Source organism: Streptomyces sp. NPDC017448 (genome assembly GCF_044330565.1).
Classification (GTDB): Bacteria; Actinomycetota; Actinomycetes; order Streptomycetales; family Streptomycetaceae; genus Streptomyces.
The window spans coordinates 34,221-91,891 of the sequence record NZ_JBIRLM010000014.1; the positions used below are offsets into that span (position 1 = coordinate 34,221).

General features: G+C 74.3%; 32 protein-coding genes and 1 pseudogene (1 of these 33 only partly in view). 13 read left to right on the plus strand and 20 right to left on the minus strand.

Annotated features, from left to right (window positions below):
* Positions 1-390: pseudogene (locus ACH4K1_RS22290) on the plus strand (hypothetical protein); the annotation flags it as partial.
* A 101-nt stretch (positions 391-491) separates the two neighbouring features.
* Here ACH4K1_RS22290 and ACH4K1_RS22295 read toward each other — a convergent pair.
* The 4 genes from ACH4K1_RS22295 to ACH4K1_RS22310 all read right to left on the minus strand — a co-directional run bounded on the left by ACH4K1_RS22295 (position 492) and on the right by ACH4K1_RS22310 (position 16,495).
* Positions 492-7,199 (minus strand): beta-ketoacyl synthase N-terminal-like domain-containing protein, encoded by a 6,708-nt coding sequence (locus ACH4K1_RS22295; RefSeq protein WP_398091020.1) that lies wholly within the window; start codon positions 7,197-7,199, stop codon positions 492-494.
* A 105-nt stretch (positions 7,200-7,304) separates the two neighbouring features.
* Positions 7,305-13,541 (minus strand): SDR family NAD(P)-dependent oxidoreductase, encoded by a 6,237-nt coding sequence (locus tag ACH4K1_RS22300; RefSeq protein WP_398091021.1) that lies wholly within the window; start codon positions 13,539-13,541, stop codon positions 7,305-7,307.
* A 56-nt stretch (positions 13,542-13,597) separates the two neighbouring features.
* On the minus strand, positions 13,598-15,181 hold the full coding sequence (locus ACH4K1_RS22305) for a PfaD family polyunsaturated fatty acid/polyketide biosynthesis protein (protein WP_398091022.1): 1,584 nt from the start codon (positions 15,179-15,181) through the stop codon (positions 13,598-13,600).
* A 93-nt stretch (positions 15,182-15,274) separates the two neighbouring features.
* Positions 15,275-16,495 carry an SDR family oxidoreductase gene (locus tag ACH4K1_RS22310; protein ID WP_398091023.1) on the minus strand — a complete coding sequence of 407 codons (1,221 nt, stop codon included), beginning with the start codon at positions 16,493-16,495 and terminating at the stop codon, positions 15,275-15,277.
* A 752-nt stretch (positions 16,496-17,247) separates the two neighbouring features.
* Here ACH4K1_RS22310 and ACH4K1_RS22315 point away from each other — a divergent pair.
* Complete coding sequence (locus tag ACH4K1_RS22315; RefSeq protein WP_398091024.1) at positions 17,248-18,615, plus strand: hypothetical protein; 1,368 nt, start codon at positions 17,248-17,250, stop codon at positions 18,613-18,615.
* A 79-nt stretch (positions 18,616-18,694) separates the two neighbouring features.
* Here ACH4K1_RS22315 and ACH4K1_RS22320 read toward each other — a convergent pair whose 3' ends face one another.
* Positions 18,695-20,056 carry a flavin-containing monooxygenase gene (locus tag ACH4K1_RS22320; protein WP_398091025.1) on the minus strand — a complete coding sequence of 454 codons (1,362 nt, stop codon included), beginning with the start codon at positions 20,054-20,056 and terminating at the stop codon, positions 18,695-18,697.
* 258 nt (positions 20,057-20,314) lie between these two features.
* Here ACH4K1_RS22320 and ACH4K1_RS22325 point away from each other — a divergent pair, with 258 nt between their 5' ends.
* The 5 genes from ACH4K1_RS22325 (at position 20,315) to ACH4K1_RS22345 (ending at position 23,652) form a co-directional block, all read left to right on the plus strand.
* A complete protein-coding gene (locus ACH4K1_RS22325; protein ID WP_398091026.1) occupies positions 20,315-20,929 on the plus strand; it encodes an ABC transporter ATP-binding protein in 615 nt (204 codons plus the stop codon).
* Positions 20,926-21,735, plus strand: a complete 810-nt coding sequence (locus ACH4K1_RS22330; RefSeq protein WP_398091027.1) for an ABC transporter permease — start codon at positions 20,926-20,928, stop codon at positions 21,733-21,735. The genes ACH4K1_RS22325 and ACH4K1_RS22330 overlap by 4 nt, the downstream gene beginning before the upstream one ends.
* A 56-nt stretch (positions 21,736-21,791) precedes the next feature.
* On the plus strand, positions 21,792-22,313 hold the full coding sequence (locus tag ACH4K1_RS22335) for a hypothetical protein (protein ID WP_398091028.1): 522 nt from the start codon (positions 21,792-21,794) through the stop codon (positions 22,311-22,313).
* Positions 22,314-22,384: 71 nt separating this feature from the next.
* On the plus strand, positions 22,385-22,804 hold the full coding sequence (locus ACH4K1_RS22340; protein WP_398091029.1) for a BlaI/MecI/CopY family transcriptional regulator: 420 nt from the start codon (positions 22,385-22,387) through the stop codon (positions 22,802-22,804).
* Positions 22,801-23,652 carry a M56 family metallopeptidase gene (locus ACH4K1_RS22345; protein WP_398091030.1) on the plus strand — a complete coding sequence of 284 codons (852 nt, stop codon included), beginning with the start codon at positions 22,801-22,803 and terminating at the stop codon, positions 23,650-23,652. The genes ACH4K1_RS22340 and ACH4K1_RS22345 overlap by 4 nt, the downstream gene beginning before the upstream one ends.
* A gap of 36 nt (positions 23,653-23,688) precedes the next feature.
* On the opposite strand, the gene ACH4K1_RS22350 is transcribed toward ACH4K1_RS22345, so the two are convergent.
* The 15 genes from ACH4K1_RS22350 to ACH4K1_RS22420 form a co-directional block, all read right to left on the minus strand.
* Positions 23,689-24,933, minus strand: coding sequence for an SURF1 family cytochrome oxidase biogenesis protein (locus ACH4K1_RS22350; protein WP_398091031.1), 1,245 nt, complete (start codon positions 24,931-24,933; stop codon positions 23,689-23,691).
* Positions 24,930-25,730: a thioesterase II family protein gene (locus ACH4K1_RS22355; protein WP_398091032.1), complete on the minus strand. Its 801-nt coding sequence runs from the start codon at positions 25,728-25,730 to the stop codon at positions 24,930-24,932. Before ACH4K1_RS22355 ends, ACH4K1_RS22350 begins: the two co-directional genes overlap by 4 nt.
* Positions 25,727-27,442, minus strand: coding sequence for a condensation domain-containing protein (locus ACH4K1_RS22360; protein WP_398091033.1), 1,716 nt, complete (start codon positions 27,440-27,442; stop codon positions 25,727-25,729). Before ACH4K1_RS22360 ends, ACH4K1_RS22355 begins: the two co-directional genes overlap by 4 nt.
* Complete coding sequence (locus ACH4K1_RS22365; protein ID WP_398091034.1) at positions 27,439-31,473, minus strand: amino acid adenylation domain-containing protein; 4,035 nt, start codon at positions 31,471-31,473, stop codon at positions 27,439-27,441. Before ACH4K1_RS22365 ends, ACH4K1_RS22360 begins: the two co-directional genes overlap by 4 nt.
* Entirely contained in the window at positions 31,470-34,949 is a 3,480-nt protein-coding gene (locus ACH4K1_RS22370) for an amino acid adenylation domain-containing protein (RefSeq protein WP_398091035.1), read from the minus strand. The genes ACH4K1_RS22365 and ACH4K1_RS22370 overlap by 4 nt, the downstream gene beginning before the upstream one ends.
* Before the next feature lie 231 nt (positions 34,950-35,180).
* Positions 35,181-35,666: a response regulator transcription factor gene (locus ACH4K1_RS22375; RefSeq protein ID WP_398091036.1), complete on the minus strand. Its 486-nt coding sequence runs from the start codon at positions 35,664-35,666 to the stop codon at positions 35,181-35,183.
* Positions 35,667-36,025: 359 nt separating this feature from the next.
* Positions 36,026-37,597, minus strand: coding sequence for an MFS transporter (locus ACH4K1_RS22380; protein ID WP_398091037.1), 1,572 nt, complete (start codon positions 37,595-37,597; stop codon positions 36,026-36,028).
* A 78-nt stretch (positions 37,598-37,675) separates the two neighbouring features.
* Positions 37,676-40,732 (minus strand): type I polyketide synthase, encoded by a 3,057-nt coding sequence (locus ACH4K1_RS22385; protein ID WP_398091038.1) that lies wholly within the window; start codon positions 40,730-40,732, stop codon positions 37,676-37,678.
* On the minus strand, positions 40,729-44,751 hold the full coding sequence (locus tag ACH4K1_RS22390) for an SDR family NAD(P)-dependent oxidoreductase (RefSeq protein WP_398091039.1): 4,023 nt from the start codon (positions 44,749-44,751) through the stop codon (positions 40,729-40,731). Before ACH4K1_RS22390 ends, ACH4K1_RS22385 begins: the two co-directional genes overlap by 4 nt.
* 14 nt (positions 44,752-44,765) lie before the next feature.
* On the minus strand, positions 44,766-46,382 hold the full coding sequence (locus tag ACH4K1_RS22395; protein ID WP_398091040.1) for a beta-ketoacyl synthase N-terminal-like domain-containing protein: 1,617 nt from the start codon (positions 46,380-46,382) through the stop codon (positions 44,766-44,768).
* Positions 46,379-48,166: a fatty acyl-AMP ligase gene (locus ACH4K1_RS22400; protein ID WP_398091041.1), complete on the minus strand. Its 1,788-nt coding sequence runs from the start codon at positions 48,164-48,166 to the stop codon at positions 46,379-46,381. Before ACH4K1_RS22400 ends, ACH4K1_RS22395 begins: the two co-directional genes overlap by 4 nt.
* Before the next feature lie 12 nt (positions 48,167-48,178).
* On the minus strand, positions 48,179-48,844 hold the full coding sequence (locus ACH4K1_RS22405) for a class I SAM-dependent methyltransferase (RefSeq protein WP_218784416.1): 666 nt from the start codon (positions 48,842-48,844) through the stop codon (positions 48,179-48,181).
* A complete protein-coding gene (locus tag ACH4K1_RS22410) occupies positions 48,841-49,419 on the minus strand; it encodes a hypothetical protein (protein WP_398091042.1) in 579 nt (192 codons plus the stop codon). Before ACH4K1_RS22410 ends, ACH4K1_RS22405 begins: the two co-directional genes overlap by 4 nt.
* Positions 49,416-50,300, minus strand: a complete 885-nt coding sequence (locus tag ACH4K1_RS22415) for a hypothetical protein (RefSeq protein WP_398091043.1) — start codon at positions 50,298-50,300, stop codon at positions 49,416-49,418. Before ACH4K1_RS22415 ends, ACH4K1_RS22410 begins: the two co-directional genes overlap by 4 nt.
* Positions 50,301-50,310: 10 nt before the next feature.
* On the minus strand, positions 50,311-51,081 hold the full coding sequence (locus ACH4K1_RS22420; protein ID WP_398091044.1) for a thioesterase II family protein: 771 nt from the start codon (positions 51,079-51,081) through the stop codon (positions 50,311-50,313).
* Positions 51,082-51,506: 425 nt separating this feature from the next.
* Here ACH4K1_RS22420 and ACH4K1_RS22425 point away from each other — a divergent pair, with 425 nt between their 5' ends.
* The 6 genes from ACH4K1_RS22425 to ACH4K1_RS22450 form a co-directional block, all read left to right on the plus strand.
* Complete coding sequence (locus tag ACH4K1_RS22425; RefSeq protein WP_398091132.1) at positions 51,507-53,204, plus strand: (2,3-dihydroxybenzoyl)adenylate synthase; 1,698 nt, start codon at positions 51,507-51,509, stop codon at positions 53,202-53,204.
* Positions 53,205-53,265: 61 nt separating this feature from the next.
* Positions 53,266-54,618, plus strand: coding sequence for a salicylate synthase (locus tag ACH4K1_RS22430; protein WP_398091045.1), 1,353 nt, complete (start codon positions 53,266-53,268; stop codon positions 54,616-54,618).
* A 130-nt stretch (positions 54,619-54,748) separates the two neighbouring features.
* The gene (locus ACH4K1_RS22435; RefSeq protein ID WP_398091046.1) at positions 54,749-56,374 is read left to right on the plus strand and encodes a DHA2 family efflux MFS transporter permease subunit; all 1,626 of its coding nucleotides are present in this window, start codon (positions 54,749-54,751) and stop codon (positions 56,372-56,374) included.
* An 80-nt stretch (positions 56,375-56,454) separates the two neighbouring features.
* Entirely contained in the window at positions 56,455-57,084 is a 630-nt protein-coding gene (locus ACH4K1_RS22440; RefSeq protein WP_398091047.1) for a TetR/AcrR family transcriptional regulator, read from the plus strand.
* 45 nt (positions 57,085-57,129) lie between these two features.
* A complete protein-coding gene (locus ACH4K1_RS22445) occupies positions 57,130-57,564 on the plus strand; it encodes a nuclear transport factor 2 family protein (RefSeq protein WP_398091048.1) in 435 nt (144 codons plus the stop codon).
* A 63-nt stretch (positions 57,565-57,627) separates the two neighbouring features.
* A protein-coding gene (locus tag ACH4K1_RS22450; protein ID WP_398091049.1) for a HEAT repeat domain-containing protein crosses the window boundary here: on the plus strand, positions 57,628-57,671 show its 5' end (the start). 631 nt of this gene lie beyond the right edge of the window; only the first 44 of its 675 coding nucleotides appear in the window; it begins with the start codon at positions 57,628-57,630; the stop codon falls past the right edge of the window.

Consider the following 57,671-nt stretch of genomic DNA (forward strand, 5'->3'; position numbering starts at 1 on the left):
GTCGTGGACGCCCGGCGTACCCGCCGCGCCTCCGTCGGCGGGACCTTCGGCACCGCCGTCGGCTCCACCGTCCGCGCCGCCGTCGTGGACGCCCGGCGTACCCGCCGCGCCTCCGTCGGCGGGACCTTCGGCACCGCCGTCGGCTCCACCGTCCGCGCCGCCGTCGTGGACGCCCGGGGTGCCGGCCGCCCCGCCGTCGGCGGGACCTTCCGCGCCGCCGTCGGCTCCGCCGTCGTGGACGCCGGGGGTGCCCGCCGCGCCGCCGTCGGCGGGGCCTTCCTGTCCGCTCGTGCCATGCTGGGTCATCGTGCCTCCTGGGGATCACGCCGTGGACGGGCGGCTCTCCGTTGTCCGGAAACCTACGCGCCCAGGACGGTGACATATGGCTGAATTGCCCGTAATCACCGTATAGCCGTGGTGAGGAAACATCGATTCGGGCGGCGAGGCGTCCTCCGAATGCCGGAGCGGCGGGGAGGGCGGCGCCCGCCCCCTCACCGCCCGGCCGGGCCCCCCGGCACCACCCGCACGCCCAGCCCCCGTACCCGGTAGATGCACGTGTCGTCGCCCCACAGCGTCGCGTCCCCCACGGCGTAGGGCCCCCGGGCGTCCCGGCCGCTCTCCACGATGTCCATGTCCACCCGGATCAGCCGGTTGGCCGGGGTGATCTGGCCCCGGTACGTCCACACCGTCTCCCGGCCGGGCAGGACCGGCTCGAACCGGGGGCGGACGATCCCGTCGGCCGCGCCGCGTTCGAGCAGGTGGTACTGGAGCAGCTGGCACATGGCCTCCACCCCCAGGGAACCCGGCTGCACCGGGTCCTGGAAGAAGTGGGCCCGGAAGAACCAGGCGTCCGGGCGCACGTCCTTCTCCGACCGCAGCCGGCCGAGCCCGGCGCTCCCGCCCTCCGGCCAGGAACCCGTGATCCGGTCCAGCATCAGCAGCATCCCGCCCGGCAGGCGCGGCTCCCCGGCGCAGTACCGGGCGGGCCGGGCGGTCAGGTCGACCACCCGGTCGCAGGGTTCGTCGAGACGGGCCCGGTCCTCGGCCGGGACCGGCAGCCCCTGCTGGTCGTCGAAGGCCGAGCGGGGGAAGTAGCCGAAGACCGTGGTGATCTCCGCGAGGGGGGCGCCGTCGGCCGTGCACACCACCCGGAACGACTCGATGATCATGTCCCCGCTGCGGGAGAGACGGGTCAGTTCGGCCCGGGTGCGGATCGTGCGCGTTCGGGCGGTGACCTCGCCCGTGACCGTCTTCACCCCGTCCAGGTTGCGGAACAGCAGATCCTGCTCGCTGGTCGTCGCGCTGCCGGCGTACGAGGCCAGCCACCCGCAGGGCTGCAGCGCGACCTCCATGAGGACCGCGAGCGGCATGCGCCGGGCCGCGTTCTGTTCGAAGTACCACGCCCGTTCCGGCACGTCGTACTCGGCCACGACGACGCTGCCCTCCCGCATACCGCCCTGCGGGCCCTCCACCGAGACGATCCGGCTCATGAAGTGGTACGGCGGCCCGGGCAGCCTGGCGACCCTGCGGGCGCCGTCGAAAGGCTCGTACATGGCGCCGAACGCCTCGCTGGGCCTGCCCCAGGCGCATGCCAGCAACGACGCGTAGTCGAAGCGGAATCCGTCGGCCGCGACGGCCACCGCCTTCTCCTCCCGGTGCCCGGCCAGTCCGCCGAGCCGGGACAGCGGCACCGGCGCTCCGTCCTCCTGCACGGCGGGCGGACCCGCGCCCCGCCACTGCGACAAGGGCCAGTCGGGGACCAGCCGGAGCGCCATGCCGCGACCCAGGAACGCCTTCCTCCCGTCCACCGACCCGAGGACATCGGCGTGGAGCGTCGGCACCGGCCCCGCCGAGACGCCCCGGACGAACACCTCGTAGACGACCCGCCGGGACTCCGGCGTCGCCTGGCCCCGGCACACGGCCCGGTACGGGCGGGCGTCGACCGGCTCGAAACGCCAGCCGTCCCGGTCGACGGTGTGGCCCAGCGCCGTCAGGTAGAACGCCATCGCCTGGAGACCGCCCTGCAGCATCAAGGTGCCCGGCATGCACGGGTCGTTCTTGAAGTGCCCGGCGAAGAACCAGTCCTGCGGGGACAACGCGGTCTCGGCGCGCAGGTACCCCCGGCCCCACGGTCCTCCCACCGGATCGAAGACGGTGACCTCGTCCAGCAGCCGCAACCGCTCCCCGTCGAGCAGGGGCGTACGCACATGGGCGGCCGTCGCCTCCCAGCCCGGCCCGAAGCACTCCGCGGGCGACCCCTGGGCCAGGGCCCGCACCCGGTCCGGGCCGAACCGGGACCGTTCGCAGCGTACGGCCGGCGGGTCCAGCGGCAGGTCGTCGCCGGGGGGGTGCTCGGCCGGATCCCAGCGCACCCCGCCGCCGGCGGCCAGCTCGGCGGGGGTGAAGAACCCCGCCTGCCCCTCGCGGACGCTGAGCCGCAACTCGCCGTCCACGTAGCAGTCGTAGTGGAAGAAGGCCAGCCGGACCCCGTCCGCCTCCGCGTGGCCGTCCACGTGGATCTCGAAGCACAGGGTGTCGCCGGGGCGCGGCGGGCCGCCGTGGAACGTCACCTCGCAGCCCAGCAGACGGTACGCGCGCTCGCCCCGGTTGAGCAGGTCCACCCCCAGCCAGCTGAGCAGCAGCAGATCGGCCTGGCCCGCCTCGATCAGCACACCGGCCGGCATGCGTCCCGTCGCGTCCAGGTACCAGCTGTCGGGCAGAACGTCGGTCTCCGTCCAGATCCGCCCGTCCGTCCGGACCGGGCCCGGCAGGGCGAGCGCCGCGGGCACCGCGTCGATGGCGGTGACCCGGTCGGCGAAGAGCATGGGCGGCCCGGGCATCCGGGTCTGTACCGCATAGCGGTCCTGCTCGGCGAAGCGCGGACCGAACAGCGTGGAGATCTCGCGCGAGGCGAGATGCTCCAACTGGGCCCGGTCGAAAAGCGGTTTTGCCCTGGAGACTGGAGCCGGGGCCCCCGCGGGCGCGGGCGGGGGAGCCGGCGCCGACGCGGGGACCGGGGCCGGGGCCGTGCCCCCGGCGGCGCCGGGGCGCGCCCCGGCGGTCGTCGCCAACGCCGTGAGGGCGAACGCGGACACGTGGAGGAAACGCCGGTGGGCCTCCGCGTGCGCGGCCATGACCTCCTGGTGCACCGCGGCGGCCCGCCGGACCTGCCGGGCGACCACGTCCGCGGTCCCCGCCGCCCCCGCCCCCGCCTCCGGCGCCGGGGACGGCTGTCCGGCCGGCCGGAACCCCGGCTCGGACGCGGCGACGGGTACGGCGGCCACCGGGGGACCGGGTTGCTCCGGCGGTCCGGACGCAAGCCGCTCCTGCGGTACCGGGGCCAGTTCGGGCGCCCGGGGCAGGACGGTCACGGCGGGTTCCAGAGGCGGCAGACGGGGCGTGGGGGGCACGGGAACCGTGACGGTCGGCCGGGGGGCCGGAAGGCCGGTCGCGGCCTCGGCGAGCCGGGCGAACAACGCGTCGGCCCGCACCGGCGCCCCGGCCACCACGAGTTCCCCCACGGCGAGGCACAGGTTCCGCAGCCCGGTGTCGTCCGGCGTGTCCAGCGCGACGGCCACATGCTCCCGGTCGCCGAGCACCCGCTTGATCCACCCGGTGCACAGCTTCCGGGGCCCGTGTTCCACGAAGACGCGGACCCCGTCCGCCCACGCCTGCTCGATCGTCGCCGCGAAGTCGATCGTGCCCAGCCCCTGAGCGGTGAGGGCTTCGGCGGCCCGCTCGGCCGTCGGCCGGTACGCCCGGCCGGTGGCCCCGCTGTAGAACCGGACCCCCGGCACCTCGACCGTGGGCCGGCGGTGGACCTCGCGCCACACCTCGCGCACCTCCGCCAACTCCGGGGCGTGGGCGGCCATGTCGTAGTCCAGCTCGATCGCCCGGTCCACGCCCAGCCGGGCCACCACGGCCGCGCACGCCCCGGACTCGCCGCCGACGACGCAGATCCCCGGCGCGTTCACCGCCATCAGATGGACCGCCCGCTCCCCGGCGAGCTCCGCGCGGACGGCCTCCAGCGGCGCGGCGACCAGATAGCTCGACCAGCGGTCGCCGCCGATGCCCCGGCGCCGCCAGTAGCGCCGCACCGCCCGCAGTTCGCCCGTGAGCTCCGTGGTGAACAGCCCGCTGTCCCGCGTCGCCTCGTACAGTCCCGAGACGTCCGGCCACGCGCCCAGCGCGACCAGTGCCGTCGACTCGCCCGAGGAGTAGCCGATCGCGGCGTCCGGCCGCAGACCGAGCACCTCACGGCTGAACACGGTGTGGAAGACGGCCAGTTCGGCGACGGACCAGATCTGGCCGTGCACCCCGGTCTTCGTCCCGGCTCGCAGCCGTCTCCCCATCGCCCGGTGCTCCGTACGGGCGGTCTCGCCCAGGGACGGGCAGGCGAGCGTCAGCTCGTGGCCCATTCCGGGGTACGCGGCCGAGCCGTTCGTGTACACGAAGGCGGTCTGGCCGGTGACCGGCGCGTCCCGGTACAGGACGTCGGCCGGGCGGACCCCGCCCTCCGCCAGCCAGCGGCGGGCCGCTTCCCGGCGCTCCGCCCACGCGGTGCCGCCGTCGACCACGACGGCCAGCCGGGCCGGCCCGGCCGAGGACTCCGTACCGGCTTCCAGCGCGGCCAGCACCTCCCGGCGGTCCTCCCCGGAGAAGACGTGCAGACGCGGTGCGGGCCCCCGCAGCCACGGCCGGGGGTCTCCGGCGCGCAGCCGGACGCTCACGACCGGCCCCTCCGCCGGTACGGCGACGGCCCGCGCGGTACGGGCGACGGCCGCGGGGTCGGCAGGCGCGTCCGGGCGGGGGACCGCGCGGTGCTGGAGCGAGAGCGCCGCGACGGCGACGGAGACCAGCCCGGACGCGGCATGGGCCCGCCCGAAGGCGGACGCCGGGTCGAACACCGCGTCCGGGCCGTCGCCGATGACCATGTCGGGTTGGTCGCCGCCCTCCTCGTCCAGCACGGCGACGACGGCGTCGCCGTCCCGGCGGGCGGCGTCCAGGAGTTTGAGGACGAGGACGACCGCCGCGTCACCCGGCTCCTGGCCGGGGGCCAGCTCCCGCAGCGCGGCGCGGTGGACCGCCTCGCAGGACAGGTCGGCGGCGCCGACGAGCGCCGCGTCCGCCTCCCCCGACCGCAGGGCACGGGCCGCGACCTCCAGCGCCACCAGCCCGGACGCCTCCTCGGCGGAGACCGTGAAGCTCGGTCCCGCCAGGTCCAGTTGGGTGCTGATGCGGTTCGCCGCCAGGTTCGGCATGCTGCCCACCACGCCCTCCGCCGTCATGGGCGGGGTGAAGGCGTCCCGGGCGAGGTCCGCCGACGCCGCGGTGACGGGCACGCCCGACTGTTCCAGCCAGTGGGGAATCCGCCAGCGCGCGCCCGCGCGGGCCACCTCCGGGTCCACGCCGGTACCGATGACCACCATGGTCCGCTCCCGGGGCAGGGCCACCGCCCGCGCGGCCTCCCGGGCGGCCTCCAGCACCAGGAGCTGATGGCGTACGGTCCGCTCCAGCGCCAGCGGAGGGAAGCACAGACCCGTCAGCTCCACCGCGATCTCCGCGACGGGACCGCGCCGTTCACCGCCCAGCACCGCCCGGCGGAAGTCCTCGACGGACGCCCCCTTCCCGACCCGCGCCCCGATGGCGACGATCGCCACGGGAGCCACGGGAGCCACGGGAGCCACGGGAGCCACGGGAGCCACGGGAGCCGCAGGAGGCACGGGAGCCACGGGGGGCCGGGGCGCGGGGCCGTCCGACCTCCCGGGCTCCGCAGCCGGGGCCGGAGCGCTCGGGGTCCGGTCCCGGTCCGCCGCCGGGACGGGCCGCGCGGCGGGCAGCGGACCGCGCGCCGACCGGGGTACGGAGGGCGGGGGGGCCTCCTCCGGGTCGTCGAGGACCAGATGGGCGTTGGTCCCGCCGAAACCGAAGGCGCTGACCGCCGCCCGGCGCGGCCCCGCCCACTCCTCCGGCGCGTGCAGCACCCGCAACGGCGTGCCCGCCAGGGCCTCCAGCGGCCGTCGCGCGCCGAGCGTCGCCGGGCGCACCCCCGCACGCATCGCCCCGACCACCTTCAGCAGCCCCGCCGCACCCGCCGAGGCCAGCAGGTGCCCGACGTTCGACTTCGCCGAACCGATCGGCACGTCGTCAGCGGCCCCGAAGACCCGGGCCATGCCGCGCGCCTCCACCGCGTCCCCGACCGGGGTTCCCGTCGCATGGCACTCGACGAGCGACACCGACTCCGGAGCGATCCCCGCCGCCTCGTAGGCCAGGCGCATCGCCCGTACCTGGCCCTCCTCCGAAGGGCTGATCAGCCCGGACCCGCGCCCGTCGTTGGACAGCCCCACCCCCCGGACCACGCCGAGCACGGGGAGCCCGGCGGCACGGGCGTCGGCCAGCCGCGTCAGGGCGACGAACCCGGCGCCCTCGCCGTGCACCAGTCCGTCCGCGTCCCGGTGGAAGGGGCGGCTGCGCCCCGTCCGGCTCGTCGCGGACAGCCCGCAGAACCCGACGTGGAGATAGAGGGGGTCGGGGCGGCTGACCGCACCGGCCACCATGAGGTCGGCCGTGCCGTCGTGCAACCGGTCGCACGCCAGCTTGATCGCGTACAGCGAGGAGGCGCAGGCCGCGTCGAGGGACCACGCGCCCGCCCCGAGCCCGAGCGCCCGGGCCGCGAGCAGCGCCGGGAGGCCGGAGGAGAAGCGGTTGCGGGCGTCGGGGCGGGTGCGGCGCCCGCCGGCCAGCAGCGCGTCGCGGAGCGCGGGCCGCTGCGCCGACAGCCAGACGTGTTCGGCGAAGGCCGCTCCGGTGGGGGTGGGGTACGACAGGTTCCCCAGGACCAGCCCGCCGCGCGGCAGCGGCGCGGTGCGGCCCGCCTCGGCGAGCGCCTGCCGCACCCCGTACAGCACCCAGTGGAAGAGCGGGTCCAGCGTCGCGATCCGCTCCGGGGGGAGGAGGAAGCCCTCCGGGTCGAAGACGGACTCGAACCCGTCGACGTACCCCCCGACATCGGTCCAGGTGCGGTCGAGGTGGTCGTCCACCGTGCCCATGACCCGGTGGTGCGGCAGCCGCCACCGGCCCTCGGGGGCGGCCGACAGACTCGTACGCCCGGCGGCGACGTTCTCCCAGAACGTGTCCGGGTCCAGTGCGCCGGGCAGGACACAGCCCCGGCCGACGACGGCGATCGGTTCGAAACGCATGCGGGTCTCACTTCACGGCGGAGCAGAGCGGGACAGGACCCGCGGAGCGGAGGGGGGCGGAGCCGGGGAACGCCGGGGAACGCCGGGGGACACGGACAGGGCCTGTCAGGAGGGGCGGCCGACGAGTTCGACGCCGGTCAGCTCCAGCAGGACGGAACCGTCAGGGCCGATCAGCGCCGCGTCGCAGCGCGCCCCCGTGGAGTGCGCCTTCCGCCCCCGCACCACACAGCGCACGGCGTCGTCCACCGGGCCGCGCCGGTACACCCGGCACTCCGCGACCGCCATCGGCAGCGTCGCCGTCCCGAGCACCTCCTCCCCCCAGAGCAGCGCGAGTTGGAGCGCGCCGTCCACGGCGGCCGGATCGAGCGGACCGTGCCCGCCCGGCCAGCCCAGGGCCCGCACGCCGACGACGGTCGCCTCCGCCCCGTGCTCCGACACTCCGCGCACCTCGCGCAGGGCGTGGAACCGGGGGCCGTGGAAGAGGACGCCCCCGTCGTACGGTGCGCTCACGTCGAGCGGCTTCAGCTCCGCCGGGGTCTCCCAGGCGGACCGGTCGGGCTCACCGTCGCCGGTGTCCACGACGGCACGGAAGTGCGCCGGGCCCTCCTCGCCCCGCAGCTCCGCCTCCAGACCGGCCGGGGAACCGGGCGCGCCCCGGCTGCCGAGCACGGTGAGCCGGTGGCCCCCGCCTTCCAGTTCCGGCAGGTCGTACTTCCGGTACACCCGCAGATCACGCAGGACGAGCTGTCCCTCGGCCGGCAGCCAGGCCGCCGCCGCGCCCGCGAACCAGTGCAGGACCAGCGCCACGGGCAGCACCGGGACACCGGCGGGCGCGTGGTCGGCCAGCTGCGGCAGGGTGTCCGAACCGACCAGCACCTGCGCGCGGTACCGCTCGTCCGCGACGGCCGGGCCGTCGCCCGCCGTCAGCACGACGCGGGCCTCGCCGACCGCTCCGTCCAGCTCGGCCGTGCAGGCCGCGGCCCCCTGGGCCGGCGGGATGAGCGGCACCCCGGACCGGCCGAAGTGCGCGGCCAGGGCCGGGGTGACCATGCCGCCCTGCCAGGGGCCCCAGGCCACGCAGCGCACCAGGCAGCCGGGGCGGCGGGTCTGCTCGGCCGACGCGACCTGCTGGAGGACCTCGTTGGCCATGGCGTAGTCGCTCTGGCCCGCGTTGCCGAACACGGCGGCCACCGAGGAGAACAGCAGGATCGTGTCCAGGGGGTCGTCCGCCGTCGCCGTCAGCAGCGCCCGCAGGCCGTCCACCTTCGTGGCCATGACCGGTTCGGCCTGCTCGTCGGTCTTGTCCGCGATCAGCTTGTCGGCGAGCACGCCCGCACCGTGGACGATGCCGGTGACCGGCCCCCACGTCTCGCGTACGTCGCGCAGGGCCGCGGCGAGGGCGTCGGCGTCGCGGACGTCCAGCGGGAGGTACCGGGCGGGCGAACCGGCGGCCTCCAACCCGGCCAGCGTCGCCCGTACTTCGCGGGCGGCCAGAATCCTGCGGGCCTCCTCCGCGAGCCGGGCGGGCGAGGACGGCTCCGCGTCCCGGGCCCGCTCCGCGAGCAGCCGGGTGAGGGCGGGCTCGTCGGTGGCCGATGCCAGACCGGCGGGCTCGTCGGCCATCGCCGTCCGCCCCAGCAGCACGATGCGCGGCCGGTGGGTCCTGGCGAGGTCGAGCAGCGCGGCGGCCGTCACCCCGCGGGCGCCGCCGGCGGCCACGATCACGGAGGTCTCGCGGATGCGCCGGGTGTCGCCCGGCACGAGCGGAGCGGGCACCGTCCGCAGCAGGGCGCGGGTGCCGTCCGCGCGGAGCCCGACCTCCCTGTCGGCCCCGCCTTCGAGCAGTTCGCACACGATCGCGTCGGCGACCTCGGCGTCGTCCCGGCCGCCCCGCTCGCAGTCGACGACCTTGACCGGGGCCCCGGGCCACTCCTTCGCCGCCGTCCTGGCCAGCCCCGCCACCCCGCCCAGCCACGCGCGGCCGGGCGCGCGGCCGCCGAGCCCGAAGTCTCCGCCGGTGTCCTGGACGGTGACGAACAGCCCGTCGCCCCCGGCCGCCCGGGGCGCCACCGTGCGCGCCGCGCGGAGCGCCGAGCGGTGGACCTCCCGCGCCTCGTCCGGTGTGCCGCCCGCGCAGAAGCCGCCGAGGTGGACGACGCCGCGCGCACCGTCGGGCACCTCCGCCACGGCGGTGGCGTCCACGCCGCGCTCCGACAGCTTCCGGGCCACCAGGCCGACGACCGGGCACCCCTTCCCGTCCCCACCGGTCACCACGACCGGCCCGTCCAGCAGCCCCGCCGTGGCCAGCCCGGACGCCGGCGACTCCACGAGGCGCGGCACCAGCCGCGTCAGCGGTGCCCACCCGTCCGCTCCGGCGTCCTGGAGGGGCCGCCCGGGTACGTCGTGCGCGGTCGGAGCCGCGGCGGCCGTGGTGTGCGGGGCGTCGTCGCGAGCCCCCGCCGCGAGGGGGGCGTCCGGGTCCGCGCGGGGCGTGGCCACGGCGGGGGCGGCCGTCTCCGGCGCGGCCCCGGCGGGCCGGCCGCCGGAGGTGAGCGCCGTGACGATCTCGCGCAGCGTACGGAGCTTGCCGAGCTGTCCGACGTCCCCGATCGCCACGTCGCCCACCCGGCGGCGTACGGCGGACAGGATCTCGACGCGCTTGATGGAGTCGACCCCCAGGTCCGCCTCCAGCTCCATGTCCGTGTTCAGCATGGCGGTCGGGTAGCCGGTGAGGTCGGCCACCACCGACAGGAGCAGCTCCTCCAGCTCCGAGGACGAGAGTCCCGGCGGTGTCGATGCCGGTGGTCCGGGCGGGGGTGCGGGCTCCGACGACGGCGGGTGCACCGCCTCGCCCGCCCCCGAGGCGCCGGCCCCCGGCACGGGGTGCGGTGGCGCGGCCTCGACGACCGGGGGAGGGGCGGGAGTGGCGGCGGGCGCCGCCTCCGCCACCGCTGCCGCGGGGGCCCGTACGTCGAGCGGGGGAGCGGAGCGGGGGAGCGGCACCGGAGCGGGGGGCGCCGGGTCCGGGTCCGCACCCGGGGCCGGGGCGCCGAGCAGTGCGGCCAGGGTCGTCCCGGTCATCCTCAGGAAGGCCAGGTGGCTGTCGGTCAGCAGGCGTTGACAGGCGAGGTGGGTCTCGGCCGTCTGCCGGTGGACGCTCTCGACGGCGGCCTGCCCGGCGCCGTCGATGACGGCCCGGGCATCGGCCGGGGGCGCGGCGGCCGTGCGGTACGCCGAAGGCGGCGGGACGTCGAACGGGGCGTACGCGTGCGCCGGCAGCGCGCTTGCCGGGGCCGGCGCGGAGGCAGGTGCAGGGCCGGGCGTCGGGGCCGGGGCGGGTGCGGGGCCGCGCGGCGGCGCCGGGGATGCCGAGGCAGAGGCGGGCAGGGGGGCGTGCGTCGGTACGGGGGCGGGCCGAGGCATCTGCCGGGGCCCGTGCTCCGGGGCGGGCGCCGGTCCGGCGGACGGGCCTTCGGGGGGCGGGAGCTGACCGTAGTTGGCTCCGCTGATCTTCACGGTCATTCGGGGCTCGCGCTCCTTCGCTGGGTTTCCGGGCGATGCGTAGGGGGTCCAGAGGGGGACGAGGTCGAGGGGGACGCCCCGTACGGCGAGTTCGCCCAGGGCGGTGTGCAGAGTGTCGACGCCCGCACCGGCCGGCCGGTCCAGGGCCACGGCCGCGTGCTCGCGGTCGCCGAGGATCTGTCCGACCAGGCCGGTGAGCGTGGCGCCCGCGCCGACCTCCACGAAGGTCCGCACCCCTCGCGCGTACATCGCCTCGACCTGGTCCTGGAAGAGGACCGGCGAGGTGAGATGAGCGGCGATCCGGCGGCGCACCGCGTCGGGGGAGGAGGGGTAGGGCTTCGCGTCCGTGTTGCCGTAGACCTCGATCCGGGGCTCCGAGAACGGCACCGTGCGCAGGTGCGCGGCGAACGGTTCGGCCGCCGGGGCGACCAGCGGGCTGTGGAAGGCGGCCGACGCCGACAGCACACGGGAGGCGACCCCCGCGGCCGAGAAGGCCCTCCCGGCCCGTTCGACCGCCGCGGCCGAACCCGAGAGCACCGTCTGGCGCGGGGAGTTGAGGTTGGCCGGCCAGATGTCGCCGAAGCCGCCGTCGGCCAGCACCTCCGCCACCCGTACGGGGTCCGCCGCCACCGCCAGCATCGCGCCCGGCGCGGACGCCGCCTCCCGCATCAGCTCGCCGCGGCGACGCGCCAGCCCCACCAGGGACTCCGCGTCCAGTGCGCCCGCGCAGTGCAGCGCCACCAGTTCGCCGAAGCTGTGGCCCGCCGCGCAGTCCGGCCGCAGCCCCAGCTCCCGCACCACCTCCAGCAGCGCGAGCGCGTGTACCGCCAGCGCGGGCTGAGCCCACTCGGTGGCGTCCAGCAGGGCTCTCCGGGCGGCACGCTCCTCGTCGGTGAAGGCGGGCGGCGGGAAGACGGCCCGGTGCAGGGGCCGCCCCTCGAAGCGGAGGGAGCCCAGCCGGTCCCACACGGCCTGCGCGGCCGGGGCCAGCATCGCGAGACCGGCCCCCATCCCGACGTACTGGGAGCCCTGCCCGGGGAACAGGAAGCCGATGCGGCCGGGGGCGGCCTCCCCGTACGCGTACCGGATGCCGGAGGGGGCCGAGAACGCGGTCCCGGGGCGTCGCCGGATCAGCGCGAGCGCCTGCGCGTACTTCTCCCGCAGGTCGTCGGCGTCGGTGGCGACGACGGCCAGCCGCACCGGGGCGGTGGGCGAGAAGGCGGCCTGGCTCTCCCGCGCCAGCGCGGCCAGCGGGCGTCCGTCCTGCGGCGGCGGCTCCGCCAGGGCGGCCGGGGAGGCGGCGCAGAACAGGACCAGCTCGCTGGAGGCCGATCGGTGGCGCAGAGCCGGGCGGCCCGCCGCCCTCCGGGCAGTGCCCGTCGAGGCGTCCGCGGGCGCGTTCGACGAGGACGGGGGCGCGTCCGAAGGCGTGTACTCCTCCAGCGTGACGTGGAAGTTGCTGCCGCCGAAGCCGAAGCTCGACACCGCCGCCCGGCGCGGGTGGCCGGCCGGCCGCACCCACGGCCGGGCCTGCGTGTTGACGTAGAACGGACCGTCCGGTGCGGCGGCCGCCGGGTTCGGCCGTTCGACCTTGACCGTGGGGGGGAGCACCCGGTGGTGGAGGGCCATCACCGCCTTGAGCAGCCCCGCCGCCCCCGCCGCGCACTTGGTGTGCCCGATCTGCGACTTGACCGAGCCGATCGCGCACCACTGGCCGTCCGGGCGTCCCGCGGCGCCGAACACCGCGTTGAGGGCGGCCAGTTCAGCGGTGTCCCCGGCCTTGGTGCCGGTGCCGTGCGCCTCGACCAGCTCCACGGTCTCCGGCCCGTAGCCGGCCTCCTCGTAAGCGCGCCGCAGGGCCCGTTCCTGCCCTGCGGGCAGCGGGGCGTAGATCGCCGTGCTCCGGCCGTCCGACGAGGTGCCGATGCCCCGGATCACGGCGTGGATCCGGTCGCCGTCGCGCTCCGCGTCGGACAGCCGCTTCAGCGCGTACATCACGACCGCCTCACCGAGCATCGTGCCGTCCGCCGCCTCCGAGAAGGGACGGCAGTCGCCGGTGGGGGAGAGCGCGGGCGTCTTGGAGAAGCACAGGAACATCCCGACGTCGTTCCCGGTGTCCACCCCGCCGCTGATGACCAGGTCGGCCCGGCCCAGGGACAGTTCCGCGACCGCCGTGGACAGCGCCGCCAGCGAGCTGGCGCAGGCGGCGTCGGTGGTGTGGTTGACGCCGTGCAGATCGAACCGGTTGGCGATGCGGCCGGCGACGACGTTGCCGAGCAGCCCCGGGAAGGTCGACTCCCGCCACGGCTCGAAACGGGCGGCGATGCGGTCGCACACGGCGTGCGCCTCGGCCTCGCCGAGCCCGCTCTCCCGCAGCCCCGCCAGCCACGCGGGGCGCTGGGAACGCCCGTACATGTGGGGCAGGAGTTCGAGGGCGGCCGCGCCGAGAACGACGCCGGTCCTGTCCCGGTCGATCCCGGCCGCGCCGCCGACGTCCTTCAGCACCTGGTCGGCGACGATCAGGGCGAGCAGTTGCGAGGTGTCCGTGGCCGGCAGATTGGCGGGGGGCACCCCGTAGGCCATCGGGTCGAAATCCACCTCGGGAAGGAAGGCGCCCCGGCGGGCGTACGTCTTGTCGGGGGCGGCCGGGTCCGGATCGTAGTGGTCCTCCACCCGCCAGCGGGTGGCGGGGACCTCGGTGATCAGGTCGCGGCCGCCGGTCACGATCCGCCAGTAGCCGGCCGCGTCCGTCGCGCCGGGCGCCAGCGCGCCGACGCCGACCACGGCGATGGGGATCTGGCGGGGGGCGGGTCCGGACACGTTCTCTCCCGGGGGTCGGGCGGCGGTGGCAGGCGGCACGGTGGGGCCGGGGCCGCTCATGCCAGCTCGCACGGGGTGCAGGTGAACGCCTCGGGCGGCAACGGGACGCCGTAGGTGCGGAGTTGGTGGGCGCGGGTGAGGGTCGCCGCCCCTTCCAGCAGGTTGAGGGCGATCTGAGTCACGGTCCGGCGGGCGGGTTCCGCCAGGAAGGTGCCGGCCGTCCACCGGTTGAACGCGCCCATCGCCGGCCCGCACCAGATCTGGTAGTCGGCCCGCCGCGAGCTCTCCCCGGTGATCGCCCACCGGCTGGAACTGCCCAGGTACCAGCGGAACACCAGGGCCATGCGGTGGCGGGGATCGGCCTCCGCACGGGTGATCTCCGCAGGATCCCGCCGCTCCCAGAAGGCGCGCGTACGCTGCCAGACCTCCTCGAACGGGGCGCGCAGCACGTCGCGTTCGAGGACGGTGCGCACCGCGTGCGGGATCTCCTCCAGCGAGCCGTGGTCGCGGTACGCGGCGTACAGGCGACCGGCCCGCCGGGCGAACATCGTCCCCCGCGACAGCACTTGCAGCCGCACGCCCAGCTCGAACATGTCGGCCGCCGGCGCCATGGCGACATCGGCGACGTCCGCCTCGCACAGCATCGCCTTGGCCTCGTCGGACAGGCCCGCCTCGACCGCCGTCTGGTTCACCGAGCCGGTGACGACGTAGGAGGCCCCCAGGGCGAAGGCGGCGGCCACCGCGTCCGGCGTGCCGAGACCGCCGGCCGCCCCGATGCGGACCGGACGCCGGTACCCGAACCGCCGGCAGACCGTGTCGCGCAGGGCGGCGATCCTCGGCAGCAGGACCGACAACGGCCGGTTGTCGGTGTGCCCGCCGCTGTCCGCCTCCACGGTGATGTCCTCGGCCACCGGCACCAGCGCCGCCAGCGCCGCCTCCTCGCGCGTCAGCCTTCCGCCCGCGACGAGGGAGTCCAGCAGGGCGGGCGGGGCCGGGGAGAGGAATCTTTCGGCCACCTCGGGCCGGGAGACCTTCGCGAGCAGCCGCGTGCGCCGGACGACGCCGCCGTCCTCGGCCCGGCGCAGCCCGTACGCCGAGCACAGGACGACCGCGGGGGTCAGCTCCATGAACGCCGACGCGGAGATCCGGGGGACGCCGCAGCGCAGCAGCAGCTCCGCGACGCGCCACTCCAGCTCCGGTTCGGCCGGGGAGTGGATGAGGTTGACGCCCCAGTTGGGGAGGGAACCCAGCTCGCGGCCCAAGGAGTGCACGGCCCGCTCCACCTCCGGGTAGGCCAGGCCGCCCGCACCGAAGAAGCCGATCATCTCCGCCCGGGCCATCGCCGCGACCATCCGGGTGGTCGCGATGCCGTTGGCCATCTCCCCCGCGACGTAGGGGAAGCGGACGGCGTGCGCCTCGCAGAAGGCCCGGCCGCCGAGCCACTCGGGGTACAGCGGCGGCAGCGTGCCGAGCACCGGACCGGCGGGCGGGGGACCGGTCGCGAGGCCCAGCTCCCGGCCGTCCGGCCCGCTGACGACGTGCACGGGTTCCCGGATCAGCCGGACGCGGGCCGCGATCCCCTCGGGGGAGAAGACCGGCGGGCTCGCGGCGCGGGGGCCGGGGTCGGCGAGAACGGACACGGATGCTCCAACGGGACGGCGGCGGTCGGCCGGGCGTGGGGAACGGGCTCAGGAGTGCGGGGGCGTACGGGCCGGGCCCGGGCGCGGGCCGGATCAGGCGTACGGGGCGGGCGGTGGGAGGAGCGGCGGGGCGTCCGGCTGCCGGGGGAGCGCCTCACCCCCGGGAACCAGCCCGGACCACAGCTGATCGAGGCCGACCGGAGCGCAGAGTGCGGACGGCCCGAGCCGGGTCCTCACCCGGGTGTCGTCGAACCGCCGCCGATGGGCGAGGTAGGCCGTGATGCCCGGGTAGAAGTCGAGCAGGGCCTCCAACGCCGAAGGGTCCTCCGGCTTGGCGTCGACCAGCTCGATCGAGAGGGGGCCCAGCCGTTCCAGCAGGGTGACGACGGTGGAGACGGGGACGTCGCGGTCGTGGACGACGTGGTACGTGTCGACCCCGCGTGAGGACGGCAGTTCGGCCAGCCGGACCATGACGTCGGCCGCGTGCTCCACCGGCAGCAGGTTCAACCGCCCGTGCGGGTGCCCCACCGTTCGGACCCGGGCCCGGCCCTCGGGGCCGGACGCCCGGAGGCCGGGGCCCGCGGGCCCCGCAGCACCGGAGGGAGGACCGCCCGGAGCACCGCCGGGGCCCGCGGGCGCGAGGGCGGCGGTGCGGCGCGCGTCGCGCAGAATGCGCTCGACGACCTGCAAGGGGTGCGCGGGCAGCTCCGGGTGCGGAGGCACGTCCGAGACGAGGATGCTCGGCCGCAGCACCAGGGCCGGTCGCCCGTGCTCGCCGGACCAGGCGTGGACCAGCAGCTCCGCCTCGTACTTGGAGCGCTCGTAGGCGTTCTCGAAGCCGTCCCCGTCGCCCAGCTCGTCCTCGTACGCCACCCCGGTGCGCCGCCGGCCGGCGACGAACGCGGTGCTCACATGGCGCACCACGGGTTCCCCGCACCCCGCGGCCGCCAACTCCAGGACGTGGCGGGTGCCTTCGACATTGGTCCGCCGCAGGACGGGAAGGTCCCCTTCCAGATGGATGCTGCCCGCGCTGTGCCAGATCGCGCCGAGACCGTCCGCCAACTCCCGGAACGCCCGTGAGGACAGGCCCAGCCGGGGCAGCTCCAGATCGGTCTCCACCACTCTCAGCCGCTCCGGCAGCCGCGCGAGGAGCGCCGGGGGCGCACCGGTCAGCGCGAAGGACCGGGTGATGCGGTGCAGCGCGTCGCCCGTACCGGCGTGGGCCAGGACCGTCACCGACCCGTGCCGGTCGAGCAGACGACGCAGGAGGCGCAGTCCGAGGAATCCGGTGGCGCCGGTGAGTGCGACGTGCAAGAGCGTGGCTCCAAGGCGGTGAGAAGGGTGGACCCCTGCCGTGCCGGGGACGCGGAGGCAGAGCACCGGCGGTGCGGAGGACCAGGTGCGGAAGTGTGCGGCACGTCGCCGGTCGTCCTGCCCCGGGGATCGCCGACGGCCATCGCACCGCGCACGGTCCGGCCGGTTTCGCCGATCCGGTGCGGCCGGTGCTCACCGGCTCCCGAACCACCCGTCCCGGACGGGGTTCCCCGGCCTTCGGGCCCGGTGGTCTCCGGCGCACGGCACACAATGACAGACCGCGGGCGGGAGATGCCCGTCCGTCCCGGCCGCTCACCCGAACGAAGGACGCCGCCCCCCGGCACCGGTGGGGCGGCCGCACGAGGGCGCCCGCAACCGGTCCCTCTTTCGAGGGAACCCGCCAGGGACCGCCGGGACCGTGCCCCCGTGCGCAGCGCGTCCGGACACGGCCGCGGACACGGGGCGCCGGAGGCCCGCCGGACCACGGGAACCGGCAGGGGCGAGGGCTCGGGGAGCGGGGGCGGCCGGCGGCGGGGGAGCCGCCGGGCGCCCCGCCGGGGGGCCGGCCCGGCCCGGCGCGGCCGAGCGGAACGGCCTCGGCCGGCCGTCATCCTGAGGGCCCGCCGGTCCCGGCAGCGCGCGACCGGCCCGGGCGGGCGGGGTGGCGCTGCCCGCCGCCCGCTGTCGTTCCTCCGTCCCACCACCGGTGGCCGACGTGACCGCCGTCGGCCCGAAGGGGAGCCCGCAACCACATGTCCGATTCCGAGCAGTCCACCGTGTCCGCCCCGTCCGCCGCACCGGCCCCCTCCACCGGCCCCGTCCGGCCGAAGCGGACCGTGCCCCCGCCCCGCCACCCCACCCACTCCGTCGACCGGGCCTTCCTCGACCTGGAGCGCCGCCGCCCCGAGGTGCGCTGGGACGCGGGCGGCATCGCGTACCTCAGCGGCCCGCCCCCGTCCCTGGCCGACCTCCGCGCGTACGTCGCCTTCCGGCTCGGTGAACTGCCCCTGCTCACCAGCCGGGTGGAGGGGGGCCGGCGGTCCCGGTGGCAGCCGGCCGCCGACTTCGCCGTCGACCGGCATGTGCACGAGGTGGTGGCCGACGGACCCGCCGCCCGGGACGCCGCCCTGCACACCGCCCTCAACGCCCCGTTCGCGCCCGGCGCCTCCTGGGGGGTGTGGCTGGTCCACGGCCACGAACCCGACGCGTACGCCCTCTGCTACCGCTTCCTCCACTCCTGCCAGGACGGGTCGGCCGCCGCGATGACGTTCCGGGCGATGCTGGGCGAGGGGGAGCCCTCGGCGCGCCCGCTACCGGGCCGGAACCGCTTGGCCGGCGCCCCCCGGCGGGTCGGAGCGGCCCTCGCGCTGGCCACCACGTCCATGGCCCGCACCTTCGCCGTGCGCGGTCACCGGCCGGGCACGGCCTTCACCCCTTCCGGGGAGCGGCGGCTGTGGCGGGGGCGCGTACCCGTGGACACGCTGCGCCGCATCGGCGCCGGCCGCGGCGGCTCGGCCCACGACGCGCATCTCGCCGCGCTCGCCGGGGCGCTCTCGGCCTGGTCGGCCCGCGCCGGGGTGCCGCTGCCCCGGGTGACGGCCGTGCTGCCCGTCGACGCGCGGCGGGCCGAGGAGGAGCAGACCTGGGGCAACCGCTGCTTCGCCCTGCCGATCGACCTGCCGACGGGGCCCGCCCCCGGCCGCCCGGACGGTTCCCGGGACGGGGAGGCGCCGCTGCGGCGGCTGGACCGGGTCATGGCGACGACCCGGAAGCTGCGGGGCGCCACCTGGCGACAGGCCGTTCAGGACCTGGTCCGCTTCATGCCGGGCCGCCCCACGGCGTGGTATCTGCGCAGGGTGCTCTCTCCACGCGTCACCAACGTCATGGCCACCTCCATGCCGCTGGCCGACAAGGGGAGCCTGGGGGAGACGCAGGTGACGGGGACGGCGCTGCTGCCCCTCCTCGTCCCGGGGCACCTCTTCGGGGTCGGCCTGTCCTTCTTCGGCGGCTGGGCGGAGGTCTCCTTCGTCGCCGACCGCGCCCTGCCCCTGGGGGAGTTGCTGCCGGAGCTGTGGGAACAGGCCGTGGAGGAGCTGGAGGAGAGCGCGAAGCAGGGGTGAGCGGGCGTACGGCGCGCGGCCCGAGGCGCGGGCCCCGCGCCGTACGCGACTGCCGGGGCGGGGGTGCGGGAAGGGCCGGTCACCCCGCGCCGGGCACGGGAGCGGCCCGGGGCGCACCCGGCCGGGAGGCGGCCGAACGGCGCGCCCGCCGCCTGCCCGCCCGGAGTTCCCGGCGAAGGGCCCGCCGGTAGCCGCGGATGTCGATCTCGATCCCGTGGCGGTAGGTCGGCGCGTAGACCTTGTCGTGCCGTTCCCGCGCACGGGCGATCGCCCGGCCCATCTCCTCGGGCGTCGGCGGGAGGACCGCCCCTTCGATCAGGTCGGCGATCCATTCGGCCTGCGGTTCGAGCAACGGGAAGGCCGCTCCGGCGGGTTGCGCCAGCCCCATGAAGAAGAGGCCGGGGAGCCGGGGCGGCACCGTGCGCAGATACAGCTCGGTGCGGCCGTCCGGGGCGGCGAAGACGGCGGGGTCGAGGAAGGGGAAGGAGAGGGAGTACCCGGTGGCGTACACCACGGCGTCCACGGTCTCGCGGCTGCCGTCCGTGAAGGAGGCCGAGTCCCGGCCGAAGGAGCGGACGCCGGGCTTCGGGGTGACCGCGCCCCGGGCCAGCTGGACGAGGAGTTCGTCCGACGTCGAGGGGTGGGCGGCGAAAGGACGGCGCACCGGGTCGGGGAGCCCGTAGAGGGCGGGGGCGCCGCGGGTCGCCCGCAGGAGGAGCGCCGTCGCCGGGTCCTTGACGAAGCGGGGCAGGGCGGCCAGCCGGCCCGTCGCCCAGTGGTCCGCGGGCCTCCCGAGCAGCATCTTGGGGAACACGTGCGCCGCGGCGCGTGCGGAGAGGAACGTCCGTGCCGCCGTACGGGAGATCTCCGCCGCGATCTCGCACCCGGAGTTGCCCGTCCCGACGACCAGGACCCGCAGCCCGGCGTACGGCTCGGGGGTGCGGTAGGCGTGCGTGTGGACGGCGGAGCCCTCGAACTCCCCGGCCCCGGGCACGGCGGGATCGGGGAGACGCGGATCCCAGTGGTGCCCGTTGGCCACCACCACCTCCGAGTACCGGCCGGTCTCCGTCTCCGCCCCTCCTCGGCGCCGGCGGGCGACCTCCCAGCCGCCGCCCTCCAGGGGGCGCACGGAGGTGACCTCCGTGCGCAGTCCGATACGCCCGTGCAGCCCGAACGCCTCCGCGTAGCTCTCCAGGTAGGCGAGGACCCGCGTGTGGTGCGGAAAGACCGGACAGGACCGCGGCATCGGCAGCGAGGAGAAGGACATGCTCTCCTTCGAGATGTTCGCGTGCAGCGACGCGTACACCCCCGACATCCCGTTGTCGTTGCCGTAGCGCCACAGCCCGCCGATGCCCGACCCCGCCTCGTACCAGTCGAACGGGATGCCGCGGGAGGCGAGGACCTTGCCGGCGGCCAGCCCGGACGGACCGGCTCCGATCACGCACGTTCTCCGCATGGCTGACCGGCCTTTCGCTTCGGGGGGTGACGACGGCTCCGGGAGGCCGGTCACGTTAGCCGTCGCCGCCGGTCCGGACGCCGTTTCGGACCGGGTTCCGTCGCACGCATGACGGGCCGTGCGGCAGATTGACGCGGCGGAGCGGCGCCCCCCCGGGGCGCCGTTTCCGCTGCCCGGTCCGCTCGTTGGGCACGGGCGGACCGGTTCCGCGAACCGCAGCCCTGTGTACGACGGAGCGAAGCGATGGACGTCCACGATGTGCACCATTCCTACCGGCACCACGCCGTCCTGCGGGGCGTCGACCTCCGGCTGGAGCCCGGCACCCTCGCCGGGATCGTCGGCGAGAACGGGGCGGGAAAGACGACCCTGTTGAAGATCCTCTCCGGTGAACTCCGGCCGGACCGGGGGTCGGTGCGCCACCACGGCAGGTTCGGCTACTGCCCGCAGTCCGTGGTGCTGGACGACTCCTTCACCGTCCGCCAGCATCTCGACTTCTTCAAAAGCGCGTTCGGCCTCGCCGGCCTCGAACGGGCCGAGGAGGTGATGGAGACCCTGGCCTTCACCGAGTACCTCGACCAGCGTGCGGGCCGGCTCAGCGGGGGGTCGCGGCAGAAGCTCAACCTCACCCTGGCGCTCATGCACGACCCGGACGTGCTGCTGCTGGACGAGCCCTACCAGGGCTTCGACTGGGAGACCTACCTGCGCTTCTGGGAGCTGGCGGCAGGACTGCGCGACGCCGGGCGCTCGGTCCTGGTCGTCTCGCACCTGGCGTACGACGTCGACCGGCTGGACCTGCTCTGGCGTCTGGAGGGCGGACGCCTCCACCTGCGGGAACGGCGTGCGGAGGCCGCGGCGTGAGGCGGCACTGGTCCCTGTTCGCCACGGCCTCCCGGTACGCGTTGATCGGGCACGCGCGCAACCGGTTCGCGATGCTGCTGGTGGTCGTCTACATCCCCGTGTGGATCGCCCTCGCCTATGTGACCATCCCCGACCGGCCGGCCCCCTTCCGGCTCCGGGCGACCGGCGAGGTGCTCTCCCCGCCCGGCAACCACCTCACCCAGATCACCGGCGCGCTGAACGCGGTCACCCTCATCGCCGGGTTCATGATGTTCGCCGCCACCTTCACCGGGGGCGCCTTCGACCGGCGGCTGGCGATGGCGGGCTACCCCCGGTATCACCTCGTCCTCGCCAAGCTGTCCGCGCTCACGCTGGTCTGCGTCGCGATCTCGGTGTACGCCACCGTCGCCGCCGGGTTCGCCTGGGCGCCGCGGCAGCCCCTGCTGCTCACGGCGGCGCTCTTCGGCGCGGCCCTGACCTACGGCGCGCTCGGCGTGGTCTTCGGTTCGGTGCTCCGGCGCGAGGTCGAGGGCATGTTCGCCATCCTGATGATCAGCGTCCTGGACGTCGCTCTGCAGAACCCCCTCTCCAGCTCCGGGTCCGACAGCGCCGTCGTGCGCTTCCTCCCGACGTACGGAGCCGTTCAGGCCAGCATGTCCGCCGCCTTCTCCGACGCGTCCGGCGGCCGGGCCCTCCTGACCCAGGGCCTCTGGCTCACCGGCGCGGCGACGGCCGGATTCCTGGTCTTCCGCCGCCGCACCCGCAACGCTCTTGACACGCCCGTGACCTGGGAAGGCGATGATCGCTCTGTAGCCATCGGGCGCTGACGCCGCGCTCGGAACGACACCCCCACTCCTGTTCCCCCGCCAGGAGCACTGCCCTCATGACCCTTTCGCGTACCGTCCGGCGCACGGCCCTCACCGCGGTTCTGCTCGCCGCCTCCGCGCTGGCCGTCCCCTCCACCGCGCAGGCGGCCCCGCTGCCTCCCGCGTGTCAGGAGGCGCTGCTCGAAACGCTCGACAAGTTCCCCGTCGTGGACTTCACGGTCCCCGACAAGGTCAAGAACACCATGATGGGCCAGGTGCTGGGGCTGAGCGAGGCCGAGCAGGCGGTGTTCACCGAGGTGGCGTGCGCGGCCTGGAACACCTGGGCGACCCGGAACGGCCAGGCCGTCGCGGCCGACCTGGACACCCGCTACCGGAACGCCGCCGGGCCGGTGTGCAACAAGTTCGCCAGGTCCTCGCTGGCGGCGCTCAAGAAGTACGCCCCCAACGTCCCCGCCGAGACCCGTGAGCTGGAGAAGCTGGCCAAGAAGGTCTGGCGCGACTCCATGGAGAAGCTGGTCGCGGAGGCCACCAACGCCGACTGCCGTACGGCCTACGACGCGGTGAAGACCGGCTGGTAGCGGCACCGGCCCGCCCCTGTCCTCCTCCGGGTGCCGGTACGCTGAGCGCGGTCGGACAAAGGGAGGCGCTTGTGCGGCAATTGGGTGAGCTGGAGACCGAGGTCATGGACCGGCTGTGGCGGTGGCAGCGGGCCGCCACCGTGCGTGAGCTGGTCGACGACATCAACACCACCATGGGCAGGTCGCTCGCCTACACCACGGTCCTCACCGTGGCGGACGTGCTGTTCCGCAAGGGCTGGCTGAGGCGGGGCAAGGTCGGGCGCGCCTGGGCCTACGAACCGGTGCGGAGCCGCGAGGACTACACCGCCAGCCTGATGGAGCACGCGCTGGGCGGTACGCCGGACCGGTCGGCGGCGCTGTTGCGGTTCGTCGAGCACATGTCCACGGAGGACGTGCAGGCACTGGACGTCGCGCTGCAGGCGGTCAGACAGCCGGAACGGAACCGTGGGGCGGGCGGGAAAACCGTGTCCACGGACGGTCAGCGCGAGTGAACCCGCACCTTCTCCCGCCGCTGTTCCTGGCCGCCTGTACCGGACTGCTCTGCCCCGGACTGCTGGTCCGGGCCCGCTGGGCGCGGAGGGCGCCCGGCCTGGCTCTCGCCGCTTGGGGGACCCTCGCGGTGGGCTTCGTCTTCGCGCTGGCGCTGGAAGGCACACATCTGGTGCTGTCGCGTGACCAGATGTTCTCCTCCGCCGCCGCCGTGGCGACCGTTCTGTTCGCACTGCCCCTCGTGGCGTTCTGCGTCGAACTCCTCGGCGCGCGACGCCGACGGGCACGGCACGCGGACACCCTGCGCCTCGTCGGGCGGAAGGACCCCGGCCTGGGCGTCACCGTGCTCGCGCACGGCGAGCCCGCCGTGTACTGCCTGCCCGGACGGGCCCCTCAGATCGTCGTGACCACCGGCGCCATGAGCCTGCTCACCGATGAACAGCTGGCTGCGACGCTGGAGCACGAACGGGCCCACATCGGGGGCCGCCACCACCTGGTGAGCGCCGCCGCCGAGGGCTTCTCGCGGATCTTCCCGGGGCTGCCGCTGAGCCGGCGTGCCCGGGCCGAGGTGCCGTTGCTGCTGGAAATGGCCGCGGACAGACGAGCCTTGCGGAACAGCACGCACGACGTGCTGGCCACCGCTCTCTACTCGATGGCGTCGGCCCGGCCGGAGGTGGCGGACCGGGTCGCGTTCGGAGCCGGCGGAGCGTCCGTCGTCCTGCGCATCCAGCACATACTGCACGACCGGGACCGCGCGGACCGGCCGGTCGCCCGCGGGCTGCTCGCCATGGGTACGGCCTTCGGTGTGCTGCTGTCCGTCGTCCTCACCTGCTGCGGCGTCAGCTGCTGACGCCGCAGCAGGCAGGGTGCAGGGGGGGGGCAGGAGCTAGCCCGCTTTCGCGTCCTGGCAGCCGACGAGTTCGAGCGCGGTGGCCCGGTCGGTCGTACGGACCCTGACCCGGCGGTCCACATCCTTCTCCCGGTCGGGGAACCGCACGTCCACCCGGCTGACTTCCCGGCCCTGTTCCGACAGCGCCCGCAGGGTGCACACGATCACGGCGTCCGTGTTCTTGCGTACCGACAGGCGTGCGTCGACGGCCTCGGGCGAGACCACTTCGAAGGTGATCAGTTCGCCGCTGTAGTTCTGGCCGGTGAGGTACGCGGTGCCGCTCCAGGCGAGGAAGCCGACGAACACGGCGGCGAGGACACCGCCCACGACCTTGAGGATCCGGTCCTTTCGGGCGTCCTCGCCGGGACCGGAGCCGGCGACCGGCCGGGACAGCGCCACGGGCACGGGATCCGGCGGCAGCGACGGTGATGGCGACGGAGTCGGTGACGGAGTTGGAGTCGGAGTCCGTGACGGTGGTGCCGGTACGGGGCCGGGCGTGCGGGCCTCGGGAATCTGCTCCAGTTCCCGGCGGCGCAGCCGGAACCACATGAACACGACGAAGCCCGCGAACACGAACCACTCCCCGGTGTAGCCGAGGTTCTGGAACGCCTTCAGATCGAGGCCCGCGCCCTCCGGGACGACCGGGGGCACCGCGCGCAACGGGCCGGTCGGCTCCTGGACCGTGATCCAGGCGTCATGGGGCGGACGCGGTTCGTTCGGCATGAGGCTGACGAAGGTGGCCGCGCTGATGACACCGATCCGGCCCTCGGGGAGGCCGCCCGCCCGCGTACCCCTGGTGCGCTGATTCTCCGACGCCTGGAGAGCGCCGGTCACCGTGGTGCGGCCCCGGGGTGGGGGCGGGATTGACGCGCTCGGGGTTCCGGCGGGGAGCCAGCCGCGTACGACGGGCAGTGCCCGGCCGCCGTCCGTACGGAACAGGGTCAGGACGTAGAAGGCGTCCTGGCCGTCCACCCGGCGGTCCGGGACCTGGAACTCCGCTTCGGGGTCGTAGCGGCCGCGCACGGTGGCCCGCCGTCCCACGGTGTCCGTGCTGACCGGCAGCAGCTCCGTGAGCGGGCCGGCCGTTCTGTCGGTACGGGCCTCCTGGTACGCGCGGTCGGCCTCGGTTCGTGCCGAGAACCTCTCCAGCTGCCACAGGCCCATCAGAACGCAGAACGGTACGGCCAGGACGGTGAAGAGGTGGATGCCCCACCAACGGGGCGTGCGCAGCGAGCGGTTCACGGGGGAGAGGTTTCCTTGGTGCTCAGTCGGTCGGCCATGCGGTCGGCGACCAGCGCGACGACTTCGTCCCGTACATCGTTGAGGAAGAAGTGACCGCCGGGGAACACGTCGAGGGTGTGGCCGCGGGTGGTGTGGCGACTCCAGTCGACGGCTTCGTCGACGCTCACCACGGGATCGTCCGAACCGGTCAACACGGCTATAGGGCAGCTGAGTTCGGTGCCGGGTCGGTGTCGGTAGGTCTCTATCGCCCGGTAGTCGACGCGCACGCCGGGCAGGATCATCCGCAGGAGATCGGGGTCCGAGAGCAGTTCCCCGTCGGTGCCGCCGAGTCGCCGGATGTGGTTCGCCAGCCCCTCGTCGTCCTGGAGATGGACGGACTCGGGGCGGTGCCGGCAGGGCGCCCGGCGGCCGGACGCGAACAGCAGCTCGGGGCGGGCCCCCGCCCGCTCCAGACGGCGGGCCACCTCGTAGCCGACCGTGGCGCCCATGCTGTGCCCGAACAGGGCCGTCGGCCGGTCGTCCAGGAGCGGCAGGAGAGCCGCGGCCGCCCCGTCCGCGAGGACGGCCACATCGTCGATGCCGGGCTCCCGGCTGCGGTCCTGACGACCGGGGTACTGCGCGGCGAGGACCTCGATGTCCGGTGCGAGCGCCCGGGCGAACGGGAAGTAGAAGCTCGCGGAGCCGCCCGCGTGCGGGAAACAGACCAGCCGGGACGCGGCGCTCTCCGGCGTACGGAAACGGCGGAACCAACGGGCGCCGTCCGGCCCGGGCCCGCCCGGCCCGCCGGGCGCGCTCATGCGCCGGCCTTCCGGTCGGTGGTCACGGCGGCCGGCCGGAGCCAGCCGACGGAGGCGGTTGCGGTGGTGTCCGGCCGCCCGGCCGGAGCGTCGTCCGCCAGACGCAGCAGCAGGTCCTCGTAGGCACGGAGCATGGTGTCCATCAGCCCGTCCGGGAAGAGCTCGTCGACCGCGTCCCAGGCGAGGACCACGCCGTCGTCGGTCCGGTAGACCTGGTGGTCCAGCCAGACCTGCGGGGTCTGGGAGATCATCCAGCTCCATGAGCCGAGCTCGTCGCGCATCTCCGGCGGCACGAACGCGGAGCCGAGATTGCACGCGAACACCACGGGCGCGGCCGTCCTCCTGCCGCCGTGGGCTCTGCGCAGGTCCTGGAGCACGCTCAGTGTGGAGTACTGGGCGTGCGAGGCGTTGTCGTGGAGCTGGCGCTGAAGATCCAGCGCCCTCTCCGCGAAGGGGACGGGCCGGCCCACATCGACGCTGAGCAGGATCAGACTGGTGAAGTCAGCCACCAGACCGCCCACTTCGGGGGCGAGCGGCTGCCGGTCGAACAGCGGTACGTTGAGAAGGAAGCGGTCCTCCTCGCTCCAGGCCCCGAGCACCTCCGCGTACGCGGTCGCGAGCACCACGGCCGGCGTCAGGCCGAACTCCCGTGCCCGGCCGACGATGTGCTCCCACGCCGCCGTGGGCAGAGTGAAGGCGCGCCGCGAGAACACCGGAGCGGTGATGTCCTCCGGCCGGGTGGCCAGGGGCAGCGCGGGCCCCGACGCCGGCAGTGCGGGAATCCGCTCGCGCCAGTACGCCCGGGCGGCCGCGAGCGGGCTGCCCGCCTCGGCCGGGGCGCCGCACCAGTCGCGGTAGTCGTCCAGATAGCGGGGAAAGCCGTACCCGGGGGCGGGCGCGAGGTCCGCCGGGTCGCGATAGGCCGTCACGAGATCGGCCAGGACGAGTTCGATGCTGGCCACGTCCGCCACCAGCAGGTCGATGCCGAAGTGGATACGGGTGCGGGAGCCGGGCAGCAGCGACAGCTGCACGTCCACCACCTCGCCCGCCGCGACGTCGAACACGCGGTGCGAGAGCCGGGCGCGCACATCGGCGAGGTGCTGCTCCGCCTTGTCCGGGCCGGCGTCGGTGACGTCATGGACGGTCAGTCCCGGCCACGGGCTCTCGGCGAGGATCTGCTGGCGGCCGTCGTCGAGGAACCGCGCCCGGAGCATGCCGTGCCGGGCGATGACCCGGCGTACCGCCAGGTCCAGCCGCACCGGGTCGACTCCGCTGCCGTCGAACTCCAGGAAGGCGTGGCAGCCGACACCGCCCAGGGGCATCTCCGGGCGGCGGCCGATCCAGTAGGCCCGCTGCACCGGAGTGAGGGCGAACGGAGCCTCGGAGTCTTCGGTGGTGGGCCGGGCAGGTTTCCGGGCCGGTGCCGCCTCCGCCGCGTCCCCCTTTGCTTCCGTCGCGACCGGTGCCGCTGCGGCGCCGGATGCGGTGAGGAGCGCGAACCAGGCGTCCACCGTGGGCTGTTCCGCCAGTTGACGGAAGGTCACGGAAGCGCCCGCGCGCCGCCAGCCGCCGGCCAGCCGCATCATGCGCAGCGAGTCCATCCCGTGCTTGATCAGGTTGGCGCCGTCCGGAACCGATGCGGCGTCCACCCCGAGCACTTCGGCCGCGGCGTGCCGTACGTCGTCCTTGGACATGCCGATCATCTGGGTCATCTCCCCTCCTGAGGGCCCTGGGTGGTGCCGGAATCGGCCGGACTACGGGTGCCGAGCCATGCGGCGGCCCGTTCGGCGATCGCCGGGAGTACGTCGGGTCCGACGATCGCGTAGTGATCGTGGGGCCAGACCTCCGCCTCGATACCGGGGCACAGGTCCCGCCAGGCGGCCACCGGGTCCGGCCGCTCGACCCGGTCGGCGACCAGGAGGAGGGCGGGCACCTCGCACTTCTCCGGCCGGTAGGCGTTCAGTACGTCGAGGTTGTGGGCGTGCACCCGCATGAGCAACGCGTACTGCTGTACGCCGGTTTCGGCCGGCAGCCAGCCGTGCCGGACGGCTGCCGCGGTGCCCGCCTCCATGAGCTGCCCGGCGGGGGCGGCCCGGAGCGCTTCGCGGGCGTCGGCGGGGAGCCGCCCGCCGGCCAGGTCGCGGAGGAACTCCGCGTGCCGGTCGGCCTCGGACCTCGCCGTACGGTCCTCGGTGAGATCGCTGTCGATCATGAACAGCGCTGCCTGGTGGCCCTGTCCGGTGAGCAGGCGCGCCACCTCGTACGCGATGACTCCGCCCATGGACCAGCCACCGAGAGCGTACGGGCCTTTCGGCCGCAGCTGCTGGATCTCCGCCAGATACGCCGCCGCCATCGTCTCCAGGTCCGGGTCGCCTGCCGTCGGCGTCCCCTCGGCGAGGGCCCGGCTCTGGAACGCGTGGACCGGGCCCGGCCAGTGCCGGGCCAGCGCGGTGTAGCTGGTGACGGAGCCGCCGACCGGATGGAAGAGGAACAACTCCTGCTCGCCGGAAGGCTGTTCAGCACCGGAGGACAGGGTCACGCGGCAGGTCGCCGTTCGGCCGGGCTCGTGCTCCCCGATCCGCGCGGCGAGCGCCCGCAGGGTCGGCGCCTCGAAGACCTGGCCGAACGGCAGCTCCACTCCGAGATCGGCCTGGACGCGGTTGACCAGTCGCAGGGCGAGGAGGGAATTGCCGCCGAGCGAGAAGAAGTCGTCGTCGGGGCCGACCGCCGGGAGCCCGAGCAACTCGGTCCACAGCGCACCCAGCCGGGCGAGGAGCCCGGTGGCGTCGGCACTACCGGCCGCCTCCGGCACGGCAGGCCGCATCCGTTCCCGGGCGGCGATGTCGGCGAGCGCGCTCGCCACGTCCACCTTGCCGTTGGGCGTCAGCGGAAGCCGGGGGAGCAGGTGCACCTGCGCGGGGACGAGGTAGTGGGGGAGCCGGGACCGCAGATGGGCGCGTACGGTCCGGTCGTCGAGCGCCGCGCCGTCGTCCGGCACGACCAGGGCGACCAGCCGCCGCTGCCCGCCAGGGGCCTGTGCGCCGTCGACCACGCATTCGCGGACCGCCGGGTGTTCACGGGCGGCCGCCTCGACCTCGCCCGGTTCCACCCGGAACCCCTGGATCTTGAGCTGGCGGTCCTCACGGCCCAGGAACTCGATGGTGCCGTCCGGCCGGTAGCAGCCGAGGTCGCCGGTCCAGTAGAGCCGCTCACCGGTGTCCGGGTGGTGGAAGTACCGTTCGGCGGTCCGCTCCTCGTCCGCCCAGTAGCCCCTGCTCAGTCCGGAGCCGCCGATGTGGATACGGCCCACGGCCCAGGGCGGGCAGAGCCCGAGACGGTGGTCGAGCACCCGCATGGTCTGGTTCCGCAGCGGCACACCGTAGGGGATGCTCGGCCAGGCCGGGTCGACCTCGTCGATCTCGTGGATGTTGGACCAGACGGACGCCTCGGTCGCCCCGCCCATCGCGATCAGACGGACGTCGGGCCAGCGCGAGCGCAGCAGGTCCGGCAGGGTGGTGGGGATCCAGTCGCCGCTCATCAGGAAGGCCCGGACGGGCGGTGCGGCGCCGGGCTCGGTGGCCTCGGCCAGCATCTGGGCGAGCGCCGGCACGGAGTTCCACACCGTGGCCCCGCAGTCGGCCGCGCGAGCGGCCCAGCCCACCGGGTCGGGCCGGGACGTCGCCGCGGGCAGGACCAGGGCCGCTCCGGCGGCGAGCGTGCCGAACACGTCCCACACCGACAGGTCGAAGCTCAGCGACGAGATGCCGAAGACCCGGTCCGAGGGGGTGAGGGCCACGCGCTCGTTGACGTCGAGAAGCGTGTTGACCGCCGCCCGGTGCTCGATCATGACGCCCTTGGGCCGGCCCGTGGAGCCCGAGGTGTAGATGATGTACGCGAGATCCTCGGGCGTACCCGCCGGGCCGGCCGCCGTCGGAAGGGAACCGTCCGGCTCCGTGCCCACCTCGGAAACGGCCAGCAGCGGCCGGTCGCCCAGGGCCCCGGCACCGGGCGCGGTGTGCGTCTGCACCAGGACCGCGCGGGCGGAGCAGCTGTCCAGGAGCTCGGCGATCCGCTCGGCCGGGAGCCCCGCGTCCACCGGGCAGTACGCGGCACCGGCCCGCAGCACGCCGAGGACCCCCACCACCTGCTCCCAGCCCTTGGCCATGACGACGGGGACGACGTCCTCGCGGCCGATGCCCGAGGAGCGCAGCCGGTTCGCCACCGCCCGCGAGGCGACCTCCAACTCCCCGTACGTGAGCGTGCGGTGCGGGCTCATGACCGCGACCGCCTCCGGCGTCCGGGCGGCGCTGCGCAGGAAGCCGTCCTCCAGACGCTCCGCCGGCGGCGGCCCGGCGGTGTTGAGGGCCGCGATCACCGAGCGGTGCGCCGCGGGCACCGGATCCGGTTCGCGCGAGCCCGCTCCGGGGCCGGAGAGCAGGTCGAGCATGTCGGCGTACGCGTCGAACATCAGGTCCGCGAGGCCCGGCGGGAAGGCTTCGTCGACGACGTCCCACACACAGTCGACCCCACCGGCGGCCCCGTCGTGCAGTTGGTTGTCGATCAGGACCTGCGGGGTGCGCAGATCGCTGTGGACCTCGCGGCACGCGAGCCTGCCCGAGGCTTCGGTTCCGGCCGCGCCCGAGCCGACCGCCGTACCCGGGCCGAGCATGCTGGTGAAGACGTAGGGCAGCGCGGCCCGCGAGGTCCAGCCGCGCCGGGCCGTCAGCTCGCGGGTGATCCGTACCCCGGCCACGTCCGCGTTCCGCAGGTCCCGCACGACCTGCCGCTGGAGGGCCCCCGCGCGCTCCCAGAAGCCGGCGGGGCCGCCGAGGTCCACGGCCAGCGGAAGCGTGGCCCCGAACTGCCCGACGACATCGGCCATGTCCGGGCGGGAGGCCGCCCAGTTCTGGTGCAGCATGTTCAGGCTGAAGCGCGGTGACTCCGCCCAGGCGCCCAGCACTTCGGCGAAGACGTGCAGCAATCCCGTGGTGGGCAGGACGCGGTGCTCGCGGAACGTGGCGGTCAGCCGCCGCCACCGGTCCTGGGTGAGGTGGTGGGTGCGACGCCGGAAACGCACCGATGCGATGGCCGACGGCTGCACCGCGAGCGGCAGCCGGGGCCCCTCGGGCAGCGTGTCGAGCCGTTCCTCCCAGTACCGCCACTGCTCCTGGTAGGCCGGGGTGCTCTCGTACGCCTGGAGGGCGAGGCGGCAGTCCCGGTACGTGGTGTCCGGGACCGGAAGACCGGCTGAGGGATCGTGGTAGTACGTCCGCCACTCGTCCACGACGCGGCGGATGCCGCGCCCGTCCAGGAGCAGCAGGCTCATGGCGATGTGCGCCCGGAACCGCCGCTTCCGCACGCGCTGGACGACGACCTCGAACAGCGGCCAGCAGGACGGGTCCACACCCTCCCGGCACATCCGCTCGCGGGTGGCGAACAGGGCGGCCTGCTGGTCCTGCTCGCTCAGCGCGGTCAGATCGGTCGTCCGGAACGGCAGCCGGGTGGTCTCCGCCTCGGGAAGGACGCGCTGGCTGCCGGTGTCCGTGTCGATGACGACGCGCAGATGGCCGTGGCGGCGCACCAGGACGGCGAGGGCCTGCCGGGCCCGGTCGAGGTCGAGGTCCACCAGGTCGAACTCGGCGTAATAGCTGGGATGGAAGCCGCCCAGCTCGACCATGCGGGACATGCCGACCAGATAGCCCTCCTGGAGAGGGGTCAGGGGGAACGGCTCGTACGTGCTCATCCCCGCGCCCCCGCCTCACGGGAGAGGAGTACCGCCAGCTCCTTGATCGTCGGCGCTTCGAAGAGCATGTCGATGGCCTCGCTGCCGTCCTTCTCGATGCCGAGGTCCGTGCGGAACCGGCCCGCGATGCGCACCGCGTGCAGGGAGTCGCCGCCGAGGTCGAAGAAGTTCGTCTCCGTGCCGAAGTCGCCGTGGCCGAGCGTGTCGGACCAGATCGTGTGCAGCCGCTGCTCCAGCTCGGACAGCGGCAGGGTCAGGTCCTGCTCTTCCTGCTCCCGCCAGGGGGACGGCAGGGCCGACCGGTCGACCTTGCCGTTGGCGCTCAGCGGCACCTCGTCGAGGAGCAGGAAGTGGTGCGGCACCATGTAGTCGGGCAGCAGCCGGCCCAGCGCGGTGGCGAGGGCGGCGGTGTCGAGGGGCCGGGGGCCATGGCCCTCGTCGGCCGTGGATCCCTCGGACGTACCGGCGAGCAGCACGTGCTGGATCAGCGCGTCGACGGCGGGCTCGCCCTCGGGGACCGGGGCGAAGCGGGTGAAGCCGGCCCGGGTCAGGTGCGCCTGCCACTCGGGCACCGACAGGAGGGTGGCCTCGCGCTGGTCCTGGTAGTTCCCGAAGCCTTCCAGGAAGGCGAAACTGATCATGTTGAGGGGGGAGTTGACCGTGCCCTCGATCTGCACCAACAGTCCGCCGGGGGCCAGCAGTTCCCGCAGCCGTGCCAGGGTGCGGTCCAGGTGCTTGGCGTCGTGCAGCACATTGGCCGCGACGAGGACGTCGACGCTGCCGGGCGCGAGACCCTGGCCGGCCGGGTCCTTGTCGATGTCGAACAGGCCGTAGTCGACGAAGGGATGGGCGTCCCGGTAGCGCTTCCTCGCCTGCTCGGTGAAGGCGGTCGACAGATCGGTGAAGCGATAGGCGACACGGTCGGCGGGCAGCGCGGGCAGGATCGTGTCGGCGGTCGAGCCGGTGCCCGCGCCCACCTCCAGGATGCGGACCGTGCGGTCGGCCGGAGCCGCGTCCACGAAGGCGCGTACCGCCCGGGCGGCGATTCTGTTCTGCAGCCGGGCCGCGGGATTGGTCGCGTACAGCGCCTCGGTGACCCGCCAGTCCCCGTCCGGGAGCAGGAGCTGCAGCGGGCGGACCGTGCCGCGCAGCAGTGGGAGTTGACGCTCGATGCAGGAGGTGAAGTAGTCGAGCAGCACCTCGTCGGAGCCCTCGGCGCCCAGGGCGCTCAGGACGGTCTCGATCTCGCTGTCCAGCACGGCGGCGTCGAGGGCGCGGTCGGCGCGGTACTCACCGGGCCGCCCGGTGGCGGTCAGGACACCCTGCCGGGCGAGGACCGCCGCCCACTGGGCGAGCAGCCCGCGGTAGAGGGGGCGTACGCCACCGGTGGCCACGGCCTCGTCGACGGTGGCCGTCGCGCCCGGCTCGGTGAAGCAGCCGAGCTGCGCGAAGGTGCGGGCCATCACGGACGGTGCGAGGTCTTCGAGACTCTTCCACAGCGCGCGGAACGTGGTCACGGCCGGGGCGAGTTCGGTGGCGGCGCGGTGCAGTTCGGAGTGGGCCGCTTCGAGGGCGGCCGGCCAGGCGTCGCCGCCCGGTGCACCGTCCGGGGCCGGACCGGCACGGCCGTCGTCCTCCGGCACCACATAGGCGACGAGCTGGCCCCGGCCGGTGGCCGGGTTGGCGTCGACCGTGAGCAGCGCCTCGCGCACGCCGGACTGGCGGCGCAGGACGGCGCTGATCTCGTCGAGCTCGATGCGGTAGCCGTTGACCTTGACCTGGCTGTCCTCCCGGCCGAGGAACTCGATGTCCCCGCCCGTCAGATAGCGCCCCAGGTCGCCGGTGCGGTACAGCGTCTCGCCGGTGGTCGGGTGGACCACGAACCGTTCGGCGGTACGGACCGGGTCGGCCCAGTAGCCCTTGGCGACGCCGATGCCGCCGATGCAGATCTCCCCGGTGGTCCCGACGGGGCACGGGTCCATCCGGTGGTCCAGCACGTGCAGCGTCTGGTTGGCGAGCGGCTTGCCGTACGGGATGCGGTGCCAGGAGGCCGGGACGTCCTCGACCGGGTGGTGGACCGACCAGATGGACGCCTCGGTGGCGCCCCCCAGACTGATGACCCGGGCGTCCGGGTACGGGGTGCGCAGCGCGTCGGGCAGGGAGACGGGGATCCAGTCGCCACTGAGCATCACCAGCCGCAACGGCGCTTCGGCGGGCGCGGACGACGAGTCGAGCCAGAGCCGCAGCAGGGCCGGCACCGAGTTCCACACGGTGACGCCGTGCCGGTCCACCAACTGCGACCAGTGCGCGGGGTCGTGGACCCGGTTGGCGGCGGGCAGCACGAGCGCGGCCCCGGCGGCGAGCGTGCCGAAGACGTCGTACACGGAGAGGTCGAAACTGAGGGAGGACAGCCCGAGCACCCGGTCGGCGGGCCCCACGCCGAACCGGTGGTTGATGTCCTGCACCGTGTTGGCGGCACCCCGGTGGTCGATGACCACGCCCTTGGGCCGGCCGGTCGAACCCGAGGTGAAGATCACGTACGCGAGGTCGTCGGGGGTCGGTGTGACGGCCGGCGGGCCGGTCGGGGCCTCGCGCACCTCCGGGTCGTCGAACGTGACGAGACGGATGCCGTCGGGCCATTCGAGGGTGTCGCGGAGGTGCGGGGTGGTGACGACGACGCGGACGCCGCCCTGGTCGACGAGCTGGGCGCGGCGGGCGGCCGGCCAGGAGGCGTCGATCGGCAGATACGCGGCCCGGGACAGGGTGACACCGAGGACGGCGGGCACCTGGGTGCGGCCCTTGTCGACGACCACGCCGACGAGCTGACCGGGCACCGCGCCGAGGGCGAGGAGCCGGTGGGCGAGCTGCCGGGCGAGGCCGACGGTCTCGCGGTAGGTGAGCTGTCCGTCGTCGGCGAGCACGGCGACGGCGTCGGGGGTGGCGGCCGCCCGGTCCTCGACCAGGCCGCAGAGCGTGGCGGCGGGGAGGTGGTCGGTGGTGGTGCTGTTGGCGGCGGTCCGCTCGGCGATCTGCCACCGCGGGACGCGGGGGAGCCGGTCCGTGGTGTCCCAGGACGCCGGCTCGTGGGCCAACCGCTCGAACAGCTCGGTGCAGACGGAGACGACGTCGGCGGGGAATCCGGCGGGCAGTTCGGCCGTGCGGAACTCCCAGGTGAGGGTGAGGACTCCGGCGCGCTCGGTGGCGTGGCAGGTCACCGGCGAGGCATCGGCGGACCCCGTGGACCTGCCGGTCTCCGCGGGCGACCCGGGCAGCTCGGCCAGCTGCCGGTGGACGCGGCCCGCACGTACGGCGAACGAGTCCCCGGGGCGTACATCGAAGGTCAGCTCGTGGGCGGGCCCGGTGGCCGGCGCGTCCAGCGTCAGCGCGAATTCCGGCTGTTTGGACCAGAGGCGAAGCACCTCGGCGGCGGCCGTCAGAAGAACCGCTACCGAGCTGAGACATCGCTCTCCGGACATCTGGACGATGGAATTCCATTCCACTGAGAATTCTTTGTCCGAGTGGTGGTTCGCGTCTTCTCCGGGATCGCTGAACGGAGACGGAACCGGAATGTCGGGTGCTGTGCAGGTGCCCGAAGGTCGGACGGGGAATCGGAGAGATATTCCGGAACGGAGAATTTCAGAAAGGTTCGATTCGGGCACTTCTCGATATTCCTTGCCTGTGGGCTCGGGTGGCCGGCGTGAGTGCGGTCAGGACGCGTCTCTGCCCGCGTCCTCGAGTTCGAGCAGTCCGCTGCGCAACGCCACGGCGACGGCCGAGGTGCGGTTCGGACACTTCAACTTGCGCATGATGTTGGCCAGATGGCGCTTCACGCCGTGCTCGGTGATGTCCATGCGGCGAGCGATCTGACGGTTGCTCATCCCCTGGGCGACTCCCCAGAGGGTCTCGGTCTCACGTTCGGTGAGTCGCGGACGCCGGCTCTCGTGGCGGGCCGCGGAGGAGGCCAGCTGGACGACCTGGTGCAGGGCTTCGGGCGTCACCGCGACGGTTCCGCACCTGCTCTGACCGAGCACTTCGTCGAGTGTGGCCCTGTGGAGGTCCTCCAGGCGGAGGACCGTGTTGGCGAGCACCCACTGCGCCGTGTCGAGCTGATCCTGCATCAGGGAGCGCAGGACGAGGACGACATGCGTCCTCGGATCGAGGAGCAGCGGGCTGAGCTGGGACAGATCCCGCACGCTCGCACCCGACGAGATGAGGAGTGTCAGCGGGGGTGCGGTGAGATGCACGGGAATGTCGGATGCCGCGGCCACCGCGATGATGCGGTCGGGCCGGGTGTCGGATTCCGCGAACCTCCGCAGCAGCGATCTGGAGGAACTGTCAGGATCGACGACGAGTACCTTACGACAGTCGCTGTCTGCATCTTTTTGCGTTGATTTCACTGTGACCCCCCCGGGCGAGTATCAGCCGTCACGGCTCCAACTACTATTGACCATAGTGGTTCGGGGAGTCAAGCATTTATCGTCCGCCGCTCACGGCGTCCCGACGGGTTCTTCGGTGTTCATGAGGGTTTGCCTCATGAACACCGAAGAAGCTGTCAATGTGCGAACACGGGCCCGGCCGAAGGGTCGGGCCGGCCCTTCGGCAGCAGGGTCAGGCCGGCCACGGCGGCGACCGCGGCGATGCCCGCGCAGGCGGCGAACGCACTGCCGAAGCCGTCGATCGAGGGGGCCGTACCGCCGTCCAGACTCGCCCCGGCGACGGCGGCCACCACGGCGACCCCCAGGGAGGCGCCGAGCTCGTGGCAGGTGTTGACCAGGCCGGAGCCCAGGCCGGCGTCCTTGTGCTCGACGCCGTGCATGGCGCTGGTGATGGCGCAGATGAAGCCGACACCGAGTCCGAACCCGAGCAGGACGAAACCGGGAACGACCTGGGTCCACGCGTTGCCGTCCCGCTCCAGGCCGGTCAGCAGCAGGGCGCCCGCCACGGCGACGGCCATGCCGGCGCCGGCGGTCGGCCGCCAGCCGAGCCGGGCCACGGCGGTCGAGCCGAGGTGCGCGCCGACGGTGGTGGCCAGGGCGACCGGCAGGAACATCAGGCCGGTGCGCAGCGGGCTGAAGCCGAGGACGTGCTGGAGATAGAGCGAGCAGAGGAAGAACGCCGAGATCAGCACGCCGGACGCGGCGAGCATCAGCAGGCAGCCGCCGACCAGGGAGCGCCGCGCGAGGAACGGCAGCCGGACCAGCGGGGTGGCGGCCCGCCGCTCCGCGACCACGAACAACGCCGCGCCGAGAGCGGAGCCGAGCAGCGGCAGCCACGCGGTCACATCGCCGAACCCGTGCTCACGCGCCTGCATGAGTCCGAAGATGAGCAGGGCGGGGGTGGCCGTCATCGTCAGCGCGCCGGGCAGATCCATCCCGGACGGGGCTTCGCCGTGGCCGTGCCCGTGGTCGTGTCCGTGCCCATGGCCGTGAGCGGCCGCGTCGCCGTGTCCGCGGCCATGGGCGCTCTTCGTGTCCGCCTTGACCAGGGCGGGCACCGCGACCAGGACGACGATGCCGATCGGCACATTGACGAAGAAGATCCACTCCCAGCCGATGCCGGACACCAGGACGCCCCCGAGCAGAACGCCGAAGGCCGCGCCGGTGCCGCCGATCGCGGCCCAGACGCCGAGCGCGCGGTTGCGTTCCGGCCCCTGGAACACCGTCATGATCAGCGCCATGGCGGCGGGGGACATGGCCGCGGCGCCGATGCCCTGGACGGCCCGCGCCGTGATGAGCGTGCCGCCGTTCTCGGCGAGGCCGGACACCAGCGAGGCCACGGTGAACAGCACCAGGCCGGCCAGGAACATCCTGCGTCGGCCGAGGAGGTCGCCGAGCCGGCCGCCGAGCAGCAGCAGGCTGCCGAAGAAGAGGGTGTAGACGGCGACGATCCATGTCAACGCGGTCGCACCCAGGTCGAGTTGTCCACCGATCGTGGGAAGGGCGACGTTCACCACGGTCACATCGACGATGAGCATGAACTGCGCCATGCACAGCAGCGTGAGGATCAGCCAGCGCCGGGGGTCGGGTGCGGGGCCCGGCTCGTCCTGCGCCGGGTGGGCCGCCCGGTCGTGCGGGTCGCTGCCCCGCGCGGCCGGGTCGGCGTGGGCATGACTCTCCGGGTGCACCGGAACTCCTTAACTTGAACAGCAGTGTCAGGATTAATATAGAGCAGCGGTCCGTCATTTTGAACAGCGATGTTCAAGTTATGTGGTGGGCGGGGTGATCCTGGCCGCCAGCCGGAGCACGGTCGGATGCTCGAACAACACCTGTGGCGCGAACTCCAGACCGTGCTGCCGCGCCAGCACGGCGGCGCGCGCCGCCAGGGCCGAATCGCCGCCCAGCTCGAAGAAGTCGTCGTGCGGGAGCACCTGCGACACGCCCAGCACCTCGGCCCAGACATCGGCCAGAAGGTCAGCCGTACGGGTGGAGCCGCCGGCGTCCGCCGTGCCGGCCACCCGCGGCTCGGAGCCGGAGCCGGAGCCGGAGCCCGCGTCCCGGGCGGTGCGCCCGTCGGTCGCCGATCGCTCGTCGAGGGTGGTCGCGGACGCCGGACGGGCGGGCTCCGTCCAGTGCCGCACCCGCCGGAACGGATAGCCCGGCAGCGACAGCCGGCGCTCCTGCCCGTGCCGGGCGCCGGACCAGTCGATGTCGGTACCGGCTTCCCACAGTGCGCCCAGGGCGCGGGACAGCGCCTCGCCGTCGTCGATCCTCTCGTCGCGGTGCCGCATGGCGCTCACCGCGCGGTGGTCCGGCGACCAGGCGGAGTCGCGGCGTGCCGCGGAGGCCAGCGTCCGGCCGGGGCCCGCCTCGACCAGGAAGCGACCCGCCGCGTCCGGCGTGTCTCCGCCGAGAAGCGTGTGTACGCAGTCGGACCAGCGCACGGTGGAGCGCATCTGCCGTGCCCAGCGCAGCGGATCGACGGCCTCCGCCGCGGTCATCCAGGTCCCGGTCGTGTTCGAGACCAACGGCACGGCCGGGGCTGACAGTTCGGACCGGCCCACCAACTCCGCGAAGCGTTCCGCCGCCTCGTCCATCGCCCCGGTGTGGAACGCGTGCGGCGTGCGCAGCACCGTCACCTGCACCCCGGCCGCCGTCATACGCGCCGCGAACTCCCCGGCCGCGGCCGGGGGGCCGGCGACCACGCGGGCCCCCGGCTCGTTGACCGAGGCCACCTCCAGGGCGCTGTCCACGAGGTACGCGGCCAACTGCTCCCGCGAGCAACGGACCGCCAGCATCGTCCCGGCCGGAGCGGAGTGCATGAGCCGCCCCCGCGACGCCACCAGGCGTACAGCCGTGGCGAGTTCGAACACCCCGGCCAGACAGGCGGCGGTGAACTCGCCCACACTGTGCCCGCCCAGCGCCACCGGCCGGACCCCGTACTCCTCAAGGGTGCGCGCCAGGGCGTACTCCACGGAGAACAGAGCGGGCTGAGCGATGTCCGTACGCAGCAGACGCGCCGCGTCGTCGCCGAAGAGGGCGTCCCGCGGGTCCTGCCCGGTCCCGGCGGCGAACAGCCCCGCACAGCGGTCCAGCTCACGCCGGAAGGTGCCGCCGCGCCGATGGAGGTCCTGGCCCATACGGAGGTACTGCGCCCCCTGCCCCGGCAGCAGCAGAACCGGCTCGGGCGGCCGCCGAGGACCGGGCGCGGCCGTACGGTCGGCGCGCAGCAGCTCCACTGCCCGCTCCGGTGTGTCCGCCGCGACGGCCGCCCGGTACGGGAAGGCCCTGCGCCCCTCGGCGAGGGTGTGGGCCACGTCCGCGAGGTCCGTCCCCGGGGTCAGCGCGTCGGCCAGTCGGTCCGCCGCGTCCCGCAGCGCCCCGGGAGTGCGGGCGCTGACCAGCAGCACGGGGACGGCGGCACGGGCCTGTGCCGACTCGGGGCGGGGCGGCGGAGCCGGCGCCTCCGTCAGGACCACGTGCGCGTTGGTGCCGCCGACGCCCAGCGAACTCACCCCGGCCGTCAACGGGCCCGGACCGGTCCACCCGCGCGTCTCGGCGACCACCTCGAAGGGGCCCTTGCCCAGGTGGAGTTCGGGGTTCGGTGCGGTGAAGTGGGCGGTGGCCGGGAGGGTCCGGTGCTCCAGTGCGAGCACCGTCTTGATCAACCCGACGACGCCGGACGCCGCTTCCAGATGGCCGATGTTCCCCTTCGCCGACCCGAGCAGACAGGGCTCCGTACGGTCGCCGGTCGGGTCCAGCGCCTGCCGCAGGGCCGCGACCTCGACCGGATCGCCCAGAGCGGTGCCCGTGCCGTGCGCCTCGACGTAGCCGACCTCGTGCGGGTGCACCCCCGCCACCGCGAGCGCCTCGGCGACCACCGCCGCCTGCATCTCGACACTGGGCGCGGTGAACCCCATCTTCAGCGAGCCGTCGTTGTTGACGGCGGTACCGCGCACGACCGCCCGGACCCGGTCGCCGTCGGCCAGGGCGTCGGACAGGCGCTTGAGCACGACCACCCCACCGCCGCTGCCGAACACGGTGCCGTTCGCGGCGGCGTCGAAGGGGCGGCAGAACCCGTCGGCGGACATCATCGAACCGGGCTCGTACAGATAGCCCGCCCGATGCGGCACCTTCACCGTCATCCCGCCCGCGAGCGCCACATCGCTCTCCCCGCACAGCAGGCTCTGACACGCCAGATGCACCGCCACCAGCGAACCGGAACACGCCGTCTGCACGGTCAGTGCGGGGCCGTGCAGATCCAGCGCGTGCGCGACCCGGGTCGCGAAGAAGTTCGGGTCGGTCAGCGTCAGGGCGTGGATCAGCGCCGGTGACGTACCCGAACCGAGCAACGTACGCGGATCGTGGTGCGAGAGCAGGTTGTAGCCGAAGTAGCCGCTGAAGGACGGAGCTCCGAACACGCCGACCGCGCCGTCCCGGCGGGCCGGGTCGTGCCCAGCGTCCTCCAGTGCGTGCCAGCAGGCCTCCAGGAACAGCCGCTGCTGGGGGTCCATGGCGGCCGCCACCGCCGGAGGCAGCCCGAAGAAGTCCGCGTCGAAGGCGTCGAACCCGTCGAGGGACGCGGACCGCCGTACGTAACCGCGCCCGGCGAGCACCGGGGCGGGCACCCCCGCCGCGAGCAGCTCCTCGTCGTCCAGCTCGTCCAGGCAGTCCTGCCCGGCGACCAGCCGGTCCCAGAACTCCTCCGGGGTACGGGCCCCGGGGAAGCGTCCGGCGATTCCGACGACGGCGATCGCCTCACCGGGGCCGTCGTCATCGGGGCCGGGGTGCGTCGGCCCGGGGTGCGGGGGTGTGCCGTTCACGGGTTCCTCCTCGAAGTGTTCCGTCGCCGCGCCCGGGCCGCGCCGGCCGACGCGGTACGGGCGGCGCCCCGGCGCTCGGCGTCGCGCACGACCGAGGGCACACCGGTACGCCCACCGGCACCGCCGAGGCTGCCGGCGAGCCCGTCCGCCACCTGCTCGGCCAGCTCCACGGCGCTGACGCCCTGGAGCAGCCGGGCCACCGGCACCTCGACGCCGAAGTCCTCGTACAGCGCGCTCTTGACGCGTACGGCGGTGATCGAGTCCAGCCCCAGGTGGACCAGCGGCCGGTCGTCGATCCGGTCGTGGTCGAAGAACCCGAGGACGCGGCCGACGCTCAGCAGGGTCCGGGCCCGCACGACCTCACGACGCTCCCCGTCCGGCATCCCGGCCAGCGCCGCCACGTCGAAGGCGCTCCCGGCTTCGGCCGGGCCGGCCAGCGCGGCCAGGAACGAGGAACCGCGCGCCTGCGGGTGGGCGCGGGCGAACGCGCGGTCGGTCAGCCGGGCCACGCCCGCCCGGCCCGCACCGGTGGCGAGCAGGCGCTCCAACGCGGCGAAGCCCTCGCGCACGGTCAGCTTCCCCAGACCGGCGATGTCCCGGTCCCGCACCGCGCCGACGCCGCCCCACGGCCCCCAGTTGACGGTCAGCGCGGGCAGACCGCGGGCGCGGCGCACGGCGACCACGGAGTCGAGGAAGGCGTTGGCCGCCGCGTACTCGGCCTGCCCGGGGGAGCCGACCAGGGCGGCCAGTGAGGAGAACCCGAGCCACCAGTCCAGGCCGGCGTCCACCGTGGCCTCGTGCAGCCGCCAGGCCCCGTCGGCCTTCGGCGCCCACACCCGGTGCAGCCGGCCGTCGTCGTCCGCCGTCACCGCCGCGTCCTCCAGTACGGCCGCCGTGTGCACCACCCCGCGCAGCCGCACCCCCGTGGCCGCCAGGGCGTCGATCATCCGCTCGGCGGTACCCGGCTGCGCCACGTCCCCGCGGACGAGTTCGACGTGCGCGCCCAGCGACCGGATGCGCTCCAGCTCCTCGGCGGCGTCGGGGCCGACGACCCCCCGGCCGCCCAGGACCAGAGCGCCCGCGCCGCCCTCGGCGAGCCAGCGCGCGGTGGCCAGACCGAGGCCCCGGGTCCCGCCGGTGACGAGATAGCCGCCGCCGGGCCGGACGACCGGCCGGCCGCGCCCGTGTGCCGCGCCGCCGGTGCCGCCCCCAGTGGCCGTCGGCGGCCCGGCGGTCAGGCGCGCCACCAGCCGCCGCCCGTCGCGCAGGACCACCTCGTCGGGCCCGTCCCGGTCGAGGATCTCGTCGACGGGCACCGGACCGGGACCCGCCAGGTCCACGCTGCGCGCCCGCAGTTCGGGGCGCTCCTGGCACAGCGTGCGGACGACCCCGCGCAGCGCCGCCTGCTCCGGGTCCGGCTCCTCGTCGGGGCGCACCTGCTGGGCGCGCACGGTGAGAACGGTCAGGGGCGGGGGCGGCGCGCCGGTCTCCTCGGCGCGGAGCAGCAGACCGGCGGCGAGCCGCAGCGCGATGTCCACCTGCCGCTCCGCGCCACGGGGTACGTCGGCCGGTACGTCCGGTGCCGCACCCGCGACGAGGAGTACGCCGTCCGCATGCCCGGCGGACCCCAGAGGCGCCGACGGAGGCAGCAGCTCGCACGCGACCCCGGCGGCCGACAGCGAGGCGGCCGCCGCACTGTCCGGATCGGCGTCCACGACGAGCCACCGGAGCCCGGCGCCCTGCCGTGGCTCCGGTGCCGGGCCGGGCTCCCAGCGGACGTGCCGGAACAGGGGTTCCACATCGACGGGCAGCGCCTCCGCGCCGACCCGGCCGATCCGCAGGCCGGTCACCTCGGCGACGGGCGCCCCCTCGGTGTCCATGATCTCGATGTCGGCGTGGAGCGCTCCCGTGGCGGCGGTGAGCAGCCGGGCACGGCACACGAGGGTGTCGCCCGGCTGTCCGAAGAACCGGATCCGCTCGATGCCGGTGGGCAGAAAGGTGCCGTCCACGGCGGTCGGAAGCAGTGCGCCCACTCCGTGCAGACAGGCGTCGAGCAGCGCCGGGTGGAAACGCCAGCGGCTGTCGGGGATGAGGGCCGGGGGCCGGGACACCCGGCTCGTGGCGACGCCGCCCGCCACCCGCACCTCGCCGACCCCGGCGAACGCGGGCCCGTGTTCCTGGCCGAGGGCGTGCAGCACCGCGTACAGCTGATGCGCGGCGACCTCGACGCCGTCCTCGCCGCCGGAGCGCACGGACGAGGGAACGGAACCGGCCGGGACCGGGTCCGCCGGGTCCACCGAGAGCCGCGCACGGGCGAGGACCGTCGGCTCCGCTCCGGTGCGGACGCCCGCGACGACGGTGACCGTGCCGCCGCACCCCTCGGTGTCCTCCTCCAGGGTGGTGGTGAGCGTGACGGGGTCGGTGAGCGGGAGCAGCCGCACCAGCTCCAGGCCGTCGACGCGCACCGCGCCGGGGCGGGCGCCGAAGGCGTCGCAGGCGGCTGTCAGGGCGAGTTCGGCGTACGCGGCGCCGGGGAGGACCGGTGCGCCCTGCACCCGGTGGTCGCCGAGCCACGGCAGTCGGTCGAGCGAGACCTGGCTCTGCCACAGATGACGCACCGGTGTGCCGGGCACCACGATGTGGTGGCCGAGCAACGGGTGTGGAGCCGCGTCGACGGGCGTGCGGGCGGGGCGGTCGAACGTACGGTGCTGCCAGGCGTAGCCGGGCAGCTCGGCGTGCCGTCCCGGCGTGGCCGCCGCCCGGGGCAGCGTCACCCCGGCGCAGTGCAGGGCGGCGAGGGTGTCGGCGAGCGCGTCGGACCCGGCGACACCCCGGCTGAGCGTGCCCAGCACGGTGCTGCGACCCCCGTGCGTGGCATCGGCCTCCAGTACGGTCTCCAGAACGGACTGGGCGACCACCGGGTGCGGCGAGACCTCCAGGAATACCCGCAGCCCGTCGTCGGCCGCCGCCCGCACCGCCTCCGTCAGCCGGACCGGCCGCCGTAGATTGGCCGCCCAGTACGCGGCGTCGAGCGCGGCCCGTTCCCTCGGGTCCTCCAGCGTGGTGCCGTAACAGGGCAGCCGGGCGGGCGCGGGGGCGATGTCGGCGAGCGAGGTGCGGAGTTCGCCGAGCAGGGGGTCCACCAGAGGGCTGTGCGCCCCGATCCGTACGCCGGGGACCAGCCGGGCGAGCAGCTCCTCGCCCCGGCACTCGGCGACGAACCGTTCCACGGCGTCCGGCCGACCCGCCACCACACAGGCGCGGGGCGAGGAGTGGACGGCGACGGAGATCCCCGGGCGGCCGGTCAGCCGGCGGCGCGCCTCGGCCGCGGGCAGCTCCACCAGCGCCGTGGCGCCCGTACCGGCTGTTCGCTCCATCAGCAGTGAGCGCCGGCACACGATCCGCGCACCGTCCTCGGGGGTCAGCGCACCCGCGACCACGGCCGCAGCGATCTCTCCCATCGAATGCCCGATGACGGCCGCGGGCCGGATACCGCGCCCGCGCAGCACGGCGGCGATGCCGAGCTGGAGGGCGTACACGGCCGGCTGGACCCGGTCCATGCCGGAGCCGGTCAGGCCGTCCTCGGTGACGAGCGTGCGCAGGTCATAGCCGCTCTCCTCCTTCACCGCCCCTTCGAGCGCGGCCACCGTGGTGGCGAACTCGGGCTCCACGGCCAGGAGTTGCGCACCCATACCGTCCCACTGCGAGCCGTGCCCCGAGAAGACGAACACCGGGGCGACCGGCCGGGCGTCCCGTACGGCGCCCCGGGCGACGAGAGCTCCGGGCCGGCCGCCGGCGGCCACGGCCCGCAGCAGCCGGATCAGCGTTCCCCGGTCGGCGGCGCGGACCGTCAGCCGCTCGGCGAGATGAGTACGCCGCACGGCGAGGGTGTGCGCCACGTCGGCCAGCGGGACCTCGGCGCCGTCCCCGGCGAGCCAGTCGGCGAGCCGTCCGGCACCGGCGAGCAGCGCCGCCGGGGAACGCGCGGAGAGCGCGAAGAGCATCTCTGGATGTCCCATGGGGGAGTTCACTCTCACTCGGGGATCGACACCGGCTGGGGGAGCGGGGCTTCGACGAGCACCGCATGGGCGTTGGCGCCGCCGAACCCGAAGGAGCTGACACCGGCGGTACGCGGTCGGCCTCCGGGCGGCCACGCCACCGGACGGTCCACCACCGACAGCCCCCCATCGGCCATCGGGACCAGGGGGTTGGGTGCGTCGTGGTGCAGGGTCGGGGGAATCAGGCCGTGGTGCAGCGCGAGGACGCACTTGGCCAGGCCGAGGAGTCCGGCCGCGCCTTCCAGATGGCCCAGGTTGGACTTGACCGAGCCGATCCGCAGCGGAGAGCCGGCGGACCTGCCGCCGCCCAGGGCCGCACCGAGCGCGGAGGCCTCGATCGGATCGCCCAGCGGGGTGCCGGTGCCGTGCGCCTCCACATAGCCGGCCTCCGCCGGGTCGAGCCCGGAATCGGCCCACACCTCGCGGATCAGGGCCTCCTGCGCCGCCGGGTTCGGCGCCATCAGACCGTTGGAGCGGCCGTCCTGGTTGGTGCCGGTGGCGCGCAGCACGGCGAGCACCCGGTCGTCGTCGCGCAGCGCGTCGTCGAGCCTGCGCACCACGACGACCAGACAGCCCTCGCCACGGACGTAACCGTCGGCCGCGGCCGAGAAGGGGCGGCACCGGCCGCCGGGTGAAAGCACCCCGCCGTCCGCGAAGTTGAGCGTCACGCCCGGCGAGAGCAGCAGATTGACGCCGCCGACCAGCGCGGTGTCGCACTCCCCGGAGAGCAGCCCGCGCCGGGCCAGATGCAGCGCCACGAGCGACGACGAGCAGGCGGTGTCGACGGTCATGCTGGGCCCGTGCAGATCCAGCGCGTACGACAGCCGGTTGGCGATGACGCTCATGGCCGAACCGGTGCCGGTGCGCGCCGTGATCGACGGCAGGTCCTCCAGCGCGGCCCGGCCGTGGTCGTCGCCGCACGCGCCCACGTACACACCGGTACGGTCGGCGGCCGGGCGGTCGGCCGGCAGCCCCGCGTGCTCCAGCGCCTCCCAGGCGACCTCCAGGAGGATCCGCTGCTGAGGGTCCATCGCAGCCGCCTCGGCCGGTGATATGCCGAAGAAGTCCGCGTCGAAACCGGTCAGTTGGTCCTCGTCCAGGAACGAGCCGTGCCGGGGCGTCCGGTCGACGGCAGCCGCGTGGCCGGGCGACAGGCGGCGGTAGGCGTCCCACCGTCCGTCCGGGACGGTGCCCACCGCGTCGACGCCGGAGCGCAGCAGCTCCCAGAGCCCGGCCGGGGTGCCGACACCGCCGGGCAGCCGGCAGCCGAGTCCGACGATCGCCAGATCCGTGTCACCGTACGGGCCGCCCGCCGCACCGGCCCCGGAGGCCGCCTCCACGGGCCCTGCGGGCGGGCGCGCCGGATCGCCGGTGAGGAAGTCCGTCAGCTCACGGATGGTGGGGTACTGCCAGAGCACGGTCGGCGGCAGGTCCCGGTCGAGCAGATCCTCCAGCTCTGCCGAGAGCGCCACCGCGTCGACGGAGGTGAAGCCGTACGTGTCGAACGGCGCGTCCAGGTCGACGCGTTCGAGGGGCAGACCGCCGCGTGCGGCGGCCCGCTCGACGAGCAGATGGTGCACCGCGTCCTTCACCGGGCCGCCGCCCCGTCCGGCACGGCGGCCGAGGCGGTGGCGGCGGACGGGACCGGTGCGTCGAACGTTCCCGCCAGATACCGGTCCCGGCAGTGCGCCCGGCGGATCTTCCCGCTGGTGGTCTTGGACAGGGCGCCGCGCCGGACCAGCACCACGTCCCGTGGGTCCAGGGAGTGCCGGGCGACGACGGTCGCACGGATCGCGGCGCGCACCGCCTCCCGTTCCGCATCCGTGCAGCGGCGCTCCAACTCGGCAACGATCACCGCCCGTTCGCCCTCCTCCTCCGGCGATCCGGTCGAGAACGCGGCTACATGGCCCCGCCGCACCGCCGAACTGGCCTCCTGGGCGGTCTGCTCCAGGTCCGACGGATGGTGGTTGCGGCCCTCGACGATGATCAGATCCTTCAGCCGGCCCGTCAGATACAGCTCCCCGTCCCACAGGAAACCGAGGTCGCCGGTGCGCAGCCAGCGGCCGTCCGGATCGGCGGGGTCGCCCGCCGCGAACACCTCGGCCGTCCGCTCGGGGCGGCGCCAGTACCCCGCGCACACATTGGCCCCGCGCACCCGGACCTCGCCCGTCCGGCCCTCGGACACCGTCGCCCCGGTGCCGGGCGCGACGATCCGGACCTCCTGGCCGGCCGGTGTCCCGCAGCTCACCACGCGGTATCCGTCCGGGGCGCCCTCGGCCAGGACGCGCACCCGGTCCTGCGCCAACTCGGCCCGGTCCAGGGTCAGAACGGTCGGCTCGGACGGGCCGCCCAGGGTGACGGCGAGCGTCGCCTCGGCCAGTCCGTAACCCGGGCTGTGGGCCTCGGGCCGGAATCCGAAGGGGCCGAACGCGGCGCTGAACCGGTCCAGGCTGGCGGCCCGTACCGGCTCCGAGCCGTTGACGAGGGTGCGCAGCGACGACAGATCGAGACCGGCCCTCGCGCGCGCCGGAATCCGGTCGACGCACAGGTCCAGGCCGAAGTTCGGCGACACGGTATGGGTGGCCCGGTGCTCGCCGATCGCGGTCAGCCAGCGCACCGGCCGCTGCACGAACGAGAAGGGCGGCATCAGCACCGCGGGGACGCCGCTGGTCAGGGGAACCGCCAGCATCAGCAGCAGCCCCATGTCATGGAAGAACGGCAGCCAGCCGGCGATCCGGGCGTCCGCTCCGATGCCGAGCCCGGCCCGCAGCTGTTCGGCGCCGACGGCCAGATTGCGGTGGGTGACCTGGACGCCCGCCGGGTCACGGGTCGACCCCGAGGTGTACTGCAGATACGCGATGTCGTGCGGGTGGTCGGCCTCGGCCGGGATCACCCGCTGCCGCGGCCCCGGTTCGACCGTGTCCACGCACAGCACCGAAGGCGGCTCCGAGGTCCCGGCCGCCCGCGCCAGGAGCTCGTGCACCGGCCGGGCGTGCGGCGAGGTGGTCAGGACGACGGCGGGTGCGCAGTCCGCCATGGCCAGCCGCAGCCGCTCGTCCGTGCGGAACGCCTCCGGTGCGTACAGCGGCACGGCGATCACTCCGCTGTAGAGGCAGCCGAGCAGCGCGACGACGTAGTCCGCGGTGTGCGGGCACAGGATCGCGGCCCGGTCGCCCGGTGCGCAGCCGCGGACGAGCGCGCCCGCGACGGCCTGGGCGCGGGCGTCGAGCTCGCCGTAGGTCAGCTCGGTGGTCACACCGGAACGGTCCGTCGAGTGGTCCACGAAGGTCAGCGCCGTGGCCCCCGGACGGTGCCGGGCCCACTCGCGTACGGCCGCGGCCAGGCCGGGCGGCCGCGGTGAGGTACACGCATACATGGGTTCTTCCTCTCAGCCGCGGTCGTCGGTCCGGGGCACGGCGGTGCCGCGCAGATAGGGAGTGTTGGTGGGGTAGCGGGGCCAGGGGCGGACGACCTCGTGCACGCGCACCCGGTATCCCGCGTCGCGCAGCGCGGTCAGCAGCCGCCGGTTGGCACGGCAGCCACCGGCCACGCGCTTCCACAGCGGGGCCAGTACGTCCTGGACCAGACCGACGGCGCCCGGGGCCCTGACGTGCTCGAAGAAGATCAGCTGCCCTCCCGGCCGCAGGACGCGCCGGATCTCGGCGAGGGCGGCGGGCAGATCGACGACGGTGCAGAGCACGAGCGTGCACACGACGGTGTCGAAGGAGGCGTCGTCCAGCGGCAGGTCCTCGGCCCAGGCGTCCACGACCCGTACGTCGATCGGGGCCTCGGCGGCCCGCACTTCCAGCTGCCTGCGCATCTCGCCGGCCGGTTCGACGGCGACGAGGGATTCGGCCTTGGCGAAGTAGGGGACGTTGGCGCCCGAACCGGCGCCGACCTCCAGGATGTTCCCGGTCAGCTCGCCGAACATCAGCGTGCGCAGCGGCCGGCCCCACTTCTCCTCGGCCCGGGCCGTCATGGCGTCGTAATAGCGGGCGAAGAACTTCCCGCTGCGGCTTTCCAGTTGCGGATTGTTGGGAGCGGTGGCCGTCATGCGGAGGTTCCTTTGGGGGTGGGCTCGGTGGTCGACGAACGGTCGGCGGCGTCGTGCGTCCCGTCGTGGGGTGCGCCCGGCGACGTCAGCCATCGCTCGAAGGCGGCGAGATCGGGCAGGATCACATCGGAGCAGGCGAGCACCGCGAGGTTCTGGCGCATCTCCGTCACGGCGACGACGGTGGCGCCGCCGCGATGGGCGCTGAGCATCTCGGCCGCGGTGCCCATGCTGGGTTCGTGATCCGGCAGCCAGGCCACGCACACATCGCTCTCGGCGGCCAGCTCGGTCAGCCGGTGGAAGGTGGCGGTGAGCAGGGAGACCGCCGGGTCGAGGGCGTCCCGGTGGATCTCCGGGGTGTCGGCCAGCGCGGCATGACCGGTCAGGATCGCCTGTTCGTGGGCGCCGATCCACTCCCGCATCAGCCGGCCCGGTTCGTGCACCACGGCGTCGGGCCGGTGTTCCAGGATGGTGCGGCGCAGCTGCTCGCGGTAGCTCTGGTCGGCCAGTACGGCACCGCCGCGGGCCCCCTGCATGACGCCGGCCAGGAAGTAGGAACGGGGACCGGCGGCGGTCACGCGTCCTCCAGGGAGTAGTCGGGGACCACCAGGTCGACGGGGGCCGCCGCGTCGTAGAGCGCGGCGGCCCGGAGCAGATGGTCGACGACCTCCTGCGGGGAGGTCGTCAACGCCTCGGCGACGCGCTCCAGTTCACGCCCGAAGGCCGCGCTTCCCCAGCGGCTCACCCGCCCCTGGTCGTCCCGGGCGGCGAGGGCCTCCTCGCGGGCGAGGGCGCCGCGCGGTCGCCCCGGGAACGGCAGCGCCACCTCGGTGAGCCCGTCGTCGCCGGGATGCACGGCCCGCACCGAGAGGTTGTTCTGTTCGGGGTGCAGCAGCAGTTCGCGCACCAGCGGCGCCGGCACCGGCAGTTCGGTGACGGTGTCCTCGGGCCGCATGGTGTAGGCCCGGTGCATGACGAGCTCGCCGAGCCGGGGGCTGTACCGCAGGTACTGCAGCCGCAGCACCCCGTCCGCAGGCCGCCAGAGGGCCCGCAGGACCGACGGCGCCGGGGAGCCGTCCGCGGCCCGGCGCAGCGGGTAGGCCTCCGACTCCGTGCGGACGACGCCGTCGACGGCGGCCGACCGCGAGAGCCGCAGCGGGGCGCGGTGCAGCAGATACGGGTCGAGGACCGTGAGCGTCTCGCCGTCGTCGTAGAGCGCGCAGACGTGCCGGCCGCCGACCCGGTACCGGGCCGTGACGCCGGTGAGCCGGGCGACCCGCTCCCCTGCGTCGAAGGTCTGCCAGGCGCAGGCGGTGCCGAAGCGCTCCGGTGAGGAGCCGGTCCCGTAGTGGATGTGGTACTGGGCGGCGCTGTTGTACGGGACCTGGGTGAGGACGTCGGTGAGGACGCCGGCGAGCAGGTCCTGGTCGAGCCGGGACCGGGAGGCGGAAGCCGCCATCAGGTGTCTCCTAGCGGGAGGGGAGGGACGGGCGGCGCGCGGCGGCGCCGACCGGTCCGGAGCTGGTGAGGATGAAGGCCACGACCGCCTCCGGGCGTTGCACGACGTGGTCGGGGCCGCCCCGCATGGCACGCAGGGTGAAGGCGCCGGTCGTGCAGGGACGCCAGCCCTGCGCGTGCCGTGAGGTGACCCGTGCGCCGTGGATGCCGACGAGTGCCGTGACCGGGCAGTGGAGGGGTGGGCCCGGCCGGTAGCGGTAGCGCGCGGCGAGCCGGAGGTCGGCGTACACGGTGGCGGGGGGCACCGGTGCGTGCCCGTCGGTCCGCGGCTCGGCGGTGCTCTCCGGCGAGGCCGTCCCGTCCAGACCGTGTGCCCGGGCGGCGGGGCTGTCGTCGTACAGCAGGGCGGCGTGCGGTTCGCCGTCCATCGGCGCGACCTGCTGAGAGACGAACAGGGCCATCGGCGGCACCTGGTGGTGGAACGTCAGGACGCGCGCGGTCTCGAACGCGGCGAGCGCGCCCATGCCGTGCCCGAAGAGCACGAGCGGCAGATCGGCCCGCTCGGCGAGCTCCTTCGCCGTCGGCTCCACGAGGTCGTCGAGGTGGACGGGCGGCGACTCGCCCGCCCGGTCGCCGCGGCCCGGGTACTGGACGGCACCGAGTTCGATCGAGGCCGGCAGCTCCCGCAGCCAGGGCTGGAAGAACCGCGCCGAACCACCTGCGGGCGGGAAGCAGATGAGGCGCAGTCCGGGGTGCTTCCGGGGTTCCGGCGTGCGCAGCAAGAAAGTCGACCTTTCGGTGGAGACGCGAAAGACGGAAAGCGGAGGGCGCGGTTTCCGGAGGGGGAGTGATGGAAATGCAGAGGAATGATCCGGCGATGTCGACGGGTAATCCCCAGGTCAACGTACGCGAACGGATGCCCCTTCAGAAGAGGGGGTGCCTGAAGGGGTAGTACCCGCCCCGGTCATGTCGGATCTCCTGAACGAAATCGCAGATAAGGGGGGTAATCGCAGTTCGGGCAAGGATTGTTGTTACCAAACAGTGATCTCATTTGGATTGCCTGAAACTTTCCAAGAAGGAGAATCTTTACGGCGTATTCAAGTCTTCGTGCTTCCTTGGCTGAAGTTCCCGACGTGCCTCCCGGAGTGCTTCCTGATGTGCTTCCGGGTGTACTTCCTGGTGTAGAGGAGCGAGATTCTTCGTGGAAATGGTTCGATGGCCCGACGCGTCGGCCGAGCGATATCGGAAGCTCGGCCATTGGCAGGGTCGTCCACTGGGCGCCTTCCTCGCCGGGCACGCCCGGGCGGCCGGATCGGCCCCGGCCCTCGTGTCCGACGGCGGTCGGCTCTCGTACGCCGATCTGGACCGCCGGGCCGGCCACCTCGCCGCCGGCCTCGTCGGCCTCGGCCTCAGGACGGGCGACCGGATCGTCGTCCAGCTCCCCAACGGTCCGGACTTCTTCGTCCTGCTCTTCGCCGCGCTGAGAGTCGGCGTGATACCCGTCCTCGGTCTGCCCGCCTACCGCCGCAGCGAGGCCGTCCACCTCTGCGACCACAGCGGGGCCGTCGCCTATGTGGTCCCCGCCGAGGACCCCGACCCCGCGTCCGACTTCGACTACCGGGCGCTCGCCGGCGAGGTTCGCGCCCAGGTCCCGGGGCTGCGCCACGTCCTGGTGTCGGGCGAACCCGGGTCGCACACCGCGCTCGCCGACGTCGAGCGGGCCGGTCGTGAGTGCGCCGCCGTCGGCCGGGAACCCGTCGTGCCCGGCCCCGACCCGCAGGACACGGCGGTCCTCCTCGTCTCCGGCGGCACCACCGGCCTGCCCAAGCTGATCCCGCGCACCCACGACGACTACGCGTACAACGTCCGTGCCGCCGCGGAGGTCTGCGGTCTCGGCCCCGGCACCGTCTACCTCGCCGCGCTGCCCGTGGCCCACAACTTCGCCCTGGCCTGCCCGGGAGCGCTGGGCACCCTGCTGTCCGGCGGCACCGTCGTACTGAGCCCGTCCCCCGACCCCGAGACGGTCTTCCCGCTGATCGAGCGGCACCGCGTCGACGTGACGGCCGTGGTGCCGCCGCTCGCCGCCCTCTGGGCCCAGGCCGCCGAGTGGAGCCCCGAGGACCTCGGCAGTCTGACCCTGCTCCAGGTGGGCGGCGCCCGGCTGGACCCCGACACCGCCCGCCGTGTCCGGGCCACCCTGGGGTGCGAGCTCCAGCAGGTCTTCGGGATGGCCGAGGGGCTGCTGTGCCTGACCCGCCCCGGCGACGACCCGGAACGCGTCGCCACCACCCAGGGCCGCCCCCTCAGCCCGGACGACGAGATACGCGTCGTCGACCCGGACGGCCACGACGTCCGGCCCGGCGAGGTGGGCGAACTCCTCACCCGGGGCCCGTACACGCTGCGCGGCTACTACCGCGCCGAGGCGCACAACCGCACCGCGTTCACCGCGGACGGCTTCTACCGCACCGGTGATCTGGTGCGGGTGCTGCCGGACGGTGACGTCGTCGTCGCGGGCCGGCAGAAGGATCTCGTCAACCGCGGCGGCGACAAGGTGTCCTCGGACGAACTCGAAGGGCATCTGCGCGCCCACCCCGCCGTCCTCGACGCCGCGGTGGTCCCCGTTCCCGACGAGTACCTCGGCGAACGCACCTGCGCCTGGATCGTGCTCCGCGATCAGGGCGCCGCCCGGTACGAGGCGCGGCCCGGGGCGGGCGAACCGCCTGAGGGCGGCGGCCCGTTCGGCCCCGGAGGGCTCGACGCGTTCCTCGACGGGCGCGGTCTCGCCCCGTACAAGAAGCCGGACCTGGTCCACATCGTCGACTCGCTGCCCTTCACCGCGGTCGGCAAGCTCGACAAGCGCGTCCTCGCGCGGCGCGCGGCCGAGGCCGCCGCCGGTCAGGGCTGACCGGCCGGCCTCCGCACCACCACCATCGCCCCAACTCTCGTACGCCCACAAGGAGATCCCCGTGGCCATCGTCGCCGTGTCGCCCGCAGTCAGCCGTGCCCCGTTCAGCGGCACCCCCGCCCAGGCCGCGGTCCGGCTGGCCCGCGCCGGTCTGTACAGCGAGTACATGGTCTACGAGCGCGAAGGCGCCTGGTGGTACGCGGGCGGGGTGCGGGCCCGGCTCGTCGTGGACCGTACCCATGTGACGCTGGAGCACGGGGGGAACCGTGTCCGGACGCCGTGGGGGGGCGAGCCGCTCGAACACGTCCACCGGATGCTGTCCTCGCTTCCCTGTCCGGAGTGGCGCGCCTACGGGTGGAGCACCTTCGAGCTGTCGTACGCGCTGGCCGGCGAGAGGGCGGACCTCGGCGAGGAGCCCCTGATCCATCTGGTGGTCCCCGAGACCGAGGTCCGGCTCACCGCGGACGGGGCGGAGATCCGGTGTTCCGGGACGCATGACGCGGCCACCGTCGCCGACCGTCTCGCCGCCGAACCCGGCCCGGACCGTGGCGAGTTCGCACCGCTGCCGATCGACCTCGGGGGGCCGGCCGAGAGCGGGTACCGGGAGGCCGTCTCCCGGGCCGTCGCCGAGATCCGCGACGGCGAACTGCAGAAGGTGATCCTGTCCCGGGCCGTCCAGGTCTCCGGAGACCTCGATCTTCCGGAGACCTATCTGGCCGGGCGCTCGGTCAACTCGCCCGCCCGGTCCTTCCTGTTCGACCTCGGCGGGATGGAGGCCGCGGGGTTCAGCCCGGAGACCGTCGTGGAGGTGTCGGCGGACGGCCGGGTGTCCACCCAGCCACTGGCGGGAACCCGGGCGCTCAGCGGGGACGCCGGCGAGGACGCGGCCCGGCGCACGGAACTCCTCACGGATGCCAAGGAGATCTACGAGCACGCGATATCCGTCCAGGTCGCCTGGGACGAGATGGCGCAGGTATGCCGCGAGGGCTCGGTGCGGGCCGAGGAGTTCATGACCGTGAAGGAGCGCGGCAGCGTCCAGCACATCGCCTCCCGGGTGAGCGGCGAACTGCCGTCCGGGGAAAGCGGCCCCTGGCCGGCGCTGGCCGCCGTCTTCCCCGCGGTCACCGCGTCGGGCGTACCCAAGCGGGCCGCCTACCGGGCCATTCGCAGCCTGGAACAGGGCGCGCGCGGGCTCTACAGCGGGGCGGTGCTCATGGTCGGCAGCGACGGGTCGCTCGACGCCGCACTCGTCCTGCGCACGGTCTTCCGGCAGCACGGGCGGACCTGGCTGCGGGCGGGCGCGGGCATCGTCGACCAGTCGCTGCCCGAGCGGGAGTTCGAGGAGACCTGCGAGAAGCTGCGCAGCGTCTCGCGCACGCTCGTGCGGGCCCGGGGGCGCCAGGAGGGTGCCTGAGGGGCCGCGGTGACGGCCGTGCGGGGGCCAGGGGCGCCGATCCACTCAACCTTTACGGTGCTGTTCGACTTGTGCCGTGCTCCGCGCTACCCTCAACCCGAACAGTCGTGTTCAAGTTAAGGAGCATGTCGTGACTGCAGCGTCGCCCCCGCCCCCGACCGGCGCCCCGCCGGGAGCGGCCGGTCACCCCCTGCGCTGGCCGATCCTGGTGGTGCTGTGCCTGAGCCTGCTGATCGTGGGGCTCGACGTCACCGTACTGAACGTCGCCCTGCCCACGCTGATCAATGAACTCGGTGCGTCCACCGGTGAGTTGCAATGGCTGGTCGACATCTACAGCCTCATGGCGGCCGGGCTGATGCTCTTCGCCGGCAGCCTCGCCGACCGCTACGGCCGCAAGCCGGTCTTCCTCTCGGGCCTGGTCCTCTTCACCGGCGCCTCCGCCGTCGCCGCGTTCGCCGGCAGCACCACCGAGCTCATGATCGCCCGCGGGGTCATGGGGGTCGGCGAAGCCCTGATCATGCCCGCGACGCTCTCCATCATCGGCGTCGTCTTCACCGACCCCAAGGAGCGGATGAAGGCGATCGGCCTCTGGTCCGCGATGATCGGCGTCGGCCTGGCCATGGGCCCGCTGGTCGGCGGCTGGCTGCTCGGGCAGTTCTGGTGGGGTTCCGTCTTCCTGATCAACGTGCCCATCGGCGTCCTCGCCCTGGCCGCCGCGCTCAAGATGGTCCCGAACTCCAAGGCCGCCGTCGCCCGACGACTGGACCTGCCGGGCGCCCTGCTGTCCGTGCTGGGCGTCGGCACCCTCCTCTGGGCGATCATCGAGGGCCCGTCCAAGGGCTGGACCAGCGCGCCCGTGCTGGTCGCCTTCGCCGTCGCGGTGCTCCTCCTGATCGCCTTCGTCACCCGCGAGCACACCGCGAAGGAACCGATGCTGCCGCTCGGGATCTTCGCCCACCGACGGCTGGCCGTCGGGAACGTCCTGGTCTTCCTCGGACTGCTCTCCCTGCTCGGGGCGCTGTTCGTGATCGTCCAGTACCTGCAGTTCGTCCTCGGCTACGACGCGGGGGAGACCGGGCTGCGCATCGCACCCACCGCCCTGATCATCCTGCTCGCCGCCCCGCTGGCGTCCGCGCTCGGCCAGAAGGTGGGAACCCGCTGGCTGGCGGCGACCGGCCTCGCGTTCGCCGTGGTCTCGCTGCTGATCCTCGCCACCACCGGCGACGGCGACGGCTACGGCCGGGCGCTGGCCGCGATGCTCTTCCTCGGCTTCGGGGCCGGGTTCATCATCGGCCCGACCAGCGACGCCATCGTCGGCTCCCTCTCCGAGGACGACCTCGGCGTCGGCTCCGCCACCAACAGCGCTGCCGTGCAACTGGGCTCGGCTCTCGGGGTGGCGGTCCTCGGCAGCCTGCTGGCCGGCACCTACCGCGGCGAGGTGACGGACAGCGGCGTCGCCGCCGGTCTCCCGGACACGGCCCTGGACACCGCGGGCGACTCCCTCGGCGGCGCCCTCGCCGTCGCCCGGGAGCTGCCGGGCGAGGCGGGGGAGGCGTTCGCCGAAGTGGCGCGGTCCGCCTTCGTCTCCGGGATGGCGCCCTCGATGTTCACCGGCGCCGCCGTGGCCGCCGTCGGCATCGTCGTCTCGGTACTGCTGTTCCCCCGGGGCAAGGCCGGTGACGCAGGCCCCGCGAGACTGCCGGAGCAGTCCGAAGCCCCGGCCGTGACCGAGCCCGATCCACGGCTCCATGCCTGACCGGACGCGGAACGGGCCCGGCCCCGGGGCACGGCCCGGCACCCGGACCGTCCCCGGAGAGGGTGGCTTACGCTCACACCATGTCCACGCCGCATGAGAAGGTGCGCCGCCCCGGCGGCCGCACCCCAGGAGGAGAGCCGCGCCGGCGCGCGGACGCGGAGCGCAGCATCGCGTCCATCGTCGCCGCCGCGCTCGAATGCTTCCGCAAGGACCCCAACGTCAGCCTGTCCGCGGTCGCCGGCGCGGCCGGGGTGAGCCGGGTCACGCTGTACGCGCACTTCCCGTCCCGCGAGAACCTGCTCGACGCCGTGCTGGAGCACTCCGTCGAGCAGGCCGACGCGGCGCTGGGAGCCCACGTGCTCGACGAGAGGCCGGCCGACGAGGCCTTCTCGCTGCTTGTCCGGTCCGGCTGGCGGATCCTCGAACAGCACGCGTTCCTGCTCGCCGCGTCCGAGGGCGTCATCGCCCCGGCCCGACGCCGCAGGCACCACGAGAAGGTCCTCGCCCGGGTGGAGCGGGTCCTGCTCCGGGGCCAGGAGGAGGGCGTGTTCCGCACGGACCTCCCGCTGTCCTGGCTGGTGACCACCTTCTACAGCCTGTTGCACGCCGCGGCGGCCGAGGCCGACGCACGACACCTCAAGGTCAAGGACGTCCCCGACATCCTCGACAGCACCCTGTCGTCGATGTTGCGGACGCCCGCTTCATCCTGACGCTCCGTGGAGACGGGGCGTCCCGTCCCGAAACTGGAGCAGCCCATGCACGCCAACGAACAGCTCGTCCGCGTCTGCCTCGCCGCGATCAGCGAGGCGGACGCGGAAGGCTGGCTTGCGTCCTACACCGACGACGCCGTCTCACGGGACGTGCCCCTGGACTCCGTCTGGAGCGGCCGGGCCGAACTGGAGGCGGGGGTAGGCTCCTGGCTGGCCGCGATCCCCGAGACCCGGATGGCGGTACGGTCCGTCTTCGCCGACGGCCGGTCCGGGGTCTGCGAGTGGACCATGTCGGGCACGCTGGAGGGTGTCCTCGACGGCCTGCCCGAGCAACTCGCCGCCCTGGCCAAGGGCAAGCACTTCACGATGCCGGGCGCGACCGTGTACCGGTTCTCGGCGGACGGCCGCATCCAGGAGGAGTCCCTCTACTGGGATCTGGCCGGTGTGCTCGGCCAGTTCGGGCTGCTGCCCCGCCTCTGACCGGGGGCAGGGGGCCGCGACGCCCCTGCCGCATCGACCAGGTTTCTCAACTACCCGCAGGAGATGGTCCCGATCGACACGAACGGAACCCCGCACCACACCCGCCT

Coding starts and splice junctions, on each gene's coding strand:
- ACH4K1_RS22405 (WP_218784416.1), bottom strand. CDS start 48,844: ATGACGGCCACCGCTCCCAACAATCCGCAACTGGAAAGCCGCAGCGGG.
- ACH4K1_RS22355 (WP_398091032.1), bottom strand. CDS start 25,730: ATGAGCGCGCCCGGCGGGCCGGGCGGGCCCGGGCCGGACGGCGCCCGT.
- ACH4K1_RS22445 (WP_398091048.1), top strand. CDS start 57,130: ATGCACGCCAACGAACAGCTCGTCCGCGTCTGCCTCGCCGCGATCAGC.
- ACH4K1_RS22315 (WP_398091024.1), top strand. CDS start 17,248: ATGTCCGATTCCGAGCAGTCCACCGTGTCCGCCCCGTCCGCCGCACCG.
- ACH4K1_RS22370 (WP_398091035.1), bottom strand. CDS start 34,949: ATGTCCGGAGAGCGATGTCTCAGCTCGGTAGCGGTTCTTCTGACGGCC.
- ACH4K1_RS22325 (WP_398091026.1), top strand. CDS start 20,315: ATGGACGTCCACGATGTGCACCATTCCTACCGGCACCACGCCGTCCTG.
- ACH4K1_RS22295 (WP_398091020.1), bottom strand. CDS start 7,199: ATGCGTTTCGAACCGATCGCCGTCGTCGGCCGGGGCTGTGTCCTGCCC.
- ACH4K1_RS22400 (WP_398091041.1), bottom strand. CDS start 48,166: ATGTATGCGTGTACCTCACCGCGGCCGCCCGGCCTGGCCGCGGCCGTA.
- ACH4K1_RS22335 (WP_398091028.1), top strand. CDS start 21,792: ATGACCCTTTCGCGTACCGTCCGGCGCACGGCCCTCACCGCGGTTCTG.
- ACH4K1_RS22360 (WP_398091033.1), bottom strand. CDS start 27,442: ATGACCCAGATGATCGGCATGTCCAAGGACGACGTACGGCACGCCGCG.
- ACH4K1_RS22440 (WP_398091047.1), top strand. CDS start 56,455: ATGTCCACGCCGCATGAGAAGGTGCGCCGCCCCGGCGGCCGCACCCCA.
- ACH4K1_RS22425 (WP_398091132.1), top strand. CDS start 51,507: ATGGTTCGATGGCCCGACGCGTCGGCCGAGCGATATCGGAAGCTCGGC.
- ACH4K1_RS22365 (WP_398091034.1), bottom strand. CDS start 31,473: ATGAGCACGTACGAGCCGTTCCCCCTGACCCCTCTCCAGGAGGGCTAT.
- ACH4K1_RS22390 (WP_398091039.1), bottom strand. CDS start 44,751: ATGGGACATCCAGAGATGCTCTTCGCGCTCTCCGCGCGTTCCCCGGCG.
- ACH4K1_RS22415 (WP_398091043.1), bottom strand. CDS start 50,300: ATGGCGGCTTCCGCCTCCCGGTCCCGGCTCGACCAGGACCTGCTCGCC.